This window comes from Vibrio sp. OPT20, assembly GCF_963889365.1.
GTDB lineage: Bacteria > Pseudomonadota > Gammaproteobacteria > Enterobacterales > Vibrionaceae > Vibrio > Vibrio splendidus.
On record NZ_CAWPOA010000084.1, the window covers coordinates 1 to 57450 of the forward strand.

Here is a 57450-nt window from a genome sequence, read left to right on the forward strand (position 1 = left end):
ATGCTTGGAACAGTTTTTGTGAAGATAAACGCAGAGTCCAATCCCTCTGCTTTAGAGATTGGACTCGATTGGTAAGTTAATTAATGGAACTGGTATTATTAGGAAGCCTAGTCTGACGACTAGGCTTTCGTCGTTTCTGGGGTATGTGTTTTAACTCTTGGCTTTGGCTTCCGTAAAAGGTTGTTTTGGCTAGTAATCGTTGAATCGACGATTGATTAGAAAGCTATGCTAAGCAATAGCCGGGCTTTGCGATCTAACATGACAAATTGATATTAATTAATAAGTTAGCAGGATTTCTCTAAGTGGCTGTGGCTTCTTAATTACTTCTGTTGAGTGATTAAGCCGCGCTTTAAACTTCGGAGTTTTGTTGTGTCTCAGCATTGATTTCGTCTAGAGTCTGAAACTCCGCTGCTATACATTCACTTCTTCAATCTTAAACTAAGCTATCTGATCGTTATTCCTTCAAAAATCTATATAAAGGTTGTCAGTCAGCTCAAATGGATTCTAAACAGCTTGTTTTATAATTGGCTAAAACTACATACGGATAGCTCTAAAGTATCCCTCAGTGTTTTTTAGGAAACCTTGCGGGTGATTTCATGAGGATTTAACCTCATGACTTAAAATCAGTACTTATAAAGCATTAATAGCATTTGAAATCCAATGATCAAGATGTGTGACTTATGGATTGTTCCGAGCTAGGCTGGCCCTATTAAAAATGGACGGTGCTTCGGTCAGCAATAAGCTGGGTGTGGAGAAGGGATTTGGATGGAAGACTTTTACTACCATCTCTAGTGTTTGCTTATTGGTACTGAGGAAGTTATCTAAGGTAAACAGTAGATACAAAAAAGCCGATGCTTGGCATCGGCTTCATGATAGTTGTAACAGTTTAAGCTGGTTGAACGAGAGCGAGTGCCTTACGAGAAACTTCGTGAGCTGCCTTCGTTAAGTTTTGCTTTTCTAGTGCATCAGATAGATATCCGTAATCTGATACGTTTGAGCGAAGTGCTAGTGCTTTCTCGAAGTGGCCTTGTGCTTCTGCCCACTTTTGCTCTCTTAGGTAGAACTGAGCCAATGCGCTGTGTGCTTCGGCATTGCCACCATCTTTACTGATGGCGCGCTCTAGCATCACAACGACTGGGTGGTGATCGGCAAGGTTAAGCTCTGGAAGCAACATGTAGAGCTCATTTGAACCACTCTTCGCAATGTTCTCTTTGATCACAGTAAAGGCTTCTGAGTCAGCTTTACGAGCGATCAGTTGCTTCACAAAGCAGGAAACAAGGTGAGAGCTTTGTTTCTGCTTTCTTGAAAGCTTGTTCCAATGGCTGATTAAACCTTCGCTACCTTGCTGCTGTGCCACATCGTGAAGCAAGCCGCATTGTGCTTTTTGTTCTAACTCAACTTGCTCATCAGCCGTAAGAAGCTTGTTTTTAGCTAGCTTAGGCGTTAACTCTAGTAATGGTTGCCAGAGTTTAAGCTGCATGTAGGTGGCTTTTAATAGGCCAAGTACAGCGGTGTTATTAGGATATGTACCTTTTAAGGTCGAAAGTGTATCGAATGCGGCTTCGTAGTTCGACTCACTGATCTGTTGTTTTGCTTTAGTTAGCTCAACGGCCAGTAGAGAGTCCTCTTGTTGGCTAGCAAGTTCGATGTACTTATCACGCTCACTCGTATTACCTTGTTCATGAGCAGCTTGAGAAGCGACTAAATAGCAAAGTAGAGGCATGTCGTGATGATTAGCCCAACGAGTTACTTTCCTCTCTGCGCCTTTCCAATCACCTTCAAGAAGCTTGATGATGCCTTCATTGGTATAACGACGAGAGCGTTTTAGTTTACGAACACTGAACCAGTTCCAAGTAGTTGAGCTTGCGTACATAAGCTTTTTGAATAGGTACTCCAAGCCGAATAGAGCAGCTAGAAGAGCAATGACAAATATAACCAGTGTTGTCACACTCATCTCAATGGTCTTATTTGCTATCGAGATCAGGACATAACCTTGTTGACCTGAGAACTGGGTACCGACAACTAATCCGGCACCTAGAACGAGAAAAAGAAAAATCCAGCGAATCATTATTTCTCCTCCGTGGTCATAACGGTCACTTCACGACGTAGGCGCTCGCGTATAACATCTGACAACTCATTTTGAGACTCAAGTTTTACAGGGTATTTCACAGAGATATTCTGTTCACTTAACTGTTTAATCGCCTTCTCAAATTCAATCACTGAGTTGTTATCTTGGTTTAGGTACGCTTTCGACCACTCGCTAGCGGTATTAAGTGCTGCATTGTAGACATCACCTTGCTCTTTGTAGACAGCACGAATTGCGGTCTCTAATTTACCCTTGATATTCTCACGTAGGTAGAAGTGTTGCTCAGGAGAGAGTAGAGGGATGACTTCACCATCACGACTACGGAAGGTGATGAAGTTTTCTGAGAAGTCTTTCATCGACGTCATCAGGTTGTTCTGCCAATCATTAATATCTTTTGATACCGCTTTTTTCTCAACAACTGCAGCTTCTGGAAGAATTGCATTGGCAAGCGGTAGCGTATCGACTTGCTGTTGTAGGCTTGTGATGCGTAAAACTAAGCCATCGCGGTCGATAAGAGGGATAGTGCGAAGCTTAGTAATGTCATTGGTCATTGATTGGCGCAGTGATACTAAGCTTGGGTCATTTAGTGCGGCGATACGTTGATCGGCGCTTTCCATTAGTTTGGTTGCGCTAACGGCATCATGCTCAAGGAACAATTTACGACCTGCTAGTTTTACTAGGTAATCGGCCTCAGCAAGCAACCAGTCATTTGGTCGACGGCCTTTAACGTCAGCTACTGCTAACTGCAGGCTTTGAATACTCTTTTGTTGCTGGGATTGCACGACCTGAGTTTTCTCCACTGCGTGAGAAGCTTCTTGGATAGTCTCTTGCTTGATGGTTTGCAGGTCTTTATTTACTGCAGATTGAGTATTTTGCAGTTGTGTTTGAAGAGCAGCGATTTGAGCCGAGTACTCAGCGCTCTTTTGCTGCATTTGAAATGCGATACCGCCACTGAAAATAATAGAAATAGCGATCGCAATAGCGCCTAGTTTGACACCGCGCTTACCTTGCTTTTCTGCTTTCTCGATTTGCTCTTTATGCTCAGCTTGAGGCTGTTCACTTTGAACCGTATTTGACGCAGAGGCATCAAGTTTTTTTTCAGGCTGTTTTGTCTCTGTAGATTCAGCTTTTTCGTTTTCAACAACTACTGGCTGAGTGTCTTGTTTCTTTTCAGGTTCAATATGCTCATTATTTTTTTTGCTTGTCATGCTTATTTCCTGTTTCTAGCTAGGGCCGGAGAGCAGCCAGTAATATTTGGTTCGTAGCACTTTGAGTATTGGTCACGTTCGAGAAACCGAGTTGTTGTGCTCGTTCTACTATGCGCTGGCTTGGGACAAATAGCTGTCTCGTTGAAAGCCAACCCAAATACTCATCAGGGGTAATTGAGCAGAGATACTCCAATTGTTCCTGACTAGTGATGACAACTTTGGACGTTTTTTTGTTTATCCATGTTTGATAGATATTGTGATCGTTAATGGGAATATATTCTCTACGGTAGGTCTCACAATAGGAGACTTGTGCACCTCGATTGAGTAAAGAATCTCTAATGAGCTCACGCCCACCATTTCCACGCAGTATCAAAATGGATTTATTATCTACGCCATTAAGTTCAGTAAGTTTGAGAAGATGTTCACTATCACTCACTTGGGGATAGTTTACTTTTTGTTTACTAACTTTGCTTAAAACGTGCGCAGTTTTTTGACCAACGCCAAGATAAAGCGGCGAAGTTGGCCAAATAGATGAAGTTTTCGAAAGGATGTTTTGGGCAGCGGTCACAGCGTGGTGACTGACTGCAATAATGATATCGCTGTTATTAAGCTGGGTGCTTAAATCCGATGAGTGTGGATTATCAACGATACGAATAAGCGGATGATGGATTGCTTGAATCCCTTCATCCGCTAGTTGTTGGCAAAGCGATTGTCCCTCTGAGCCGGGACGTGTCACCAACACTGTCATAATTATTCTTGGTCAGCGTAGAGCTTGGTTAAGATTTCTCTCGCGCCATCATCCAGCAATTGATTTGCCAGAGTAACGCCAAGCGCTTCTGCATCTTTGCGAAGGCCAGAGATCTCACCACGAACCATTTTAGAACCATCTGGTTCGCCTACTAATGCACGTAGCCAGATATTATCGCCATCTAATAATGAGTAGCTGCCGATAGGAACCTGACAGCCACCTTCTAGGGTAAGGTTCATTGCACGTTCGCACAGTACACGATCAGCCGTGTCTTTATGATTCAGTGGTTTAAGGAGTTTAATCAGACGCTCGTCATCAAGGCGACACTCAATACCAACAGCGCCTTGGCCAACAGCAGGGAGAGACTGCTCTGGTTCGATGAAGCTACGAATACGCTCTTCTAGCTCTAGACGTTTAAGACCTGCAGCAGCCAGTACGATCGCATCGTATTGACCATCATCGAGTTTACCTAGACGAGTACCAACATTGCCGCGCAGTTCTTTGATGATGAGATCTGGGCGGTATTCTAGCAACTGACATTGACGACGCAGGCTACATGTACCCACGACAGCACCTTGTGGTAGCTCGTCGATGTTGTTGTAAGTGTTTGAAACGAAAGCATCACGAGGGTCTTCACGTTCACAGATAGTTACTAGACCTAGACCTTCAGGGAAGTCGACCGGTACATCTTTCATTGAGTGAACGGCTAGGTCAGCACGACCTTCTAGCATGGCGACTTCGAGTTCTTTAACGAACAACCCTTTACCACCCACTTTAGCCAGCGGGGTATCTAGGATGATGTCACCTTTGGTCACCATAGTTACCAACTCAACCTCTAAACCAGGGTGAGCAGCTTGCAGCGCATCCCTTACAAAGTATGCCTGCCAAAGGGCAAGAGGGCTTTTTCTGGTCGCGATACGGATTGGTGCTGAATTTGTCATGGTGTTTCCGATATAGGTTCTGTAATAGGCTAATCCTACCATTGTGAGGCGAAAATTCTTACTGTTTGATCATTCCATGCTTTGATAGCTGAGGGATTTTCATGAGTTCACCAAAATAGTGTGATTGGTATCTCATTTGAAACATGGGCTATTATTAGAAATAGGTAATAAAGAGGACACTACGGCGCCGTGAGTTTAACTTTTTGTCATCAAGGCATTGGCCAGTATGACAAGTTCCTTTGCTTTACCATTAAGGGTAAAAGTGTTAAATTGATCACGTTTTGTTGCTCCTTTCGTTCAGTAACTAAACAGAAGTGCATTTAATCTCAAACCAAGGACTTACCTTGCAGGCTTACACTCAGACTTTGATTCAACGATTAGACAACCTTAATCAGCAGCGCATTGATCGTGCGTTGGCGTTGATGAATGTCCAAGGCCAGCGAGTTTTCAACCTTATTCCTGCACTACTTCACTTCAATCATCCCATGATGCCTGGTTATTATGACCAACAAGTTCCTTTTGGAATTCGTAGCTTCACGCCGAATGAATTCCAAAAGCAATTTGTCTCTGATACCGAATTAACGCTGGGTGGAAAACTCACCGAGGCTGCTGAACCGGCAATCCTGGGCTTGTACACCATGGGCAGTACTTCTTCTATTGGCCAAAGCACTTCAAGTGATCTCGATATCTGGGTGTGTGTTTCTCCGGATATGGATGGCGCATCTCGCGACAGCCTGACCAACAAATGTTTGTTGATTACCGACTGGGCTGAAACCTTAGGGGTTGAAGCTAACTTCTTCTTGATGGATGAACAGCGTTTCCGCTCAAACCATTCTGAAGAGATGACCGGTGATAACTGTGGTTCTTCACAGCACTTATTACTGCTTGATGAGTTCTATCGCTCTGCCGTTCGTTTGGCTGGCCAGCGTTTGTTGTGGCAAATAATTCCGCCAGAAATGGAAGAGTGTTACGACGAGTATGTCCAAGGCCTGTGTCAGGATGGTTATCTTGATTGCTCGCAGTGGATCGATTTCGGCAAGCTGAACCGCATCCCTGCTGAAGAGTACTTTGGTTCAAACCTATGGCAGCTCTATAAGAGTATCGACTCACCGTATAAATCGGTTTTGAAGGCGATCCTGTTAGAAGCTTATTCATGGGAATACCCAAACACCCAACTGCTTAGTATTGATACCAAGCGTCGCTTCTTCGCGGATGAGCCGGATCTGTATGGCATGGATAGCTACTATCTGATGCTCGAGAAGGTAACGCGCTATCTAGAACGCATTAACGACCACACTCGATTGGACTTGGTGAGACGCTGTTTCTACCTTAAGACCCACGAGAAGTTGTCACGAGATGCGGGCATTGGTTCTGTTGCGTGGCGTCGTGAAGCCTTAACTGAGATGACTAAGTCTTGGAATTGGGGACATGAAACCATTGCTGAGCTCGATAACCGCCGTAACTGGAAGGTAGAGCAAGTTAAAGTGGTACACCATGCACTGCTTGATGCCTTGATGCTGAGCTACCGCAATCTGATTCAATTTGCGCGTCGTAACGACATCACTTCGGCAATCAGCCCACAAGATATCAGTATCTTGGCTCGTAAGCTTTACGCTGCGTTTGAGGTGTTGCCGGGTAAAGTGACACTACTGAACCCACAAATCTCTCCTGATCTGCATGAACCAGACTTGAGCTTCATCGAAGTTCGTCAGGGTCAGTCGAATAAAGCCGGTTGGTACTTGTATAAGCAGCCACTGGTAGCGCATCGTATTCTTGGTCAGCCTTCTCTGGAACACCATGAGTACTTGAGTAAGTTGGTTGCTTGGTCGTTTTTTAATGGCTTGATTACCGAGTCGACGCGTTTGCACTCTGTGGTACGTGACGCTCAGATTGATATCGATAAGTTCTACCAAATGGTGAGCGACCTGCGTAATACCTTCTCTTTACGTAAGCGCCGCCCGAGTATGCAAGCTCTGGCGAGCCCGTGTGAAATAAGCCAACTGGCGATGTTCATCAACTTTGAAAGTGACCCAACTTCTGAATTAAGTGGTCGTGCGTTGAAGGTTGATCTTAAGAACGCCGATATCTTCAGTTTTGGTGAAGAAGGTAAGAGTTTAGTCGGAAGTGTTGATCTGGTTTATCGTAACTCTTGGCATGAAGTACGTACGCTTCATTTCCAAGGTGATACTGCAATGCTTGACGCGTTGAAGACGGTACTTGGTAAAATGCACCAAGATGCGTTACCGCCAGAATCGGTCGATGTGTTCTGTTACAGCAAAAACCTGCGTGGTGTGATGCGTAATATGGTGTATCAACTGCTTGCTGAGTGTATCGACTTACGATTGAAACCGATTGAGCCGGAGAAGCGCCGCCGCTTCAAGGCTATTCGTCTGGCAAACAAGATGTTTGGCCTGTTCTTTGAACGTCGTGGCGTTTCGGTGCAGATGCTGGAAAACTCGGTCGATTTCTATCGTAGTATCTCGACGAATAAGCTGAAGGGCTCACCTTTATTGATGCTCGATAAAGAGCAAGAGTATCAGCTACCAGAAGTGGTTGATGGTTTTGCGAGTGAAGGTTTAATTCAATTTTTCTTTGAGGATACCGACAAAGGTTTCAATATTTATGTATTGGACGAGTCGAATCAAGTTGAGGTGTATCACCAATACAGCGGTGAAAAAGATGAGATGATCGCGAGCGTGAATTCTTTCTACACTTCAGTAAAAGATGAGTCGAAGGTGTCATCTAAGTTGATTAATTTCAATCTACCTCAGTACTACCAAATTGTTCATCCTGAAGAAGGTAACTCTTACGTGGTGCCTTACCGTAATGATGCGACTTTAGCTTCTCGGAGCTCAAAGATAGTCAACATCTAGGCTTATTCTCGATCATTGATATTAAGAAAGGAGTGATTGATTCACTCCTTTTTGTTTTTTTACCAATAATTAGACCCAATTGATCTCTTCATCTGCGTGTTTTTCGCATTCTTTTTTGACCATCTCAAACAATTCCATACCCGTCTTTGAGCATGTCCATTTGTCATCAACTAGCTTGAAGTGAAAGCCACCAGATTTAGATGCTAACCAGATCTCACGCATTGGTTCTTGGCGGTTGATGATAATTTGGCTGCGGTTTTCAAACTCCAGCGTCATCACGTTGCCAGTCACTTCGTAATCAACATCTGCCTCTGATTCATCGATAGCTTCTTCGATGTTTTGCATCTGTATATCGACCAGTTGATGAAATTCCGTATCGTTCATCCTTTCTATCCTATTGCTTTTCTTGAGTGTGGTGCGATTATAGGGGGCATTGAGTCAATAATCACGATATGCAAAATGAAAAAATTAATTACCGCTCTGTTTATAGTGTCCGTTATTGGACTTTCTGGTTGTGGTCAAACAGGTCCGTTGTACGATCCTGATGCAGTACAGCAAACTGAACAATCAGAATAAGTGAAAACACGCAGAAATCGTTATTTATAAGGGATAAGAACTTTGGATTACTTCAACTATCAGGAAGATGGCCAGCTTTGGGCTGAGGACGTCGCACTTTCACAACTAGCAGAGCAATATGGTACTCCGTTGTACGTATATTCTCGTGCAACATTAGAACGCCACTGGAATGCGTTTGATTCATCGGTTGGTGAGCATCCACACTTGGTGTGTTATGCCGTTAAAGCTAACTCGAACCTTGGCGTGTTGAATACTTTGGCTCGCATGGGCTCAGGTTTCGACATCGTTTCTGGCGGTGAGCTAGAGCGTGTGGTTGCTGCAGGTGGCGATCCGGCTAAAGTTGTGTTTTCTGGTGTCGGCAAAACAGCCGCTGAAATGAAGCGTGCGCTTGAGTTGAACATAAAATGTTTCAACGTAGAGTCTGAGCCAGAACTGGAGCGACTGAATAAAGTGGCTGGTGAGCTTGGTGTTAAAGCGCCGATTTCACTGCGTATCAACCCAGATGTTGATGCGAACACTCACCCTTACATTTCTACGGGTCTGCGTGATAACAAGTTCGGCATTGCCTTCGACCGTGCTCCTGCAGTTTATGCGTTTGCAAAAACACTCGATAACTTGTCTATCCACGGTATTGATTGCCACATCGGTTCCCAATTAACGGATATCGAACCTTTTATCGATGCCACTGATCGTCTGCTTGCACTGATCGACCAACTACGTGCCAATGATATCAACATCAAGCATCTTGATGTTGGTGGCGGTTTGGGTGTGGTTTACCGAGATGAATTACCACCACAACCTTCAGATTACGCGAAGGCTTTGTTGGCTCGTCTAGACAATCATTCTGATCTAGAGTTGATTTTCGAGCCTGGAAGAGCGATTGCTGCGAACGCTGGTGTATTATTAACTAAAGTTGAGTTCCTGAAGCCAACAGAGCATAAAAACTTTGCCATCATCGATGCGGCAATGAACGATCTGATGCGCCCGGCACTTTACCAAGCTTGGCAGGATATTGTGCCAGTGAGCCCGCGTCAGGGTGAAGCGGTGACTTACGACTTGGTTGGCCCTATCTGTGAGACGGGTGACTTCCTAGGTAAGGATCGTGACCTTGTTCTTGAAGAAGGCGACCTACTGGCCGTTCGTTCTGCAGGTGCTTATGGCTTTGCTATGTCATCTAACTACAACACTCGTTCGCGTGCGGCTGAAGTGATGGTTGATGGCGATAAAACTCATTTGGTTCGTCAGCGTGAAGAGCTTACGAGTCTGTGGGAACTTGAAAACATTCTTCCGGAGTAATTTTAAGCGTTATGCACTTCCACTTTTCTAAAATGCATGGTTTGGGCAATGATTTCATGGTCGTGGACTGCATTACTCAAAATATTTTCTTTTCTCCAGATTTGATCCGTCGTTTGGCGGATCGTCACACTGGTGTGGGCTTTGATCAGCTACTTGTGGTCGAGGCTCCATATGATCCAGAAACCGACTTCCATTACCGCATATTCAATGCGGATGGCAGTGAGGTGGAGCAGTGTGGTAATGGTGCGCGTTGTTTTGCTCGATTCGTTCGCATGAAAGGCTTAACGAATAAGTACAGCATCAACGTGAGCACCAAGAAAGGTAAAATGGTTCTCAAGATTGAAGACAATGACCAGATCACTGTCAACATGGGCATTCCTGAGTTTGAACCTGGCAAAATCCCATTCAAGGCAAAGCAGCCTGAGAAGACGTATATCTTAAGAACGGATGTACATACCTTGTTCTGTGGTGCCGTAAGCATGGGTAACCCGCATGTGGTTACCGTTGTTGATGATGTCGATACTGCAGATGTGGAGACCTTAGGTCCGCTTCTTGAATCACATGAACGCTTCCCTGAGCGTGTTAATGCTGGCTTTATGCAAGTGATTAACCGTGAAGAGGTTCGCTTGCGTGTTTATGAACGCGGTGCGGGTGAAACTCAGGCGTGTGGCAGCGGTGCATGTGGCGCGGTTGCGGTTGGTATCAATCAAGGTTTGCTGGCTGAGAACGTGAAAGTTCGTCTACCTGGTGGTGATTTGCAGATTAGTTGGCAAGGTCCGGGTAAACCTCTGTTTATGACTGGCCCGGCAACCCATGTGTTTGATGGTCAACTTTCTTGCTAATAAACATCCATAACCAATAGATTCATAAAAATAAAGGATAGGTTTTGTCTTACGTTCAAGCCGACGCACTCACCGCAGAAGTGGTCGCGGAATATTTACGTGATAACCCAGATTTTTTCCAAGACAGGAAAGGTTTGGTTGATCGCCTTGCTATCAATAATGTTGAGCAGGGCGCTGTTTCTCTGGTGGAGGTCCAGCTTAAACGCCAACGCCACAGAATCGAAGAGCTAGAGGAAGAAATCACTGGCTTGATGTCGTTGGCAGCGAATAACGATAAAACTTTTTATGAGTTTATGGATCTGCAAGCTCAGGTATTGAAATGCAGTGATTTCATGCAAGTCATTAAGGCGGTTGAACAAAAGGCGATTGAATTAGGTTTGAAAGCTCATATTCGCGTACTGTCTCAGTTGGGCTTTTATCAGCTTAACGGAGAGCGTTATTCGAAGTTTTCATTGAACCATTTCAACGGTAAAGATGCTTATTTAGGGCGCTTGAGAAAAGCAGACAGACAAGATTTGTTTGGTGATTTTCCAGTTCCAGAGCTAGGCTCTTATGTAGTGCTTCCGCTTGCTAAGCAGTCTCCATTGGGCTTGCTCGCCTTTTCTAGCGAAGATGGCGGCCATTTCCAACCCCATATGGATACGCTCTTTTTACGCCATTTAGCGCTTGTTGTTGCTCATTTGGCGGACACCTTACCTTGGCAGATAAATAATGAGCCTAGAGCCCAAAATACCTCTTCCTAACAGCCTTCAAAAGCCACTTTCTCGCTTCTATGAATATCTCAGAAGCGAGAAGGGACTCAGCCTACACACCCAACGCAATTACCGACAACAGCTTGAAACCATGGCCGCTCATTTAGTCACTCTAGGACTGAAAGACTGGGCTCAAGTCGATGCTGCATGGGTAAGGCAACTTGCCAGTAAAGGTATGCGTGAGGGAATGAAAGCGAGCAGCATCGCGACTCGTTTATCTTCATTGCGCAGCTTCTTTGATTTCCTCGTATTGCGTGGCGAGATGTCAGCTAATCCAGCTAAAGGTGTTTCAGCACCTCGTAAACAACGCCCTTTACCTAAAAACCTTGATGTCGATGAAGTGGGTCAACTGCTTGATGTGAATGAGGATGATCCATTATCGATTCGTGATCGAGCGATGATGGAGGTGATGTATGGTGCAGGTTTACGTCTCGCTGAACTGGTTGGCATCAATCTTAAAGATGTGCTGGGCCGGCAAGGCGAAATCCGAGTGATTGGTAAGGGCGACAAAGAACGCAAAGCACCGTTTTCAGGACTGGCTAAAGAGTGGGTCGATAAATGGCTCAAAGTGCGCGGTGATCTTGCTTCTCCTGGAGAAAAGGCCCTGTTTGTGTCCAAGTTAGGGACCCGGATCTCTCATCGCAGTGTGCAAAAGCGCATGGAAGAGTGGGGTAAGAAGCAATCCGTCGCGAGTCATATTAGCCCGCATAAACTGCGTCACTCCTTTGCAACGCACGTGCTTGAATCGAGCCAGAATCTTCGTGCTGTCCAAGAGTTGTTGGGGCACGAAAACATCTCGACAACCCAAATTTATACTCACTTGGACTTCCAACACTTAGCTCAAGCGTACGATGAGGCTCACCCTCGAGCGCGTAAGAAGAATAAAGATTAGATTAAAGGTTTTACTATGCGAATTTATCGAGGGTTAAAGCCCATCAAAGCCATGACCTTTGACTTGGATGACACCCTGTATGACAACTGGCCTGTAATCATGAAGGTAGAAAAAGAGATGGCGCAGTGGCTTTACCAAAAGCACCCAGTGTCGGCTTCTTTATCGCTTGAAGAGTGGCAGGGCATTAAGCAGCAAGTCGCCTCTGAAAACCCAGCTTTAAAGCATGATGTTACCGTTTGGCGTGAAACACAGATTAAGAGTGGCTTACTGCAGTTGGGCTACTCTCAGCAGCAAGCTGAACAGGCGGCTCGTGAGGGGATAGAACATGCTTTGTGGTTGCGCAATCAAGTCGATGTTCCTCAAGAAACGCATCGAGTGATGGCAGAACTTAGCCAACGCATTCCTTTGGTTGCGATTACCAATGGCAATGTCGATCCACATAAAATTGGTTTAGGGCAGTATTTTCAACGAATTCTTAAAGCTGGCCCAAACGGTAGAGCAAAACCCTACCCAGATATGTTTGATAAAGCGCAGCAATACTTAGATGTTGATGCCATCAACATTCTTCATGTCGGCGATCATCTTAGAACGGATGTTTACGGAGCTAAGCAAAATGGCTTCCAAGCATGCTGGTTTAATGACATTGGTTCCAATTTATACCTCTCTTCGAAGGCGAGTGTGCTGCCTGATGTTGAAATAGAGCAACTTAGCGATCTTATGCGACTAATTTAAAGACCTCTGTAAGCTTATTGTGTCGCATTTATGATATTGAATTGTTACATTAGTCGCAATTAAATGCCTGTTTAGGCTAGGATAATTGGCGACTACTTTTTATCGATTCATTTCAGTCATAGCAGTGGTTGCGGGTTCTTCACTTCACTCTATTTCGATCAAGGGTTGGCATGCAAACATTTACATTTCTCGCAAATACTGAGGAGCTATTTAAATCTCAATTTGATCAGCGAGAGTGGTGTGACAGCAAACAATATCTTATTCAACTTTTCTCTGCCCAATCTTCTGATGTGGCTCGTCGAATCGCGAGCGTTGCTCTCAATCGCCTAAGCAATGCCACCTTAATTGGCCAGAGTGCTCGTCATGTTATCTGTGACAATTGTCTTGAGAGTAGTTGTACCTTAATCATTATTAGTGAGTTTAATGAAACCCGTTTAACCTCCGCGGTTCAGCCTTTTACTGGCAACCCAAACCAAGACAGCCAAGAGCTCGCTTCTCAACTCGACCTCTCGAAAGATGCCAAAACGGTCATCAGCCTATGTGATCAGGTTGAAGGTCGTGATTACCCTATCTATAGCGCCTTTGAAAACCTACCCTATACATTGCCTGTTGCTGGTGGCTTGTGTCATGATAATGAATACGGGCGTTGGGTTATGCATAACGAACAGACCTACCAACACGCTTGCGTGGCGGTGGCTCTGACTAACCCAAGATTGAAGGTTTGGTCGGACGCGTACTCTGAGTGGAACCCGATTGGGATGAAGCTACGAGTCACACATGCAGTCGGAAATCGCTTATACGCGTTGAACGACAAGCCGGCTATTGACGTATTCAAACATTATCTTGCTGATGGTAAAGATCTCCCTTTCAGTCAGTTGATGAGCTTTCCGCTTTATCGAGAGCTTGGCAGAAAGAAGGGCATATCGACACCGCTGCGCATTAATGATGATGGCAGTATCGAGTTTGATAGTCCTTGGCATGTCGGCGAAGAGGCACAGTTTTGTTATAACCATCCTTCTTTGACCGCAGAAAAAGTGCGTCACGGCGCTGAGATGCTTGCCATGCATCAGCCGGAATCGGTGATCATCTATAACTGCGTCTCTCGACTTGAATTCATCGACAGTAAACTTGAGCTCAAGCCATTCGAGGGGATAGTAAACGCGTGCGGCGCATACTGCATGGGCGAGCTATACCGCAACGACGATCGCCAAGAAATACTGCATCACAGCCTCACCTATATTGCGATGAGAGAGTCGGACGAGATTAATGAGTTTCGTTGTGAATATTTCCAGCGTGACTCAACGGTATCGCCACTGCTTAATCTCGTCAGAAATGCGGTGGCTGATCTCGACAGTATGAACACGCAGATGGAGAAAAAACTTCATCAACAGGCGCGTCGTTTAACCGAAAGCTACCGTATTGATTCTCGCACCGGGCTACCCAACCGTATCGTCTTAAAAGAGCGCCTCAATACGATTCTCTTCAGTGAGCACTTACTGACGTTAAAGCTGACTAATTTCCATCAAGTTAACGAGAAGTATGGTTACCAAGTGGGTGACCAGTTGTTACTTGATTTATCTAATCATTTTGTCGAGCGATTACACCTTAGTGTGGCTAAGGAATCTCAGGTGAAAGTAGAGCTGTTCAGCATTGGTGTCGGCGAATGGGCGATCATTTTTAACGCCAATGTTGGCAGCGATAAGATAGAACAACGTTTCGTTGAGTTTGCTGACGATATTGAGCACATCAATTTTGAGCCGTATGGCTTGGCTGATATTGATTATCTGTCAGTTTCTCTGTGTGGCGGCTTCGCTAGTCGTTGCGATTTCCTAACTGATAGCGGTGATGAGATCTTATTGAAAGCGATCGAAGCTCGACGTTATGGGGTCAGGAATAACACTCACATCACCAATGCTAAAGACATTCAGGTGAGTGAAGAAGATCGTAAAGAGCAACTAGGTTGGCTGAGCTGTGTAAGTCGTACGATTTTAGATCAGAACATCATCACTTATTCCCAGCCAATTGTGGCATCCGGTACTCACGAAATGATTGGCCAAGAGTGCTTGGTCAGAATCATGGAGTCAGACGGTACCATTGTGCCACCAGGTAAGTTCTTACCTATCATTGCCGACACGCACCTTTACACTCGCCTCAGCCGACACATGATTAAGAACACCATAGGTTATATGGCGGATAAGCAAAGCCCATTTTCTATCAACCTATCCCCGCAAGATTTGTTGAGCGACAAGACGCTTGAGGTGCTCGAGACCGCCATCAGTGCTATGAACGATCCCACTCGACTTGGCCTAGAGGTTCTCGAGTCTGAGCAGATTAAAGATTATGGTCGCATGATTGAGGTGTGTGATCACTTCCGTGCTCTCGGGGCGAGAATCATTGTTGATGACTTTGGGTCTGGCTATTCCAATATTGATGAGATCATTAAGCTTGAGCCGCAGATTATCAAACTCGACGGTAGTCTGATTCGCAACATCGACAAAGACCAAAAGCAAAGAAATATTGCCTCTCAGTTGGTTCGCTTATGTCAGGTGTTTAATGCGCAAACCGTCGCTGAATTTGTCCATAACCAACAGGTTTGTGAGATAGCAGAGCAAATGGGTGTCGATTATCTGCAAGGTTATTACTTTGGTGAGCCTAAGCGACTGTTTTAGTTGTTAAAGCTTTCCGTATCCTATTGTGACTTGCTTTAAAAAGTGTTCTGCCGCTATTGGTGACTGTTTTAAGTGGAATCAATGATGTCTAACTAACGTCACAATATTTATAAGACGATCGTAAGTATTCCGTGCAAGCCTTATCTATAATAAGCACAATAACCAATCATTAACGTAACGATTAATGTGAATATGCAATCGACCTCTCTCCTGATACAAGATATAGAGCAAACCCAGCGTGAATTGCAAAAGATAGATTTTCATCAACATGAAGACCTACTGATTCAGGTGTTTTCTTCTTTCGAGAAAGGTTCGGTTTTGGCTGCCTGCCAAGTGATTCAAGCGACTTTTCCTAATGCTATGCTGATTGGCTGTAGTGCAAACCACTACATCAGCCAAGGCGTCATCCTGCATCAAGGTCTCTATCTTATTGTTACCCGCTTCGATGCGACCTCTTATACTTGTGGCGTTGTCGAATACAGCAAGCAACCACTATTAGATAGTCAATCGATGTGGCAGCAGCTTGAGTGCAATACCAATACTCAAAGTATCATCTGTTTCGCCGATCGTTTGCAGATAAACAACCGAGATTTATTTTCAGCGTTTGAACAATCGAGATATTCATTACCGATCTGCGGAGGTGCATCGACCATCACAGATAATGGGCGATGGGTAATGCTAGATGGCATTTGCTATGAGAATGCCTATGTGATGTTGGCGCTGCACAGCGTTGAGCTCGCAACCACCAAGGGTTATTACACCGAGTGGAATCCTATTGGCCGCACCTTCCGTGTCACTGGTGCTCAAGATAACCGGTTAGCTGAATTGGATGGTATGCCTGTTCGCGATCTTTATAATCGCTACCTTGCTGATGGCCTCGAAGTACCTTTCGAGCAACTGCATAATTTCCCCTTGATGGTCGGTGACCCGAAAGAGCAAAACATTCACTTGCCACTCAAGGTGAGAGAATGTGGAGAGATAGAATTTAGTGGTCATTTTCAGATTGGTGATGAGGTCAGGTTTTGTTACGACCATCCTTCACTGACCTTGGAGCAGATCCGACTCGGTGTTCAACAGATTGCCTCTCATAAACCGGAGCAGTTTTTTATCTACAACTGCACCTCTCGTATCGATTTTATTGATGGTAACCAAGAAGTAGAAGTCTTCCAGAAGCTCGCAGACACCTATGGTGTGTACTGCATGGGAGAACTCTATCAAGAGCGTGGCCAACAACGAATCCTGCATCATAGCCTCACGTATCTCGCGCTTAGAGAAGGTGAAGGCAAGGCTGTACAGCCATTAGAGACACAACCCGCGACCAATATATCACCTCTGTTTTCATTGATTCGAAATGCACTGCTTGATGTTGATGACATGAACAACAGCATGGCGAGTAAGATTCAGCAACAAGCGACCGCATTGACGGCGAGCTACCGAATTGATCGTCGCACTGGGCTACCCAATAGAAGTGTACTGCGTGAGAAGCTGTCACAAATGAGCTCTGACAGTCATTTGTTGGCTTTGAAGGTCACCACATTTGGTCAAATCAATGAGAAGTATGGTTATCGAGTCGGTGACAAACTTCTGCATGATCTGAGTGATTACTTTCAGAAAGCGCTGTGGCAGTTTTTTGATGAGGGTTGCCAGCTCTACAGTATTGGTATTGGTGAGTGGGCGGTGGTGTTTAATAGTTGGGCCAGCCAAGAACACATTCATCAGCGTTTCTCTGAATTTTCAGACCAAACCGAGCATGTCAATTTTGAGCCGATGGGGCTACCCGATATCGATTATCTTTCGGTTTCAATTTGTGCGGGTGTTGCGAGTCGTCGAGATTTTCCTGCGACCTCGATTGATGACTTGTTACTGAAAGCGATTGAAGCTCGACGCAGTGCGGTGAGCCAGAATAAACATCTGGTGAGTGCCAAGACGTTAATTCAACTGGAGAAGCATCGCCAAGAGCAACTCGGCTGGCTATCGTGTGTGAGCCGCGCAGTGCTCAATCAAAATATTGTTGCGTGCTCTCAACCTATTGTATCGGCGCATAGCCATCAGGTAGAAAGCTATGAGTGCTTAGTTCGAATTGAAGAGGATGGTCAGTTGATTGCGCCGGGTAAGTTCTTGCCAATCATTGAAGGAACTCATCTCTATACGCGTTTAAGTCGCCAGATGATAACGCGCACCTTTGATTTTATGAGTCAGAGAACCGATTCGTTCTCAATTAACTTGGCGCCACAAGATTTCAGCAATGAGAAAACCATTCTTCACCTTGAACAAGCCATCAAAAAAATCAGTCACCCACAGCGTATTGGTTTAGAAGTGTTGGAAACCGAGCAAATTCAGGATTACGGTCGCTTGATCGAGGTGTGTAATCACTTCCGAGATCTTGGTGTGAATATTATTGTCGATGACTTTGGTTCAGGCTATTCGAACATTGATGAGATCTTGAAACTGGAACCACAAGTGATAAAGCTTGATGGCAGTTTAATTCGCAATATCGATAAGGATAAAAAGCAACGCAAAATAGCCCAACAGCTGGTGAGCTTATGTCAGATTCTGAATGCTAAGACGGTGGCGGAGTTCGTACATAATGAACAGGTGTGTCGTATCGCAGAAGACATGGGCGTCGATTACCTGCAAGGGTATTACTTTGGTCAACCTCAGCGTTTGTTTTGATGGAGCGAGAGTTTCACGTGAAACACTGGTTGGTTCAATAACGAAAGTACAATGTAAAAAGGGTGAGCTTATGGCTCACCCTTTTTGTTTTTAGTATCTGTCCCGTCCTGAAATGTGCTTATTGCCTTCTCGCGCTCCTGCTTGATCTATTTGAGAGCGTGGCCACATTTGTCGGCGTGGAATACTTTTAGATACTGTTGGTAGTAGTCATCAATGAGCTTGGCAGGTTCGCTTTCACCTAAAGATTTGAGTAACTCAATACCCACTTCGCAAGTACACAGATGACCACTGTCTTGATTGCGGCGCAAGGTGTAAGAGGATTCGCTGGTGATGTCGAGGTGAACTTGTGGGACAGCTTGTAACCACGAGCTCTTGTTAAGCATCTTCTTCGCTTCTTGCCATGTGCCATCCAAGATGACGAATAGCGGTTTTCGACTCATGGCTTGGGTCATTACTGCTTGCTGACACTCGATGCTTTTATCACTCGGGAACAAAAGAAACGGTTGTCGTGTTTCATCTTCAAGCAGCGCCACTAGCTCAGCTGGTGGTGTTTTCCTTTGCCATATCAAGGACTGACACTGCTCAAGGGATTGCTCAAGCAACTTTCCGGTGTTGGTGTCTCGCGACAGTTCATTCTCATGAGTCAGTAGTACAAGTTCGGTTTGGCTTTCAACCGTCGGTATAAGATGACAAACGCACTGGTGAGTGAAGCCACAACCATGGCAAGCTTGTTGATTACTCATCTTTACAGCTTAACTCCACTTTGTGCAGGTGATACACCATCAGCAAACAAAACCACGTCGCTGATATCAACATCATCTGCAACTGGAGCGACACTTGGGTTGAGTGGGTAGCTCACACCAGAGTATGACAGTGTGTGTTTTGCAGGTGTTGCACCGCCGCCACTGACATTGAAGATCAGATCCTGCCAGCCGTGGTTTTGCGATTTACCTAAGCGTATGTCTCCCTTAACCAGTGTCACTCGGCTATTGAAGCGCCAGTTATCTTGATGGTTTTCGAAAATTAGCAGTGTACAGCCACCAGAACCACACCAATCGAGCTGGGCAAACAGTTCTTCCTTACCATCGCCATTTAAGTCGTAGGTTAACCAGCGGTACTTAGTATTGTCTGGTGAGGTGTTATTGATCTTAAAGTATTCGCGGATCGCTTGGTCGACTTTTTGATCAAGTTGATCACTGGAGTTCACCTGCTTTGCGGTTAGATCAACGTTAGCGGTGGTGTTGACTTGCGCTTGTGCACTCTTAGCTTCGAATAGCACCAGACCGCCATTGGCAATCGGGTAGACAACGTTGCCCACTTTCTCTTTTTCAGCGACCAGCTTGCCGTTATCGAGCGTGAAGATGCGCTCGGAGATTAAATACTGTTGCTGGTGGCGAGTCATAACCACTTGTACCTGGTTTTGGTTCAGTTGCTGCCAGAAGCCTTGTTCAACAATAGAAGGGTCTCCATTGCTGTACGAGTATGTCGTAATGGCGCTGTGGTCATCGTTGAGCTCAAGGTTGATAGAGAATCCAGTGTTCTGCGTTGAGCTAGCGAAGTAGAGTCCGCTCCAGTCCAATGTTGGATCTTGGTTAGAGACCGTTGCACAGCCATTATAGTTACTGTCATTGAGGTTAAGCTTGGCGTGCCATCCATAGATAGAATCGCTCATGCCGTCGCTGCAACTCTCTTTTGTAAGGTTGAGTTTGCCTTGCGCTGCTTTACCTTCTAATTGGTAATCACGACTGCTTGGTGTGGTGCGGCTTGATTCAATATCGAGGATCTGTGGCTGTTCGCCCATCTTAGTGTATTTGAGCTGGTCCTTATCGAAGCTTGCTGACCAGAAAGGTTCATTGCCGAATACACGTGTTGAGCGCAGGGGTTGGTCACAACGATCAGGGTTTTCCGCGGTGAGGATATTCACTTGATCAACCACGAAACGTGCCGTGAAATCTGCGTTATACCCTGTTTGGCTCGGTACGGTTAGATGACCAATCAGCTCGCCGTATAAGGCTTGGTAAGGTCTCGTTGAGAGCCCTTGCGCTTCTAATGCGAGTTCTGGTGTTAAATCTAACCAGTATTGTTGTTGGCTACCGCAAGGGGTGAAGGTTCGGCTTTCATGGCCAACCACTACCTGACCACGCATGATGAAGGTTTGCGGTTGAATGCTTAGTGGCTCATCCAAGGTTGCTGGAGGCAGTTCAGGTTGTTGCGGCGTATCAGGTGCCGTAACACAGCCTTGTAGAGCGAATGCGACTAGCCATGTCACTGGGTTTTTCATTACCTTCATGTTATATCTTCCTCGGAGCAACCGTTAATTGGATTTATTATGGCATATTGGTTATTTAAAACAGAACCCGACACCTTCTCTATTCAGACTCTGAGAGTACAAAAAACCTCTTGTTGGGAGGGTGTACGCAACTATCAGGCTCGAAACATGATGCGCGATGACGTTAAGCTTGGAGACCTGGTGATGATATACCATTCATCATGTAAGAAAGTTGGCGTAGCGGGGATCGCTAAAGTAACCAGAGAAGCCTACCCAGACCATTTTCAATTCGATCCAGAAAGTGATTACTACGATGCCAAGTCTTCGCCAGACAACCCGCGCTGGATAATGGTGGATGTCGAGTTTGTGCGAGTGACTGAGCGCTTAATTCCTTTGGCAACGCTTAAAGCGATGTCTGAGCTAGCAGAAATGCCGTTGGTTAAACGGGGCAATCGCTTATCCATCATGCCGGTTACAGAGCAAGAGTGGCAGGCGATCTTAAGCAAAGAAGTGCTAGGTTCTCGTTAGCGTTAGAGAGAGCTTTTTACGTAAGGTTCAAAAAAGGCAGCCATTGGCTGCCTTTTTATTTATTCAGATCTCTTCGACGAGACGAGGTTAGAGCAGGTGCTTTTCTAGGTAGTGAGCAACGGCGTCGTCTGCGCTGCTACCAATCACTTCATTGTCTGGTAAAGCTTTAAATACTTTCTCATGCGATGTACCCATCACTAAGCCTTTGCCTGCCATAGCCAGCATCTCGGCATCGTTCATTCCGTCACCAAAGGCAACACAGTTATCCAGTGTCAGGTTCAGTGATTTCGCAACAGCGTCTAGGGCGTGGCCTTTAGAGACTTCAGCGGCCATCACTTCCAGACACCAAGGTGTAGAGAAGGCGATGTTCAGTTTGTCGCCAAAAGCATCTCTTAGCTTTTGTTCAAACGTGACGAGATATTCGTGGTCCTGTTCTGGGTGAGTGAAAAAGACTTTCGCAATACCTTCGCTTGGTGCATTTTCTGCTTCAAAGCGCTTGTAGCTAAAGCCAGACTCACTGTGGAATTTTGCCAGCATTTCGTCTTCACGGTCCAGTAGCCAATCTTCATTCTGGTACATGTGAATAAAGAGATTTGGATCTTGGCGAACAATATCGATAACAGGTTGAACGAGTTCCTGAGGCACGTTCTGGCTATACATCAGTTGATCGTTCTGGTCATGCACGCGTGCACCGTTTGAAGTGATCATGTACGCCGGAATACCTGCGATCTGACGAATACCCGCCACATCGACGTGGTGGCGACCCGTAGCGAAGATAAAGGTATAACCTTGGTCGTGTAATTTCTTAAGTGTTAGCTTGGTAAAGTCGCTTAGCTGATGGTTGGGAGCCAAAAGCGTACCATCTAAATCAGAAGCAACAATTTTCACGGAATCTTTTAGTGCAGGAATACTCATTTAACCCTCATTGCAAAAATGCTTAACCAATATCGACGCTAGCCAACGCTAGAATCGTTTTAACTACAATATCTCTAGGTAGAAATTGTATGCCAATTTCATGCAAGAAAAGAGGGCAAAGCTCACTTACTTCTCTTCCTCTTTAGCGCTTACGTTCTTGGTCGGTTACTCAGCTTATTCGCTTATTAGTTTATTCGCTCTAGGCAAAAAACTGATTGATAGCATTCAGTGTTTGATTGCGATATTCGTCTTTTTCAAACAGCACCTCATGCTTAGACCCTTCAATGGCCTTAAACTGGCAGGCTGAGTTGGTTTTCTTCAGTTTATTGATGAACTTCACTTGAGCGCTGTTGCTGACAATCTTCTCCTCACCAGCTTGAATCAATAGCAGTGGGATCTTGATTTGACGAGTTTGTTGTATCGCCTGCTTGGCTGCCATTAACCCTTGCCATACCCAGCGAGTGCTTGGTCCGCCAACCTGCAAAGAAGGGGATCCGTCATACAAGCAACGGAACCAGTGATAGCGTACCTTGCTGTGGCTGAGTAAGTTATTTTCGAAGGGCTTAGAGTAGTACGCTTGCTGCCCCGGGGCATAAGTCGGCTTAGCATAGAAAGCGGTGAGTACTTGTCCAACGACCATCGCGATGGGCTTGAAGTACCATTCAGTCTTAATCCCAAACATCGGAGCGCACAGAGTAACTTTGTCAAACGGGTGATCGGGATGAGTTTGTAGATAGCGAGTGGCTATGGTGCTGCCCATTGAGTGTGCCAGTAGGTAGCGATTGGCGTATCGGCTTAGGTCAAAACTGGCAATGACGTCAGACATGTCTGAGGCGTAATCATCAAACTCATGAATGTGACCAATGTCAGAGTCTGTTACCATACGTTCCGACTGGCCTTGACCTTGGTGGTCAAATGAATAAACGTCATAGCCTTGCTGATAAAAATCATAAAAGAGTTCTTGGTATTTTAAGCAACACTCAATGCGGCCATTTGAAATAACAATGGCTTTGGTGTGCGTTGGTGAGGTTAGGCTACACCAGTACAGCTTCTTTTTACCTGATGATGTGACATACCCATCTTTACGTTGTTGCCAAAGGGCAGGGATCGGGTGTTTAATCGCTTGCTCGAACTCAGGTTCTTGCGTGTACGAAAATGGGGCGGCACTGTGGTTTTCCATGGGAAATTACCTGAACTGATGCATGTGAGAGCTTTATCGCTACTAATGTTGTTAGATTAAAGAACTAGTAAGGAAATGCAAATGGATACTCATGTTTGGCTTGCTTATGTCGTCACGGCGATATTGTTTAGTTTGGCTCCGGGCTCAGGTACCGTTAACTCAATCAGCAATGGGTTAAGTTATGGCACCAAAAAGTCACTTGCGTCGATCGCCGGCTTACAGCTCGGTCTTGCATTCCACATCATGCTGGTGGGTGCAGGTATTGGTGCTCTGGTGGCTCAATCTGCGTTGGCGTTCACCATCATCAAATGGGTAGGCGTGGTTTACCTTGTTTGGTTGGGTATTCAAAAATGGCGTGATAATTCTAGCTTGGTGGCTTCAGAAGAAAGCTCAACGCTATCGAGTGGTAAGCTGCTTAGAAATGCCGTGCTTATCAATCTAACTAACCCAAAATCTATCGTGTTTTTGGTGGCTTTGTTTCCTCAATTCATCGATCCTACACAACCGCAAGCACCGCAGTTATTAGTGCTAGGAGTTACAACAGTATTCATTGATAGTGTTGTTATGTTGGGCTACACCTCATTAGCTTCACAAATGGGACGTTTTATTCGTTCTGATCGTATAATGAGTAAGATAAATAAAATATTTGGTGGTATGTTCATGGGTTGCGGTGCCTTGCTTGCTGCCGCTAAAGCTTAGTAAAGCAATACAGTTATAGATAAATCAATAGAGTTATAGATAAATGACCGCTACCTACGTTGCTCGACAACCTATCTTAAACCGTAACAAGAACACGCTTGGTTATGAGCTGTTGTTTCGCGACGGAGAAAGGAATGCCTACCCAGCGCATATTGAGTCTAATCGAGCAACGTATCGTCTGATTGTTGAGAACTTCTTATCGGTTGGGCATAACCCTTCGATTCCATCTTCGCGCTGTTTTATTAATTTCCCTCATCAAAGCTTGATTCGTCGACTTCCTTTAGGCTTGCCGAAAGACAAGGTGGTGGTCGAGATTCTTGAAACCTGCCAACCGACGGATGAGCTGTTAGAAGCGGTCAAAGAGCTCTATCAAGCGGGGTACATGATTGCCCTAGATGACTTTACCTCTACGCCAGAATGGGAACGATTCCTTAAATACACGCATATTGTTAAGCTCGATATCATGCAAATGGGCTTGGATGAGGCGTGTGATTTGGTAAGAGCTCATCAAGGGAAGAAGTTTAGCTTTCTGGCTGAAAGAGTCGAAACTGAGCAAGAGTTTAAGCAAGCGAAAGAGGCGGGTTTTAAGTTCTTCCAAGGGTACTTCTTCAGCAAACCTGAAATCATCAAGACCAAGTACATTAGCCCTGAGCAAGTGATTGCTATGGAGTTGTTCCAAGAAGTGTGTAAGCCGGAAGTCAACTTCCAACGTGTCGAAAGCATCGTCGCGAAAGATGTTGCCTTGTCGTATAAGTTACTGCGTTTTGTGAATACCATGTCACCTCGTCTTGAGGTCACCATCTCTTCGTTCCGCCAGGCTTTGGTTTATCTGGGGCAAGAGAAGCTGAAAATGTTTGTCTCGTTGGCGGTGGCGTCTTATGTCTCTGATAAGAAGCCAAAAGAGCTATATGGCTTATCGCTTCAGCGAGCTCAGTTCTGCCAACGTATGTCTCGTTATCAGGCATTTGAAGGGCATGCCGAGCAAGCCTTTATGATTGGTTTGTTCTCGTTGCTTGATGCGCTGCTCGACTTGTCGTTAGAGAGTTTAGTTGAGCAACTGCCCTTGTGTAAAAGTATCAAGGTGGCTCTGCTACGTAGAGAAGGGCCATATGGAACCTTGCTGGCCCTTGAAGAGAGCTTTGAGCATGCCGATTGGCAGCAGATGGATGAGCACTGTGCTCATTTAGGATTGAGTGTGGAACAGGTTAAAACTGAGCTCACCGAAGCTCGACGCTGGAGTCATAATGTAACCAATCAGCTCTGATTTATCTTCGTTAAACTTTTATGACAATTATAACGCACGCCTTGACGTGCGTTTTTTTATATCTAATATATATGCATATCCATATATGAGTATGTATTTATGCTTCCTCACCAATTTTTTAAATTACTGTCCGATGAAACGCGAGTGCGTTGCTTAATGTTGATCGTTCGCAATGAGTGCTTATCGGTTGGTGAGTTGACTCAGGCATTGCAAGAAAGTCAGCCAAAGGTTTCACGCCATCTTGCGCAGTTGCGTTCAAACGGCATTTTGACTGATGTTCGCCAAGGGCAGTGGGTGTTTTACCGCCTGTCACAAGATTTACCAGGTTGGATGCTAAAGTTAATTGACGACCTTATCGCATCGAACTGTTTGAAAACTGAATACCAGCAAGATATTGAGCGCTTAGAGTCGATGAACTCACGCCCAGTATGTTGCGTTTAAATACATTAAAACTTAATGCCGAAATAGTTGGAGTTGCAGCTAGGCGACAAGTGAACTTATCCCTGTGAGCATAGTGGCTCTATGTGATTAGGGAGGCCGGCGATCCGGTAAGTGAACGTAGTCAACAACGCTGCGGCTTCAAATATGAAGGCAATTAACTGAGAGAACAGAAAATGACAGTCAAAGTAGGTATTAATGGTTTTGGTCGTATCGGCCGTCTAGCACTTCGCGCAGCATTCGATTGGGATGAGCTAGAATTTGTTCAAATTAACGATGTGGCTGGCGACACAGCAACATTGGCTCACCTTCTTGAGTTCGATTCGGTTCAAGGTCGTTGGAATCACGAAGTGGCTGTTGAAGGCGACGAGATGATCATCAATGGTCAACGCATCAAAACCACAAAAGAGCGCGACATTGATGCGATCGATTGGTCTGGTTGTGATGTGGTTATCGAAGCGACAGGTGTTCACCGTAAGACCTCTTTCCTAAACAAATACCTAGAGCAAGGTGTGAAGCGCGTTGTGGTATCAGCTCCTGTGAAAGAAGAAGGCATCGCAAACATCGTTGTCGGTGTGAACGACAATATCTTCGATCCTGCGGTACATAAAATCGTAACGGCAGCGTCTTGTACAACGAACTGTCTCGCTCCAGTGGTTAAGGTGATCAACGAGAAGCTTGGTATCGAGAACGCAGCTTTCACCACTATTCATGATCTAACTAACACGCAAACGATTCTTGATGCGCCCCATAAGGACTTACGCCGTGCACGAGCATGTGGTATGAGCCTTATCCCAACAACAACGGGCAGCGCTAAGGCGATTGTTGAGATCTTCCCAGAGCTTGAAAACCGTATCAACGGCCACGCGGTTCGTGTACCACTAGCGAATGCTTCTCTGACAGACATCATCTTCGAAGTGAAGCAAGACACCACAGCAGAAGAAGTCAATGCGATGCTGAAAGAAGCGTCTGAGAATGAACTGAAAGGCATTCTTGGCTTTGAAGAGCGTCCACTGGTTTCTATCGATTACAAAGGCGACCAACGCTCAACAATCGTGGATGCACTATCAACGATGTTGGTCGGTAAGCGCATGGTTAAGATCTACGCTTGGTACGACAACGAGATGGGCTACGCGACACGTACCGCTGAGTTAGTTCGTACCGTTGGTTTAGCTTAAGCCTGCGTACTTAAGAAATAGTAGAATTTGGAGAATACATAATGACACATCCAACATGGCAACTAGACCTAGAGCAAGGTGCGTTAGTGCTTACTCCGTGCCCAGGCACAAAAGAAGCAACGCTTGATGCATCACTGGCTCAGCTAAAAGAGCAAGGCGTTGAAGCTATCGTGACAGCACTTGATGACCATGAGCTTGCAAGCAAAGACGTGGCGACACTTGGCGAGAAAGCGCAAGCACTAGGCATGCAATGGTTCCAGATAGAGATTGAAGACGACTGCGCGCCAGGCGCTGATTTTGCTGTGAAATGGCAAGCGGCTAGCCCTGAGCTACATAACATCGTTGATAACGGCGGCAAGGTTGCGATGCATTGCATGGGCGGTTCTGGCCGCACGGGCTTACTAGCTGCACACCTATTGCTAGAAAAGAACTGGGACATGAGCAAGATTGTTCAAGAGGTGCAGGCACTGCGTCCGGGCGCATTTACTAAGCCCATTCAGGTTGAGTATATCAACGGCGTAGCTTCTGCGTAGCTCTTCATACTTGAACCTGCAGCGTTGTTAACTGCGCAAGTTCACCCTAATCACATAGAACACCTATGCTCATAGGGCTGAACTTGCTTGTTGCCTAGCTGCAACTCCAATTATTTTGAGTATAAAGTTAAGTGGAAAGTAAGAATTAGAGCTTTTGGACACCTATGATCTAAAAGCTCTTTTTGTTTAGATTGCAGAGATAGCGTTATGTTTTCAAATCTAAGTAAGAGCGTTCGCCAATATATGTTGGTGACTTTCAACTACTGGAACTTCACCATTACTGATGGTGCACTTCGTATGCTGGTGGTTCTGTATTTTTACGACCTTGGCTACAGTTCACTAGAAATCGCCTCACTGTTCCTTTTCTATGAATTCTTTGGTGTGGTGACCAACCTCATCGGTGGCTGGTTAGGGGCACGTCTTGGACTCAATAAGACCATGAACATCGGCTTAGGGATGCAAGTCGTCGCCTTGGGTATGCTCGCGGTACCATCAGCCATGTTGACCATTCCTTGGGTAATGGCGGCGCAGGCTTTGTCTGGTATTGCTAAAGACCTCAATAAGATGAGTGCCAAGAGCTCGATTAAGACTCTGGTACCTGATGAACAGCAGAGTGCGCTTTATAAGTGGATTGCGATTCTGACCGGATCTAAGAATGCGCTTAAAGGCGCAGGGTTCTTTATTGGTGGTTTGCTGCTTTCAACAATTGGTTTCCAATATGCAGTGCTTGCGATGGCTGCTGTACTGACATTAGTGTTCATCGGCAGCTTGGTGAGCTTAGAAGCGGACATGGGCAAAGCGAAAACCAAACCTAAATTCAAACAGATCTTCTCTAAGTCTGAATCCATCAACATCCTATCTGCTGCGCGTATGTTCCTGTTTGGTGCTCGTGATGTGTGGTTTGTGATTGCTTTGCCGATTTACCTAGGCAGCGTGTTTGGATGGGATCACTCATGGGTGGGTGGCTTCTTAGCGGTTTGGACCATCGCATATGGCTTTGTGCAGGGCATTGCACCTAAGATTACTGGTAAAGCACAAGGCAAGGTGCCTGATGGACATGCAGCGCTATTATGGGCGTTGGCGTTGGCTATCGTGACTGCAGGTATTGCCTATGCGGTGCAAATTGGCTGGCAACCCGAGTTCGTTATTATCGGTGGCTTGATGGTGTTTGGTGCCATCTTTGCGGTGAATTCATCGCTGCACTCATACCTTATTGTGAGTTATGCGAAAGGCGATGGCGTTTCTCTTGATGTCGGTTTCTATTACATGGCAAATGCAATGGGCCGTTTGATTGGCACTATCTTGTCAGGGTTGGTATTCCAAATGGCCGGTTTGTCTGCGTGTCTGTGGGTATCTTTTGCGTTCTTAGCGATAACGACGGTGATCTCTCTGCGTTTACCTAAAGTGCCGCAAATCTCAGCGGCATAAGCTTCAGCCGCATGAGCTAAATTCGCGATAAGCCTCTCCTTTAACACTAAGCTGACTTGGTATTTATTCCGGTCAGCTTTTTTATTGCTATAGTAGAATGATTGAATATTAATCAGGCATTTACATGAAGCAGCGAATTCTCTTTTTTGATTTAGCACGATGTGTCGCGGCCATAGCAGTTATCGCGATTCATGTTTTGGCGCCTTATCGGAATGAATTAGGCACTATTCCTTTCGGTGAGTGGCTGACCGCCATTACGGTGAACGGTTTCAGTCGTTGGGCGGTGCCGGTGTTCATCTTGATTACTGGTGCTCTGATGCTGAGTGATCAGCGCCCGTTTGACGCCAAGTACTACCTCAAACGTCGTCTGGGTAAGGTGTTGATCCCTTTCATTGTCTGGTCGCTGTTCTATACCTACCTATCGGGTTGGTCGGTAATGGGCTTCGATGCTGACGTCAGTTGGGATGTGCTACTCAATAGCTATCATCACTATACCTACTATCACCTTGGCTTCTTTTATTACTTTATCCCGCTCTACTTTGTGATTCCTTTTTTACAGATCATGGTCAGAAAGTACGGTGATAGATCTGTCTATGCCTTTACGGCGGTATGGTTGTTTACTACGTTATTGTTCTTATTGAAAATCGATGGCCCTTGGAGTCATGAGTTGTGGTTGTACACCGGGTACTTACCGTTGGGTTACCTGCTGTATAAGATTGTTCCACTTAATAAGATGACTGTCGGCGTGAGTGTATTACTTGGTGGGTTAGCGTTAATGACCACGGTTTACATGGTGGTTGATGCAAGCTTGGTAGCAGAAGAGTACACAGTAGGGCGTTGGTTATCTTACAAGACGTTGAATACCGTATTAGCGGCGAGCATGGTGTTCATGGTGTGCCGTTACTATGGTGAAGGTTTGTCTGAGAAGAGCAATCAAGTGGTTGGTTTTATCAGTAAACACAGCTTAGGTATTTATCTGCTGCACCCGATTTTCTTATGGCCAATGAAAGAATTCGGTTGGTACCAAGGACATCCTGCTTGGGTTATTCCATTATGGTTCGTGATCAGCGGGGCTGGCGCGTTATGGATGAGCTGGTTGGTCTCTAAGTCAGAGAGAACGCGTTGGTTATTGCCTTAGCAGTAGGGGCTAAGGCTTTTGGATGGGTTGCTTAGAAGAGACAGTTGAGGCGGCTAGGGTTAGCGCTTCAACGCAAAGTGTAAGAACTTATCGCCTTGGTAGGTTAAGGTTCCTTTGTCGCCAGGGTTAAGGGCGTGGAAGTAGTGGATGCCGACTTGGAATTCTCGTTTTGGACCAACGACACCACGTTGAACGTAAATCCAGTATTCTTGATCTTCTTGGCCAGGTTCTGCGTCAGGAAGGTCGATGGATTGTTTGTCTAACACCGTGACATTCACTTTCTTTTCTGGCGCATTTTCACCTTGCGAGTGTTTTCGATAGAAACCAATAAATACCCAAGCCGCTAGACCAGCAAGTGCAAAGATGGCAAAAAAGAGTGAATTAGGCATATATCCTCCATGTAGTCGTGATGGTTATTCTAGTCTTTCAAGCAATAGGGATATGTGTTTAAAGCTGTTATTCGTGAACTGTTGTAAGCCAAGCTGATTATTTTTCGGCAGACATCACATTTAGTGGCTTGTTTGGGATAAAGCATTGTTATTTATTGTCTCTTTCTCACGTAAATATCAGTAAATTTGTATAAAAATAAGGGAATGCTCGACTAGAATTATAGTGTGGAGTGGGAGGGCCAAGATGACCGATATTGAAAAAGTGGTGACAAGAACTCGCAATATAGAGAAGTTATTGAGGCTTCAATATCATGCCGAAGGCGAAGGATTGCATGAGCTTGTAACAAGCTGTGAAGAAAGGCTACCGCACGATATGGTGAGCAAGCTGCGTTATATCGCAACGTGTCGTAATAAGGTAGTCAATGAACATGAGGCTAAGTTGGAAGACCAACATAAGTTCATCATGATGTGTAACGACTGTGAGAAGGAGCTGACTCCACGTAGTGGTCGTTTTATCTGGCGAGTTGCGATCTTACTGATGATGGCAATGACTTTAGCAGCCGCGGGTTTCTATTATGCGAACTGGGATGTGCTAACACTGCATCTGTTTTCGAAGTGAAAAAATTGAACAAAAAAAGGGACGCTCATGGCGTCCCTTTTTTTATTTGTAACTTGCTTAGTACATCATCGGTAGTGTCATTAGACCTACAACTACCGCGATCATTACAAGTCCTTGTCTTTGCGAAGATGAAATCATAACACTACTCCTAAATTTGGTTGTCTCTCGCTATGTTTTAAAGAATAGCACTACTTATAGGTTTAGATCAAGAATTACTTTCGAAAGCTTTAAAAGTAGTAGAAAACTATTGGTTTTTTGCTTGTTTGGATGAGTTTAACTGTGTCTTTTGGTGTGTTCCTATTTTATACGTTGTGCTTCATGTTTATCCATTTTTGATTTAAGTTGTTGTTTTATAATGGTCATTTTGTGTAATTTATATTGTTAAAGGTTGTTAAACTGTATTAATAGGGGTTGGTGGTTTCTGGCTTTGATTTTGTTCTGTTTTAAATTTTTCGGATTGGTTTTTGTAGAAATTTTCACAGAGGACTTGAAAAAACCTGACAAAGTTGGGTTTTAAGAAAGCAAGCCACTTACTTTATAAGTCTAGAGTGATGTGGTGTTTTCATTTCCCTGTTAACTCTGGATTTGTTTGTTTAACTTATTGTTATAATTGATCTTAAGTGCAGTGTTTTTAAATTTTTAAGTGTGGCATTTGATGATATATGGGGGTTTTATAAGGAGTCTGTAGGTTAGAAGTGACTAAAATTCAAGTCTGGACGCTCTAATGCCAATTTAAATAAGTTTGTCGATGAATCGCTCTAGTTTTAAAAGAATAGCCATAGTCATCATAGTAATTGTTACGACTTCAATCTAAAGAGGCTCTTTTTAGTGGAAGCGTAATCAAGATCCAATTTTGAGGGGCTGAGGCTTTACATCAACACTCGTGTGCCTAGACTGGCGACGATTTAAAGCAATGGGGCAAATGGTATGTGGAGTTGGTTGGCGGTTTCCTTATCTGGTATCGGAGCAATAGCAGGAACGAAACATGGACATATCGGTCAGGCCTTGTCGTATAAGGTATTTACCTTTGTATTATTGGCGACCATTGCTTTAACTCAATCTGTCGTTGCTGACTTTACCTATTGGATAGTCGCTGGGTTGGCGATCTCTGCAATCGCAGATGTCCTTCATACGGTTACTCAAAAACGTCCTCTGCATTTTGTGTGCTTCTTATTGGCTCAGCTCTGTTACAGCAAAGCATTTTGGTTACAGCTATCAGGAGAAATGGTCTGGTGGTTGTTCGCGCTCCTATTAGCGGCTTGTGTCGTTGCTTTCTTCTTACTTCTGCCTCGTTTAGACAAACTCGTCTTTCCTGTGGTTATCATGGGTATCGTGCTTATTCAGCTTGCATGGGCTTCTGGTGAGCTCTGGTTGCTTGATCCTCAATTGTCACATGCGGTTGGTTTTGCTGGCTGTAGCGTGTTACTACTTTCGGCTCTGGCGTATGCGCTAAATTTCTATCGTAGCCCAATCAAAGGTGCCTACTTTTGGGTGACGGGCAGTTACTTTCTCGCGCACGCTCTCATTGTTGCTTCCCTTACCATTTAGGGTAGAGCTAGCTTAATTCTGAGCTACATCAAGGCAGCTAAGATGAAAGTAGGTACTCTACGTCTACTTCATTAAACATGAGATAGATTTATGACTACCGAAATTCATGCACACAACGTTTTAAACCTACTGAGTGAAAAGCCACTGACTCGTGAAGAGTTGACGCAAGAACTTGCTCAAACTTATGGCGCAGAAGCGCGTTTTCATACGTGTAAGCTGAACGGTCTGGATTTAGATGGATTGCTGAAGTTTTTCCTGAAGATGGAAAAGGTCGTGGTTATTGATGACAAGCTTTGCACTAATCGCGAACGTGTGTGTAACCACTAATTCCCGGTGACTTGGTTTTTAGAGCCTTTTGGCTTTTACAGATAAGAAGAGTGGATGTGACGTTTCGGCTTCACTCTTTAAATTATCTTTTTACTTTTCTCCTTTCTAGCTTTCTAGCTTTCTAGCTTTCTATTTGCTCTCGAAAAATTCCCTTCTAATTACATAAGTTAATCCTTTTATTACTGCGTTCGAAAATCAATGTTGAGGCTGCTATACTCCGCGCACTTACGCTTTTCGAGACAAACTTATGGAAATTTTATCTGCAGCGACCATGCTGTTTCTTATTATGGATCCGCTTGGCAATCTACCAATCGTGCTCTCTATCCTTAAGCATATTGATCCGAAGCGTCGCCGTATTGTTCTTGTTCGTGAACTGATGTTTGCGCTGATTATCCTGCTGTTGTTCTTGTTTGCCGGTCAAAGCATCATGAACTTCCTGCACGTGCAGCCTGAAACCTTGAGCATTTCTGGCGGTATTATTCTGTTCATCATCGCGATTAAGATGATTTTCCCAAGTGCGGGCAGTATTACCGGCCTAGCGGCGGGTGAAGAACCGTTTATCGTGCCGATGGCGATCCCTATGATTGCAGGACCGTCGGTGATTGCTGCATTGATTCTGTTGTCGACACAGCACCCTGACAACATGTTAGAGCTTTCAGGCGCAGTGATGCTGGCTTGGGGCGCGACCTTCTTTATTCTGATGTTTAATGGTTTCTTCCTGCGAGTACTGGGTGAGCGAGGCCTTAAAGCCATCGAACGCTTGATGGGCTTGTTGTTGGTTATGTTGTCGACGCAAATGTTCCTAGATGGTGTAAAAGGCTACATGGGCTAACATCAGTATCATTGCTGAATAAAAAAAACGCCGCTCAAATGAGCGGCGTTCTTGTATTTAATGTTTCTGTCATGATGTTTTCTGTAGCTAAGCGTTTTATATCTGAGCTTAAGCTTGATTACATCATGTGTTTGCGTCGGATATCGAGTAGGGCAAACACACCGAAAATCAATATTGACCACTTCTCCCAACGTGACATTTCGATCTTATCGCCGAATGCACCGATAAAAATCAGCATCTGCAGGCCGTGCATGAAGAACAAGAACGCTGTCATGATATAAAGCGCAATCGCAGCATTACCCGGGAATGGGTAGAAAATATTTACGATTAAGATAAACCAAACAAAGGCGATGGCTACTTTTGCTAGTGGAAGTAAGAACTTCATTTAATAACTCCTATTCTTCAGTGGTTCGATTAAACAGTCGGTAGCTAGACTGGCCAGTGGTCTTATCGCGATGCAATTCCCAGTTCTCTGGCATAGCCTCAAGCTGCAACTCTTTTTCTGTCTCGACGTAAATGATGGCGTTGTCTGCCAACCAGCCATTGCTTTCAAGCAGTTGTATAGTTTCTGCAAGTAAGCCTTTACGAAATGGTGGATCAAGGAAAACCATATCGTAAGGAGTACCTGGCTTCTTAAGGAAAGAGATAGCATCAGTATTCACGACATTGATGTTGTCTGCCTTAAGCTCTTTCGCGTTATCAGAAAGCTGTTTGGCCGCCTTTTGATTCATTTCGAGCAGTGTCACCATTTTTGCTTGGCGAGAAGCTGCTTCAAAACCTAGACCGCCAGAACCGGCAAATACATCCAAGCAAGTTGAATGTGGGATATCTTGAGCCACCCAGTTAAAGAGTGTCTCTTTTACTCGGTCAATGGTTGGGCGTAATCCTTCTAAATCATGAACAGGCAGCTTTCTACCTCTCCATGAGCCACTAATAATTCGAACAAAGCCTCCGGATGGCTTTTTTTGTGATGTGTTTTGCTGGCGACGTCTTACCATAGATTTTTTGACCGCTAATAAAGTGATACTATACCGAGCCCAATTTAAGTGGGTTCGAGTATTAAATAAATTTGCAATGACAAAGTGTATCAAGCTAAAAGCAAACTTATCACTGCTTTGTCATTTTTCTTTACTATTCGTTTGTACAAGCTTGTATTGTATAACAATAGCAAAGAGTCGACGTGTATTAAGTCAATACAGCTAATTAGTAGATCTAGGAAACTCCTCTGATGACGGAAAAAAAGAAGCGCGGATTATTATCGTGGCTTGGTTTTGGTGACGAAGAACAAAGCCCAAAAACTCAGAATGAAGCGAACGTAGAAAACGTTGAAGATCAAACTGAAGTTGAATCACAAGTCGAGGCTGAACAGGTCGCGCCTGAAGCTGAACAAGCTAAGCCAACTGAATCTAAGCAAGCGCTTGAAGAAACTCGAGAAGAGCAGCAACCTGTCCTAGCAGAAGCAGAAGCAGAAGCAGAAGCAGAAGCAGAAGCAGAACAGGAAGAAGTTGCTGTTCCTCAAGCTCAGGTTGAAGAAGTTCAAGATAAGCCGACAGAAAGCTTCTTTGCGCGCCTTAAGCGTAGTCTTAGCCGCACTAAAGCAAACATCGGTGCTGGCTTCTTTGGCTTGTTCAAGGGTAAACAAATCGATGAAGATCTGTTTGAAGAACTAGAAGAGCAACTTCTGATTGCAGACGTGGGTATGAATACCACGGTTAAGATCATTGAAAATCTGACAGAAAAAGCATCTCGCAATGACCTAAAAGACGGTGAAGCTCTATATGGTCTGCTCAAAGAAGAGATGGCGGATATCTTAAGCCAAGTGGAACAGCCACTGGTTGTTGATACGACTAAAACACCTTACGTTATTTTAATGGTTGGTGTGAACGGTGTCGGTAAGACAACTACGATCGGTAAGCTGGCTAAACAATTCCAAAGTGAAGGCAAGAAAGTGATGTTGGCGGCGGGTGATACCTTCCGTGCGGCAGCGGTTGAACAACTTCAGGTTTGGGGTCAACGTAATAACGTTCCTGTGATCGCTCAGCACACAGGTGCCGATAGCGCGTCTGTTATCTACGATGCCATTGAAGCGGCGAAAGCGCGTGGTGTTGATGTTGTGATTGCTGATACTGCAGGTCGTTTGCAGAACAAGAGCAACTTGATGGAAGAGCTGCGTAAGATTGTTCGTGTAATGAAGAAGATTGATGACTCTGCACCGCACGAAATCATGTTAACGCTAGATGCAGGTACCGGTCAGAATGCTATCAGCCAAGCGAAGCTGTTCAGTGACGTGGCACCAGTAACGGGTATTACGCTCACTAAGCTAGATGGTACGGCGAAAGGCGGCGTGATTTTCTCAATTGCTGATCAGTTCCAGATTCCAATCCGCTACATTGGTGTGGGTGAAGGCATTGATGACCTGCGTCCATTTGAGTCTAAAGACTTTATTGAAGCACTATTTAGCCGCGAAGAGTAACGCGAGTAGCAAAGTGGTTTATCCTTAACCTGCTACCGTTTTAAATTTGATATGAGTGATCGTAAGAGGAATTTTCGGTGATCAAATTTCAGCAAGTGAGCAAAGCCTACCGAGGCGGACGACAAGCGCTCCAAAAAGTGGACTTTCACCTTAAACGTGGAGAGATGGCTTTTTTGGGTGGGCACTCTGGAGCTGGTAAAAGTACCTTGCTGAAGTTGATCTGCGCCATCGAGCGTCCAACTGACGGACGTGTTTGGTTTAACGATCACGATATCACTCGTATTCCAGCTAAAGACATTCCCTTCTTACGTCGTAACATCGGGATTGTCTTTCAAGACCATCGCCTACTGATGGATCGCTCTATCTTTGATAACGTCGCACTGCCTATGCGTATTGAATCTATTTCTGAAAATGAAATAAAACGCCGAGCCAGTGCTGCGTTGGATAAAACCGGCTTACTAGACAAAGCCCGTTGTTTGCCAAGCCAGCTTTCTGGTGGTGAGCAGCAACGCGTGGGTATCGCTCGCGCTGTGGTTAACCGTCCAACTCTGCTTTTAGCGGATGAGCCGACCGGTAACCTCGACCCTGAATTATCTAACCGTGTATTACGTTTGTTTGAAGAGTTCAACCGCGCGGGTGTTACGATCATCCTAGCGACGCACGATATCGGGTTAGTGAACACTCGCCCTCAGTACCGTCATCTTGAATTAAACCAAGGCTTTTTGAGTGAGGTTGAAGACTATGGCCGCGAATAAGCGCATCAAGAAACCTCAATCCAATCGAGCAGCAAACCGGGCTTCAAGCGACGGCTTCTTTGTTGTTCATTGGAAACAAGCTAAGTCATCGTTCTCGCAAATGTGGCAACGTCCGTTGGGCAACTTGTTGACCCTTGCGGTGATCTCAATGGCTTTGGCGATGCCAGCTTGTTTATACCTACTGGGCAAGAACGTTGGTGAAGTGGCTCAAGATGTCACCAGCCCGTCACAAATAAGTGCTTATGTAGAGGATGGTATTCCTGAGCCGAGAGTAATGGTGCTTAAGGATGAAATTGAAAGTTGGGATCAAGTCGAGCTGGTGGAATATATTTCACCGCAACAAGGGCTTGCGGATCTAAGCCAATATTCTGGTTTTGAAGATGCCCTGACTATCCTAGATGATTATTCATTGCCAGGTGTGTTGGTGATTACGCCAAGCGTGCACAGTGATGTCTTAATCAAAGAATTAGCAAGCAACGTTAAAAAGCAAGAGCTAGTGACCGATGTTCGTTTAGACGAAGATTGGTTAGCTCGATTGGATGCGATCAAAGCATTAGCAGCGGTCATCGTTATTACCCTAACGGTATTGATGTTGGGCGCGGTATTTTTGATTATTGGCAATACATTACGCTTTAATGTGCTGGCGCATAAAGACGAGATTCAAACCATGAAGCTGATTGGTGCTACCGACAGCTATATTCTTCGACCATACCTTTATGCTGGGATGTGGTTTGGCGTTTTAGGTTCGATTAGTGCTTGGGTAATGACGGCATTGATTACCGTATTGCTCAACAGTGCAGTGGATGATTTGGCTCAGCTTTATGATAGCCATTTCCGCTTAATTGGCCTGAGTTGGGATGAGTCTTTATTACTTTTGATCGTCGGAACCCTGCTTGGTAGTGTGGCTGCGAAGCTTTCTGCACAGCGTCACCTAAAAGAAATTGAACCAGTTTAGGTGAATAGAGTCATATTTATACGAAAAATAGGCAGTTCTTAACCAGTTTTTGCCTTGTATAGACGAATTGATTATGCATAATTACTTCCCCCTCCTTGAAACCTGTTCATTTTAGGTTCAAGATTGTCGGGTTTTAATAGATGTATTACTCCAGATCAGAGATTGATGAGGAACCGAATGGCAAACCAAGCGTATCAAATGGCTTTAGTCACACAAGATAGTTTAGATAGCTATATCCGCTCAGCGAACAGCTACCCTATGCTGACTCCTGAAGAGGAACGTGGACTTGCAGAGCGATTACATTACAAAGGTGAGATCGACGCTGCGAAAGGCTTGATCCTTTCCCACCTAAGATTCGTGGTGCACGTTGCAAGAGGCTACTCTGGCTACGGGCTACCAATGGCTGATCTCGTCCAAGAAGGTAACATCGGCTTGATGAAGGCTGTTAAGCGCTTCAATCCAGAAGTTGGTGTTCGTCTAGTCTCTTTTGCTGTTCACTGGATCAAAGCTGAGATTCATGAGTACGTTTTGCGTAACTGGCGTATCGTTAAGATCGCAACAACGAAAGCACAACGTAAATTGTTCTTTAACCTTCGTAAGTCTAAAAAGCGTTTAGGTTGGTTCAATAACGGCGAAGTTGAGACGGTTGCACGTGAGTTGGGTGTTGAGCCTTCAGAAGTTCGTGAGATGGAATCACGCTTAGCGGCACAAGACGCTACGTTTGAAGCCCCGATGGATGACGATGACGGTGGTTCTGCTTACACGGCTCCAGTTTACTACCTAGAAGACAAAGCATCAGACGTTGCTGAAACGGTTGAAGCGGCGAACTGGGAATCACACACCAACAATCGCCTAGGACTCGCATTGAAGAGCTTAGACGAACGCAGCCAGCACATTGTGCGCTCACGTTGGTTAGATGATAATAAGTCGACACTGCAAGACTTAGCGGATACCTACAGCATTTCTGCAGAGCGTGTTCGCCAGTTAGAAAAGAATGCGATGAAGAAATTGAAACAAGCCGTTGGCGATTTCTAATAGCATCTAGCTTCTATCTAATAGTAGAGCTAACAAATAGCTGAATTTTTGAAAAGGCCGAGATCGAGAGATCTCGGCCTTTTTGTTTTGGATCGACTTCTCAATTTTTGCGATCGAAATTTGCAAAGTGATTTTGTGGATAACTCTGTGAGAAGTTTATTCGTCAGCTGTCTAAAAGCAGGGTGTAGTAAGGCTTTGAAGGGGTTTTTCGAGTGGGGATATGTTTCAGTTAACCCACAGCTAGATCAGGATCATTACTACATGTTGTGGATCTATTTTAAAAAAAGCACTTTATTCACGCAATTCACAGGTTTATCCACAAATGGTGTAAAAGTGATCGCTGGTGGATAACCTTATTAAGTGGATGTGATTGTTAGCCTTGGGATAGGTTACAATGGCAGCAAAGTAAATCAGTATAAAAGAGAAAGTCATGGACCAGTTTAAACATATCGATGTTAAAGGTGCTCAAGCCCTTATTGAACAAAGCGAAGCTCGACTTGTCGATATACGTGACCCGCAGTCTTTTGCGGTAGCTCACTCAAAAACCGCTTACCATCTTACTAACGATACCATGGTGTCGTTTATGGATGAGGTTGAGTTCGAACAGCCAATCTTAGTGATGTGTTATCACGGTATTAGTAGCCAAGGTGCGGCACAATATTTAGTGAACCAAGGCTTTGAAGAGGTATATAGTGTTGATGGTGGATTTGAAGCTTGGCATCGTGCTGAACTTCCAGTGATCGCGGGTTAATAGCCTTTATCACTTGAACCGCTTCAAGCATCTCTCATAGCATGAATAGGAAGTAACAATGATTAGATTGATGGTGTTAGACAATCCACGTCTTGCTCAAGCGTTTATTGATTATATGGCCTCTCGTCAGATCCCTATTCAGATGTCACCTGAGGGAGAAGGGCGTTTTGCTCTTTGGCTTCTTGATGGTCAATATCAGGTTGAAACCGAGGCCGAGCTCAATCGTTTCCTGTCGGAGCCCAATCATAAGCGCTATCAAGCAGCATCTTGGGACATGGCAGAGACCAGAAAGAGCAACTTCCATTATCACACGCCAAGTTTTATGGGCATGATAAAAGCCAAAGCGGGCCCCGTGACACTCAGCCTGATGTTGGTGTGTGTGGTGATTTTTGCACTGCAGCAAGTCGGTTTTGGTCAAGCTATTTTCAACGCCCTACATTTCCCTGCGGTTGACGGACAACAATGGCAATTGTGGCGTTGGTTAAGCCATGCTGTTCTGCACTTCTCTGTTATGCATATCGCATTTAATATTTTGTGGTGGTGGCAGTTAGGTGGGGATATTGAGAAAAAACTAGGTAGCCTCAAGCTACTTCAGATCTTTGCTGTCTCTTCTGCGCTTTCAGGTGCTGGGCAGTATTGGGTTGAAGGGGCGAATTTCGGTGGTTTGTCTGGTGTTGTGTATGCCTTGGTTGGCTATCTATGGGTGGTGGGTGCAAAAGCCCCTCAGCTTGGTTTAGGCATTCCAAGACAGATCGTCGGCTTTATGTTGGTGTGGCTAGTGCTTGGGTACATGCAACCGTTCATGGCCATTGCAAACACCGCTCATTTGGCTGGCCTAGCCGCTGGTGTCATTATTGGTTGGATTGATGCTATGAAAGCACCGAGTTCAGCACGAAGTGAGTAGATGCTTTTTGGCAGCAGCTAAATAATAGAGACAAAAAAAAGCGGCCAGATGAGCCGCTTTTTTATTTGGATTCGTTTTTACATCATTATTACTGATAAAGGTATTTGGTAAACAGAAGGTCAGCAATGAGGGTTTTGCCTGTTTCAGGAAGCAATACCTTGTTGAGATGTTCAACTAAGGTTTTTCTTAAATCTTCACGACCAGATAGAGACTTAATGGTTTCTTCGTTTTGTTTACCTAGCAATTCAATCACCGCATCACGAATCAGTGGTTGGTGGTGCTCAATGGCTGCCAAGTCGTTACTATTCGCAACCATTATATCGAGGCGAACCTGAATGTAGCCCAGTTTTTTACCTTTAGTGTAAAAATTGGTGGTCAGGTCAGGCTCTAGCGTGAAGTAGGCTAGTTTGGGTGCCGATTCCTCTTCAGCGAAACTTGATGCTGAAAAGAGTAGGGTAATCGCAAGAAATATTTGGGCTACATAACGTTTGTGCATATTTGTGACTTTTCTTTAGTTTATTCGCGATATTCGAAACGCATTAGTCTTGTTACAATGAGCGGTCTAAATCTAAATACGTTTACAATTCGAAGAACGCTTTAATTTTGTTCGAAAGTTGAAGCTTTATTGTACGTGTAAAGTCACCTATTGAATACTAGTATGAATCAGCCAATATCGCTGTATCTTAATTCGTTAATGAATGTAGATTGGCAAAGTACAGAAACATTTGATTTTCCTAATAAAATCACCAGAGAGTGGCTTTTGGAGCAAGGCTCTCTTTCCCGCAAGTTGGGTAAGAGCTGTCAGCACCTGTCTGTTGAGTTGCTTCATAATCAAGTTGTAGAACGCTCAATGCTACAACAGGACGAGGAACTTCTTTTATCATCGTTTGATTGCTTACTGCGTAAAGTGATTTTGAAGGGTGATGATGAGCCGTGGGTGTTAGGGCGAACCTTGATTCCTAGAGTCACATTAGAAGATCATCAGCACTCTGACCTTTCTCAACAAGGTAATGTCCCACTTGGTTTAACCGTGTTCAGCGCTGAGAACGTGGAGCGAGATGCGCTGCAAGTCGGTTGGGTTATCGCTGGCGATGAGCGACTGCTCGCGCGTCGTTCTCGATTATGGATGAACCATAAACCGATGCTTGTGGCAGAACTGTTTTTGCCAACATCACCCATTTACTCTAAGGAGAGTGTGTAAATGTTTGCCACCAAAGCGAAGGCGTATTGGCAATTAACGCGAATGAATCGCCCGATTGGTACCCTGTTACTCCTTTGGCCGACCTTATGGTCGTTGATTATCGCCGCGAAAGGCATGCCTGATTTTGATGTCTTGGTTGTTTTTGTACTTGGCGTGGTATTGATGCGTTCAGCTGGCTGTGTGATCAATGATTTTGCTGACCGTAAAGTGGATGGCCATGTAAAACGCACCAAGCAGCGTCCATTACCTTCCGGTTTGGTTTCCAGTAAGGAAGCTATTCTGCTCTTTTTAGTGTTAGCCATGGTTTCATTCTTACTGGTGCTAACCATGAATCCGCTGACGATTAAGCTTTCTGTTATCGGTGTTGGCTTAGCCTTCATTTATCCTTTTATGAAGCGTTTTACGCACCTTCCACAGTTGTTCCTCGGCTTAGCGTTTAGTTGGGCAATCCCAATGGCTTGGGCGGCGCAAACTAATGAGCTACCTAGTGTGGTCTGGTTTATTTTCATTATCAATGCGTTGTGGACGATTGCCTACGACACACAATATGCAATGGTTGACCGAGATGACGATTTAAAAATTGGCATCAAATCGACGGCTATTCTATTTGGTCGTTTCGACAAGCTTATCGTTGGCTTCTTACAGCTAGTGACACTGGCGATGTTAATAGCGTTAGGCATGCATTACCAATTAGGAGATACCTTTTATTGGGCACTGCTGGTTGCGGGGGGCTTGTTTGTGTATCAACAACATCTGATGCGCCACCGTGATCGAGACTTATGTTTCCAAGCTTTCCTAAACAACAATTATGTTGGAATGGCAGTGACAGCAGGCTTATTCATTACCTTCTGGTAAGCACGAGTTTTTGCTAAACGAACGCTCAATAAAAAGGCACCCAATGGGTGCCTTTTTTGATCGTGTTCAGTCTAGTGATTAAAGCAATTGTTAACCAAGCGGTTACTCTGCTTGGTGGATACTCTCTTGAATCGTCAGACGGACCTCTGGGTAAAGCATTGAGTAAAGAAGCTTAGCGAATTGCTGAGTCTTTTCTAAATCGCAGTTACCATCGTTATCCAAATATTGCTGCTGTTTCAAAGTTGCGAACATCGACGCAAAAACGCCTTTATCGAAGAACTCTGGTGCATTAATGCCTTGTAGACGCCCCAGTCGTTGTGCGATGTCTTGGCTCTTCTGCTCAAGATCAGATTTATCCAGATCAGGATTTTCTGCCAATAGGTTCAAAGCAATAGAGTAGCGCTGTAGCGTTTCTGAAATCGTACGGCCTAACAGCATCAGTGCTTGGCTGTTTGATTGGTTGATGGTGACTTGGTTGTCCGACACCACAAGCATACCTTGGCCAACAAGCTCATCAATGATGTTCGCCACCACGCTTTCAAGCTGATCTTCGTCGTAGCTTAAGAACAACTCTTTCTTCAAGAACGGGTAGATAGCAGCAACGTTCTCTTGAATTGCGTCAATGGTTAGGCCGTGCTGACGAATGGTCATCTGAGCAATTAACGATGGTAGAGCAAACAAATGAATGATGTTATTACGGTAGTAAGTCATCAGAATTGACTGGTGACGGTCTAGCGAAATGATGTCGCCCATTGAGTCTGATTCAATTAGGAACTTGTTCAGCGATTCAGCGTGTTTTACCAGATCTTCAGCGCTGTCTTTTGGTACCGTAAATGTATCAGAGTAAGGTACGTTCTTAAGCAGAGACAGGTAACAGTTGATCTGAGAAACCAAAGAATCACGAGACAATGCACGCTGTCTTGAAGCCAGTAACGCCGTTGCACAAAGTGTTAGTGCGTTGGTCGCTGCCGCATCGTTAATGTGTGTCATCATTTTGGTTGCCAGGTCATTGACCACTGGATTCATCCATTGTGGCTTGCTGGTTCCCATTGGGTCGATATCTTTAGTCCACTCTGGAGCGTGCTCGTTCAGATATTGGTTAAGCTGAATCGGCTCACCAAAGTTGACGTAGCCTTTACCAAAATTGCGCAGCTTACGGAGCGTACGAATCACTAGGCTCGCATTTTCTTTTTCTTTGCGCTTACCACGAAGTTCTTTTGCGTAGGTCGCCACTTCCATTACGTGCTCATAGCCGATGTACACAGGTACTAACGTTACTGGACGGTTCATGCCGCGCAGCATAGCCTGAATAGTCATCGCCAACATGCCGGTTTTAGCTTGTAGCAGGCGACCCGTACGAGAGCGACCACCTTCACTGAAATACTCAACTGAGTAACCTTTAGCGAACAATTCTGCCAGATATTCACGGAAAATAGTCGAGTACAGCTTGTTGCCTTTGAAGCTACGACGAATAAAGAATGCACCACCATGACGGAAAATAGGACCGGCAGGGAAGAAGTTCAGATTGATACCTGCAGCGATATGCGGCGGCACCATGCCCTCGTGGTAAAGCACGTAAGAAAGCAGTAAGTAATCCATGTGACTACGATGACAAGGCACATAAACAATCTCGTGACCATCTTGAGCCAGCTTACGAACGGTTGAAGCGTTGCTGATATGCAGGCCTTGATACAACTTATTCCACAACCAACCAAGAATCTTCTCACCGCGTTTGATTAGCGAGTAAGAGAAGTTCGCAGCAATCTCGTCCATGATGTCTTGAGCTTCTTTGCTCGCTTTCTCGATCGAGATGTTTTTTGCTTGTGCTTCATCTTCAATCGCTTTCTTGATCGCTTCAGATTTTAGTAGGCGGTCAAACAGAGTTTGGCGACTGGGCAGGTTAGGACCTGATGCTGCAAGTTTTTGGCGAGAAAAGTGAATACGTGCCACGCGCGCCAGTTTGTGTGCGATGGTGTTGTCGGTGCCGTGTGAGTTAGCCATATAACGCAGAGAAACCACAGGACTAAAGCGAACCAAGCAATCACGACCTGCCAGTAATACCGCTTTTGATTTCTCTAAGCCGTTCATTGCTTGTAGGTAAGGTTTCTGGTTATTCTCTTTACCAGGCTTACGACCCCACAATACAGTAGCAGGGATAACTTGAACGTCGAGATCAGAGTCTTCAGCATGCAGTGAAAGCAGCTCAGAGAAGACTTCAATTGATGAGCTTGGTACATAATCATCGTCTTGCAGTAGAGTTTTGCGAGAAGAGATAAAAACGTAGCGTTGCAGTGATTTGCCATTGATTTCAAGCTTGCTCAACGGATCAGGTAACCCTAATTCAAGTGCATGTTTTTGCAATGTAAGAATGTCTACACTTGAGCGAAACGGTAAGGCGTATACAATCGGTTTGCTCAAATCAATGTTCAAATCCTCAACAGGGTTTGAAGGAATTGATGTGCCCTTTACCAATACGGATAAAGGTAGCTTCATTAATGAACGTGAAAAAGATTGTCCAGAAGACATATAGGTTCACTGCCTCAATAGTTATTTCAATGTGCTCAAGCGTATCTCTATTTCTATGATGAAAAGGATAAATCCTGTGAGTGAAATAGGGATAAGCCTAGGCGTAAATTTAATCGATGCAAGAATACCAGAAACTGGTCTAACCTTTTAATGGAAATAGTCATATTGCCGTTAAGTTTGTGGAAAATCATTCATCGACTGATTGAGTATAGGGTTAAAAATGACCAAAAAATCAAACACCGGATTCAAACGTATCGTGAAAGCGGCGGGCTTTTCATGGCAAGGCATCACGAGCTCGTTTAAAAACGAGGCGGCATTTCGACAAGAAGTATTCATGGCCGCAGTGCTTATTCCGTTGGCGTTTTACTTAGATGTAAGCCAAGTTGAGAGAATCTTGATGATTTCAGCCGTCGTGTTGGTGATGGTTGTCGAGTTGATCAATACCGCGATTGAAGCGGTCGTTGACCGAATCGGTAGTGAACATCATGAGCTTTCTGGGATGGCGAAAGATGTTGGCTCAGCTGCAGTTTTTATCTGTTTAGTATTAGCGGGTTACGTGTGGCTAGATATCTTGTTTTTGTAATTCGCTAAAAATGAACTAAAAACAACCAATTGCTTTGCTTTTGTTCAGTTACTGGATATACTCACAGTCAACTGTATAAAAAGACAGGTGAATCATGAAGCCGTTAACGCCCCGCCAGCAACAAGTTTTTGACCTTATCAAAAGTAAGATCGAAGATTTCGGTATGCCACCGACACGTGCAGAAATCGCGCGCGAACTTGGCTTCCGTTCTGCTAATGCTGCAGAAGAACATTTAAAAGCTCTTGCTCGTAAAGAAGCGATTGAGATTATCCCGGGTGCGTCTCGTGGTATTCGTATTTTGCTTGAAGATGCAGCGAATGAAGAGCAAGGTTTACCACTAATCGGTCAGGTTGCCGCTGGTGAGCCTATTTTGGCTCAAGAGCATGTAGAAATGCATTATCAAGTTGATCCAGGCATGTTTAAACCACAAGCTGACTTCTTACTTCGTGTAAATGGCGAAAGTATGAAAGACATCGGCATTATGGACGGTGATCTATTAGCTGTTCATAAAACACAAGATGTCCGCGATGGTCAGGTTGTCGTGGCTCGTGTCGATGATGATGTAACGGTAAAACGCCTAGAACGTAAAGGTTCAACGGTGCTGTTACACGCTGAAAATGAAGAGTTTTCTCCAATCCATGTCGATCTAGAATCTCAACACTTGTCTATTGAAGGGCTGGCTGTTGGTATTATCCGCAACACTGACTGGATGTAATCAGTACAAACAGCTTATTGATATTTATTCTCAATAACTTGTTATTGTAATTGATATTCATTATCATCTTCTTTGTCGAGATACAAGGAAGATGATGATGCCAAATCCAACCAAACCTCAAATGAAGCCACTTATTCCTAAGCCGCGCTCTTCTGTTCAAAAGGCTCCTTTTGATCAAGGATCTGCACATCAGGAATTCCAAGTTCCGACGGATCTCGTTCAACATCTTTGGTTTCGCAGCCGTGAAAGCCTTGCCGATGACGGCCTAGTCTATGACCCTATCGCAGCTCAAGCCTGCAAGCGCTGCCAATTAGCACCAGAATGTCTTACTGGTGAACTCGACCAACAACAACTTCTCTACGCAACATTGACTCAGCTTTGTGACTCTCAAGTTCAACAATTTCTATCTCATAACCCAGATGCTTGGATTATCAATGTTGGGGCAGGCCTCGATACTCGTTTCTACCGTTTAGATAATGGCCGCTGTCATTGGGTTGAATTGGATGTAACTGAAAATCTAGTTTGGCGCCAACGCCTGTTCCACAAGAATGAACGCTACCGTTTGGAGTGTGGTTCGGTTGACGATCTGACTTGGTTGGATGAGCTCAACATCCCAGAACAAGCCTCAGTGATGGTGGTGTGCGAACATGCTTTGCTTGATTGCAATGAACAACAAACCGCATATTTTATTCAGTCATTGAGTCGTTACTTTACTCATGCACACGCGTGTTTAGTGTTAGCTGGAGACAAAAGCTCTAGTGCTCTTGGGCAAAAGCTTGGTTCAGGAAAATATGCACATGGCTTATCTTCTCCAGTAGACAGTGTTCTTAATTGGCTGCCATGGGCGCAATGGGTAAAAGCGTTTTCTCCACTTGATCAACAATGCAATCGTTGGAAATTGTGGCAGCGATTACTGTGTAAGATCTCTCAGGTCAAAAAGCGCTTAACGCCACAGTTGGTGCTTGTTAAGTGGTAGTGCTAGCGACTTTGTTTGCAGGTAGCTGAATAGAAGTATCAAGATAAGTAAAACCCCACAACATAGTGAAAGCCCACTCACTAGGTTAAACTATCGCCTCTAATCAAAGAGGTGATCGTGAAGCTATTTAATCCCCAAACTATTTTTCAAACGCTATCTAATCAGGCGATGCACAAAAAAGTGCTATTGCTCGCGATCCCGATGGTTCTCTCTAATATTACGGTTCCACTGTTGGGCTTAGTCGATGCTGCGGTTATCGGTCACCTAGAGCATTCTTGGTATTTAGGTGGTGTGGCCTTAGGCGGCACCATGATCAGTGTGACCTTCTGGTTGCTTGGTTTCCTGCGTATGTCGACGACTGGATTGGCCGCGCAATCTTATGGTGCGAATGATGGTAAGCAGCTTGGTTTAGTCTTTGTGCAAGGCGTGACTATGGCCTTAGGGTTTGCTGGTGTCTTTTTGCTTTTACACAGCTTTGTTGCGGATGCGGTTTTCTCATTGAGCAGTGCCAGCGAGCAAGTCAAACATTATGGCCTGCAGTACTTCTCTATCCGTGCCTGGAGTGCGCCTGCTGCCCTAACTAACTTTGTAATTTTAGGTTGGTTGCTCGGAACCCAAAATGCTAAAGCGCCAATGTGGATGGTGATTATCACTAATATCACCAACATTGTTTTAGATATCGTATTTGTGATTGGCCTCGGCTGGCAAGTTGAAGGTGCGGCATTGGCATCGGTGATAGCGGACTATGCGGGTCTAACGTTTGGCTTAATTTGTGTTTATCGAATCTGGATGAAGAGGCAACTGCCATCTCCATGGGAGCTGCTTAAGAAAACCAGCCAAGGTTTGAGTCGTTTCGTAAAACTGAATCGCGATATCTTTCTGCGCTCGCTTTGTCTGCAAGCGACTTTCACTTTTATGACCTTCCAAGGTGCAAGTTTTGGTGATGATGTGGTGGCGGCCAATGCGGTATTGATGAGCTTCTTGATGATCATTTCTTATGGGATGGATGGTTTTGCCTACGCAATGGAAGCTATGGTCGGAAAGGCGATTGGCGCGAAAGATAAAGAAGAGTTAAATCAGTCTTTGATTGGCACTTTCTTCTGGAGCTTCAATATTTGTTTGATACTGACCATAGCGTTCGCGATTGCTGGGTCTAGTTTGATTAATATGATTACTACAATTCCAGAGGTTAAGAGTCAGGCTGAGGTGTATCTGCCATGGCTGATTGCGATGCCGCTCATTTCTATGTGGTGCTTCTTGCTAGACGGGATTTTCGTGGGCGCTACCAAAGGCAAAGATATGCGTAACAGTATGTTTGTGGCCACCTGCAGTTTCTTTGCGATTTTCTACTTAGCATCAGGTTTAGAGAACCATGCGCTGTGGCTAGCAATGTTGAGCTTTATGGCAATGCGCGGCATTGGTCTTGGTGTTCTATTTATCTCTCAGTGGAAGAAAGGGGAGTTTCTCGCTTAGCTTAGATAGATTAGATAGATTAGATAGATTAGTTCAGGGAGCGAAAAAGAGAAGCTGTGCAGGTAAAGTGGCATTTGGAACACCATGATCTAATTGCTAGCATGACTATATAATTCAGTAGTTTAAATAAAAACAGCAAGCTCATGGCTTGCTGTTTATGTATTTGGCCTACAGGTGGTCAAATAGTCCTATTGGTTCTTTGTTTAGAACAAACGGTTAAGTCCGTTCAGCGCTGCGACGCGATAAGCTTCGGCCATTGTTGGATAGTTGAAGGTCGTATTCACAAAGTACTCGATGGTATTTGCTTCGCCTTTCTGTTCCATGATTGCCTGACCGATGTGGATGATCTCAGCAGCACGCTCACCAAAAACGTGGATACCTAAAATCTCTTTAGTTTCACGATGGAAAAGTATCTTCAAGCTACCAATATCTTTACCTGCGATTTGAGCACGAGCTAAGTGTTTGAATGAAGATCGTCCCACTTCATAAGGTACTTTAGCCGCAGTAAGCTCTTGTTCTGTTTTACCGACAGAGCTGATCTCAGGAATGGTATAGATACCTGTTGGGATGTCTTCGATAAGGTGTCGTTCTGCTTCACCTTTCACCACGGCTTGGGCCACGAATCGACCTTGGTCATAAGCAGCACTTGCTAGGCTAGGATACCCAATCACATCACCAACAGCGTAAACATGTTCAACACTGGTTTGGTAGTTGCTGTTGACTGATACTTGTCCTCGAGAGTCCGCTTCTAAGCCAACGGCACCAAGATTCAGCTTGTCAGTATTACCCGTTCGGCCATTGGCATACAGTAGACAGTCGGCTCGCATTTTCTTACCAGACTCTAAGTGAATGATTACACCGTCGTCAGTACCTTCAATTTTCTCAAAGGTTTCATCGTTACGAATAACAACGCCGCTGTTCCAGAAGTGATAAGACAGAGCATCCGAGGTTTCATTGTCTAAGAATGACAACAGGCGATCGCGAGTATTAATAAGATCGGTTTTAACGCCCAAACCACGGAAGATCGACGCGTATTCACAACCAATAACGCCAGCACCATAGATGATGATGTGTTGAGGGTCGTGTTTAAGAGAAAGAATCGAGTCGCTGTCGTAGATACGTTCATGCAGAAAGTCGACGTTGTCTGGCTGATAAGGGCGAGAACCTGTCGCGATAACAAATTTGTCTGCGCTGTAATGTTCTTCAGTACCATCGCTCTGCATGACAGATATAGTGTTAGTATCGATAAAACGCGCAGTACCAAATACCAATGTGCACTGGTTACGGTCGTAGAAGCCTTGGCGCAATCGAGTCTGTTTGTCGATGACTGATTTAGCATGACCCAGAATGTTGGAGAAGGTTGAGTGAATGCTTTTATTGTTCTGACAAAACAGCGGGTTGCTATTGAATTCAATGATGCGGCTTACTGCATGACGTAGCGCTTTTGAAGGAATCGTCCCCCAGTGGGTGCAACCACCACCAACGCTGCTCTCTTTTTCAATGATTGCAACGTTCAACCCGGCTTTGGTTAATCCCATCGCTGCCCCTTCTCCTCCGGGGCCACTACCAATTACGATTACATCAAAGTGGTTGGAGTGCGGCATAGATATCTTCCTTGTTATATTTGATTAACATTGCTTTAGCGAGATTTTAACTGATTCTGTTCTTGGGTACATGAAAAGGGCATCAGAGAGTCGGTGGGATCACGCAGTGTTATCGAAAAAATAATATTTGGTATGTCGTATGTCTCCAAATGACAGTGTGGATATTGAAATTTTTTCTTCGAACGTATTTACTTCGGTACGTGAACAAAGAGGTGTGTTTAGTGTCTTATATAACCAGAGTGCCTTATATAAATATGTGATTCGCGTTATATTGAACAGAGTATTAGGCATGCCTGTTTTGGCTGTAAAAGAAGAGTTTGATAAAGTATGAAACCAATGGGCATTCGCGCGCAGCAAAAAGAAAAAACTCGTCGTAGCTTAATCGACGCAGCATTTAGCCAGCTCAGTGCCGATCGTAGCTTTTCCAACCTAAGCTTGAGAGAAGTTGCTCGTGAGGCTGGAATAGCGCCGACTTCCTTTTATCGTCATTTCAAAGACATGGATGAGCTTGGCTTAACCATGGTTGATGAAGGTGGCTTACTGTTGCGTCAGCTAATGCGTCAAGCTAGGCAACGCATAGTAAAAGAAGGCAGTGTGATTCGTACCTCGGTTGAAACCTTTATGGAATTCATTGAAAGCAGCCCAAACGTATTCAGACTGTTATTGCGAGAGCGCTCAGGAACCTCTTTTGAGTTTCGTGCTGCGGTAGCTCGTGAGATACAGCACTTCTCTGCTGAGTTAACCGAATATTTGATAACGACTGGCATGACACGAGATGAAGCTTTTACTCAAGCTGAAGCCTCCGTCATTTTGGTCTTCAACTCAGGGGCAGAAGCATTAGATTTAGATCGACGTCAGCGAGATGAATTGGCTGATCGCTTGATCATGCAATTGCGAATGATGGCCAAAGGTGCTTTTTGGTATCGTAAAGAACGTGAACGTAACCGATTAAAAGGCGGGATTGAATAATGTCGAATGAAAATAATACTGTAAACCGTGGTTCTGAAAGAAAGACACTCGTACTTGCTGTTGTTGCAGGTGTGTGTGGTGATGCACTGTTATCTTGGGTAACAATGAGCGAAGTGGGCTTCTCTATTTTCCCATTGATTGCTTTAGTTTTGGCTGTACAAGCGCTTTACCAAGAATACCTAACTAATCCAGTATCTGAAGATATTCCATTAGTGGGTTTAGCTTGTTTCTTTGTAGGTGCATTTGGCCATTCGGCTTTTGTGAAAGCACAACACCCTGATGCAGGATCAAACTTCTTTGCGATTATTGTCGCGATGCTGCTACTCGCTTGGGTAGGTAAGAAGCTAGGCTTTATCGGTAAAACCGCTTAAACCAACGTCAACGTATAAATAAAAAAACGAGCCAATTGGCTCGTTTTTTTGTATCTGCTGTTTAGCTTCGACTTCGACCTAGATAGCGAGACTTACGCTTTACGCTCTAGGAATACACCGGCTTCCATGTGGTGCGTATAAGGGAACTGATCAAATAGAGCAAAACGAGTGATGTCGTGTGTTTCGCTTAGAATGTCTAGGTTCTCTTTCAATGTCTCAGGGTTACAAGAGATGTACATGATGCGCTCGTAGCCTTGAACCATCTTACAAGTATCAACGTCCATACCTGAACGCGGTGGATCAACAAAGATAGTGTTGCAGTTGTAGCTCTTCAGATCGATGTTTGCTTGTTGTAGGCGGCGGAATTCACGCTTACCTTCCATTGCTACGGTAAAATCTTCCGCAGACATACGGATAATCTGAACATTATCAATCTTGTTCGCCGCAATGTTGTATTGAGCAGACTCAACAGATGGCTTCGCTAGCTCAGTTGCAAGTACACGCTCAAAGTTTTGTGCCAGAGCTAATGAGAAGTTACCGTTGCCACAGTAAAGCTCTAATAAGTCACCTTTGCTGTCTTGAGTGCAGTCGACAGCCCATTCCAGCATTTTCTCTGCTACTTTGCCGTTTGGTTGAGTAAAGCTGTTCTCTACTTGTTGGTAAATGTAGCTGTCACCATTCACGTCTAGCTTTTCAATTACGTAGTCGCGATCAAGGACGATTTTCATCTTACGCGCGCGACCAATCAGGTTTAGGTTAAAACCTTCATCATTCAATTGCTGCTTCAGTGCTTTAGCATCTTGAATCCATTGCTCACCCAATTGACGGTGGTAAAGCAGTGATACCAAAATCTCACCACTCAACGTAGAAAGAAAATCAACTTGGAATAGCTTATGGCGTAGAGAGTGGTTGTCCTTCATTGCATCTGTTAGTAGAGGCATTAAATCGTTGATAAGACGGCTAGCTGCTGGGAACTGGTCTACACGGTATTTTTCTTTGGTCTCTTGATTGAACATGACGTAATACATATCGTCACCTTCATGCCACACGCGAAATTCAGCACGCATGCGGTAGTGTTGTTCTGGAGATTCATACACTTCCAACTCAGGCACATCGTATTGTGAGAACATTTCAGTAAGACGCTCAGTCTTTTCTGCTAGTTGTTCTTGGTAGCGTTGCGGGTTTACATCTAAATTCGCCATTGTTATGCCTTTTTGCTGTCGTGCTTTTAAATCAAGAGCGCAGATTTTATTCAATCACAGGCGCTTGTCCAGTGTTGAGAGCTATTCAATGTAAATCGAGCATGAAAACTATAGCTTATAACTATCTTAGACTAGACAAATGATTCATAGGTTAATACTATCTCCCGCAAGCTGGTGCCATTTGGATGTATAGATGGCTGAAGAGGGAATCTGGTGTAAATCCAGAACTGACGCGCAGCGGTAAGAGAGAACGAGTATTCAAAGACACTGCAAATAGCTTTTTGTGGGAAGTCGAATATCAGGTAACCATAAGGTTGTGCTCTTGAGTCCGAATACCTGCCAGCGGCTAAGCCATACAATGTGGCTTGGTAGGACTTTACGCGATTTAGGATCACAACATGAACAAATCCCTTTTAGCGGTTGCTGTAGCATCGCTACTTTCACCTATCTCCAATTTACACGCACAAGAAGTATCTACTGACGAAACCATGGTGGTTTTAGCTCGTAGTGACTTTAATAATTCAATCGACGATATACCTGCCAATGTAACAGTTATTACATCAGACGATATAGCTGCGAGTGGAGCTAAAAGCTTAGACACATTGCTGCGAGCTAGAGCAGGAATTCAAGTTTCTGATACTAACAGCGGGCCATCATTCTCATTGCGTGGTTTTACTGGTGGGCAAGCTGCTAACAATACACTGATCCTAGTTGATGGACGTCGTCTTAATAAGCAGGATTTGTCAGCCCCACAGGTTAGTTCAATATTAATATCTCAGATAGAGAGAGTTGAGATATTGTCGGGTAGTGCTGGTGTGCTTTATGGGGATCAAGCCGTAGGTGGTGTTATTAATATAATCACTAAAGGGGCTTCACAAGATGGCGGTAATTTGTCAGTTAGCGCTGGCAGCTTCGATTCCTTTGCTGGCAATGTTGATGTTTCTAAAAAACTAAACGAGCAATGGAGTTTGTTCTTTAGTGCTAGTCAAGATAACAGTGACAATTACAGAGATCATAATGCTCGTGAAACAGGAGCGTTGTTAAGCCGATTGAATTATAAACAAGATTCAACTGAATTCTTTGTAGAGGCTAGTTACTACGATAATAATCGAGAGTATGCCGGTTCATTGACAGAGGAGCAGTATAAGAGTGACCCGACACAAGCCGCTTCTGCGAATCAAACAGATTATTCTCATGAAATCACCCAAGCATTTAGAGCTGGTTATAAGCAAAATGTGAATGAATCTTGGATCTTAGGGACTGATGTTATTTACGATAATACATCTGGTTCAGGCTCTGCATGGGGAAGCTCAACGATCAGCGATAGTAAGCAATTGTTTGGTTCAATAAAGCTGGAAAATCAGTTTTCAACAGGATCTGGCGAAGGTAATGCTTTATTAGGGCTTGAAGGGGCAAACCGTGATCATTCTTATAAATCATCTTCCACCGATCGTTCGAATGAACAAGATACTTACAGCGTCTTTGGACAAGTTAACTACCCACTTCTTGATGATTTAACTCTTACAACAGGCGCACGTTATAGTGCTGTTGAAGATAAGATTTTTGATGCAGCTATATATCCAAGTAAAGAGAAATTAACAGAGGCACAGGATGCTTATGAACTTGGGCTTAATTATAACGTTAACGAGTCACAACGAATTTATCTACGAGGCGAGACAAATTTTCGGTTCGCTAAAATTGATGAGCAAGCCTATACCTCTCCTGGCGTCCTTGGTCTAAAGCCGCAAACGGGTAAATCAATTGAAGCTGGTTGGGGATTAATTGAGAACAATTATAGTCTCAGAGTTGATGTGTATAACTTACAGCTTGAAGATGAAATTATTTTTGATAGTAGTGCTCCCACTCCTATTGGGGGCGCTTTTACTGGAGCTAATGTGAATGCAGATGAGTCGGAGAGAAATGGCTTTACGGTAAGTGGTGATCTATATGCTACCGACTCGGTTTTGTTAGGTTTGGAATATAGTTTCATTGATGCTGAATTCTCTTCTGGCGATGACAAAGGTAAGAAGCTACCTTGGGTTGCCCGAAATTCAGGGCGTGCATTTGCTACCTATGACATTAGTTACAACTGGCAAGTTTTTGTTGAAGGTGTCTATACTGGTACTAGATTTAAAGACGGTGATACATCAAATAGTTTGGCAAAGCTTCCAGCCTATTGGTTGAGCAACATTGCTGTTAATTTTTCTCAAGATGTATGGTCGGCAGGACTTCGTATAGACAATGCATTTGACGAAAAATACCCTGCGAATGCCAACAATTGGGGAGCATATTACCCTGGTGATGGTAGGAAAGTCATTTTGACTGGCGCCTATAAATTCTAATTTACACCTAAACCGCCTCCGGGCGGTTTTTTCTTATTGGGTATATCAATGAAAAAGAAAGTCGTCATAAGTTGGTCGTCAGGTAAAGACTCGACATTAACGTTAGAGCGTCTACTTGAAAGCTCCGAATATGAAGTTGTTGCTCTCTATACGACGTATGTTGGAGATGAAGTTCCTTTCCAAGTGACTCCGATTGATGTGGTTGCTATGCAAGCTAAGTTAGTCGGGTTGCCATTAATCACGATTGAGCTTCCAGAAGTGTTCCCTAGTAATGAGATTTATCAAAGTACTATTGTCTCCGCACTTAAAGGTTCTGGCTTATCAATTGATGCGGTCGCGTTTGGAGACATGTTTTGTAATGGCATTGCAGATTATCGAAGAAGCTATATAGAACCAGCCGGTTGGGAATGTGTGTTCCCTCTAATGGGAGAGAGCAGCCAGGCACTTGCGAGTGAAATAATAGACAGAGGAATTGAAACCTTTCTCGTCACGGTCGATAGTGATGCATTAGACATGAGCTATTGCGGAAAAGAATACACGCTTGAACTAATAGACAGCTTACCGAATCATGTCGACCCATGTGGCGAAGATGGTGAGTTCCATACCTTAGTAACGTCAGCGCCATGCTTTAAAGGAAAGCTCAAGATAGAGCTAGAAAATGTAGAGCAAGGTGAGCGCTTTGTTCATCAACGTTATCAAGCTTGCATTATATAGAGTGAGGATTGGCGAAAACTAAGCGAAGGAGTATCATTGCAGCGAAACTTATTATAGGTAATCGTTGTGTCGGATAGTCTGCAAAAAAATATATTGGTCTTTGATTCTGGGGTGGGTGGTCTATCTGTATATAAAGAGATAAGCCAGTTACTACCGAATCATAACTATACTTATGTATTCGATAACGAGGCTTATCCATACGGTGAACTCGATCAACAAGTTCTTGTCCGCAGAGTCCAAAGTATCGTCGCTAGCTTTGTGGCTAGCCACGCTATTGATATCGTAGTAATAGCCTGTAATACCGCAAGTACGATTGTGTTACCTACACTCCGTGCTAATAATCTAATCCCAATTGTTGGCGTTGTTCCGGCAATCAAGCCGGCATCCCTACTTGCCAATAAAGCTGTGGGTCTCATTGCTACTCCCGCAACGATTACTCGTGAATACACACACGAGCTCATCAAAAACTTCTCGAGTAATAAAAGAGTCGAGCTTTTAGGTTCTACTCGGCTGGTGGATATGGCTGAAGATAAACTCAGAGGTGAGGCGATTAACCTTGAAGAGTTACAGCAAATCCTTCAACCGATGATCAATACAATTGATGTGGCCGTTTTAGGATGCACACATTTCCCGCTGATAAAATCTGAGATTCAACAAGTCTTAGGTAAGAGTGTTTTATTGGTTGATTCCGGTAAAGCGATTGCGAAGCGAGTTCAAGATTTATTGGATTTGGAAAGTGGTAATAGAGAAGGGGGAGTGCGCGAGGTTTTTTGTAGTGCACTTCCTAAGAAAGAAAGTGCACTAAATAGCACGTTAAAGCAGTTAGGATTTAGCTCAGTTCAGCTTCGTCCGTTTCTGGATGTTTAGGATCATTTGCAACTCGCACTTTTAAAGTTCGTTGCATGTAATCTTTATCGTTAAGTTCTGAAATAGCATGATTCACATCATTGCTAGCCATTACGACAAATCCAAAGCCTCTTCTTTTACCAGTACGTTTGTCTTTCATTAAGCGTACTGCAAATACTTCACCATACTCTGAGAATAATTCACGTACGTGTGATTCATTCGCTTTGTATGGAAGGTTACCTACATAAAGTGTTTTTGTTGATGCCTTAGGTTCTGAATCTGATTTTGAGTCGGTGCTTGAAAAGTTAACAACAAAAGCGGAAGCCAAGACACCAAGGATAAAGGTAATTGCAGGCGATATATCTACCTGAGAGAAAACAATGCCACCTAGAACAGCTAGTGCGACAATTAACAACATCGATTTTTTTGAGTTCATATCGGAATACTACATATTAATAAACGAAATAGACGCATCTACTCTTAACAAAATAGATACATGAATCTTACGTTCATGGTTTCCATTTTGCCAATGTATTGCTGTGATACGCCTCAAATGTTTAGTTTTTATTCGAAAAATGCGGATCTGGTGGCTTTTTAGGCGAACAAAACTTTTATTCAAAAAAGCCC

At 44.4% G+C, this 57450-nt stretch carries 56 protein-coding genes and 1 riboswitch; of the genes, 39 read left to right on the forward strand and 17 right to left on the reverse strand.

Going from position 1 to position 57450, the window contains the following annotated elements:
• Nucleotides 1–886: 886 nt before the first annotated feature.
• The 4 genes from AACR09_RS18720 to hemC are packed head-to-tail and all read right to left on the reverse strand — an operon-like array spanning nucleotide 887 to nucleotide 4983.
• Nucleotides 887–2068, reverse strand: a complete 1182-nt coding sequence (locus tag AACR09_RS18720; protein WP_004736627.1) for a heme biosynthesis protein HemY — start codon at nucleotides 2066–2068, stop codon at nucleotides 887–889.
• Nucleotides 2068–3294 carry a uroporphyrinogen-III C-methyltransferase gene (locus AACR09_RS18725; RefSeq protein WP_193834456.1) on the reverse strand — a complete coding sequence of 409 codons (1227 nt, stop codon included), beginning with the start codon at nucleotides 3292–3294 and terminating at the stop codon, nucleotides 2068–2070. Before AACR09_RS18725 ends, AACR09_RS18720 begins: the two co-directional genes overlap by 1 nt.
• Before the next feature lie 19 nt (nucleotides 3295–3313).
• A complete protein-coding gene (locus tag AACR09_RS18730; RefSeq protein ID WP_102500440.1) occupies nucleotides 3314–4042 on the reverse strand; it encodes a uroporphyrinogen-III synthase in 729 nt (242 codons plus the stop codon).
• Nucleotides 4043–4044: 2 nt separating this feature from the next.
• Entirely contained in the window at nucleotides 4045–4983 is a 939-nt protein-coding gene (gene hemC, locus AACR09_RS18735; protein ID WP_017084845.1) for a hydroxymethylbilane synthase, read from the reverse strand.
• A gap of 344 nt (nucleotides 4984–5327) precedes the next feature.
• On the opposite strand from hemC, the gene AACR09_RS18740 reads away from it, so the two are divergent.
• Nucleotides 5328–7856 carry a class I adenylate cyclase gene (locus tag AACR09_RS18740; RefSeq protein WP_017084846.1) on the forward strand — a complete coding sequence of 843 codons (2529 nt, stop codon included), beginning with the start codon at nucleotides 5328–5330 and terminating at the stop codon, nucleotides 7854–7856.
• A gap of 69 nt (nucleotides 7857–7925) precedes the next feature.
• Here the strand turns inward: AACR09_RS18740 and cyaY are convergent, their stop codons facing one another.
• Nucleotides 7926–8240, reverse strand: a complete 315-nt coding sequence (cyaY, locus tag AACR09_RS18745) for an iron donor protein CyaY (protein WP_108118477.1) — start codon at nucleotides 8238–8240, stop codon at nucleotides 7926–7928.
• 75 nt (nucleotides 8241–8315) lie between these two features.
• Here cyaY and lptM point away from each other — a divergent pair, with 75 nt between their 5' ends.
• The 8 genes from lptM (at nucleotide 8316) to AACR09_RS18785 (ending at nucleotide 18288) form a co-directional block, all read left to right on the forward strand.
• Nucleotides 8316–8432 carry an LPS translocon maturation chaperone LptM gene (lptM, locus tag AACR09_RS24645; protein ID WP_407830041.1) on the forward strand — a complete coding sequence of 39 codons (117 nt, stop codon included), beginning with the start codon at nucleotides 8316–8318 and terminating at the stop codon, nucleotides 8430–8432.
• A gap of 42 nt (nucleotides 8433–8474) precedes the next feature.
• On the forward strand, nucleotides 8475–9728 hold the full coding sequence (gene lysA / locus AACR09_RS18755) for a diaminopimelate decarboxylase (RefSeq protein WP_004736616.1): 1254 nt from the start codon (nucleotides 8475–8477) through the stop codon (nucleotides 9726–9728).
• Between the two features lie 11 nt (nucleotides 9729–9739).
• Nucleotides 9740–10570 carry a diaminopimelate epimerase gene (gene dapF / locus AACR09_RS18760; protein WP_004736615.1) on the forward strand — a complete coding sequence of 277 codons (831 nt, stop codon included), beginning with the start codon at nucleotides 9740–9742 and terminating at the stop codon, nucleotides 10568–10570.
• Nucleotides 10571–10614: 44 nt separating this feature from the next.
• On the forward strand, nucleotides 10615–11313 hold the full coding sequence (locus tag AACR09_RS18765) for a DUF484 family protein (protein WP_193834457.1): 699 nt from the start codon (nucleotides 10615–10617) through the stop codon (nucleotides 11311–11313).
• Nucleotides 11282–12214 (forward strand): tyrosine recombinase XerC, encoded by a 933-nt coding sequence (gene xerC / locus AACR09_RS18770; RefSeq protein WP_193834458.1) that lies wholly within the window; start codon nucleotides 11282–11284, stop codon nucleotides 12212–12214. Before AACR09_RS18765 ends, xerC begins: the two co-directional genes overlap by 32 nt.
• A gap of 15 nt (nucleotides 12215–12229) precedes the next feature.
• Nucleotides 12230–12946: a 5-amino-6-(5-phospho-D-ribitylamino)uracil phosphatase YigB gene (yigB, locus tag AACR09_RS18775; RefSeq protein ID WP_017090345.1), complete on the forward strand. Its 717-nt coding sequence runs from the start codon at nucleotides 12230–12232 to the stop codon at nucleotides 12944–12946.
• 170 nt (nucleotides 12947–13116) lie between these two features.
• Nucleotides 13117–15615, forward strand: coding sequence for a bifunctional diguanylate cyclase/phosphodiesterase (locus AACR09_RS18780; RefSeq protein ID WP_193834459.1), 2499 nt, complete (start codon nucleotides 13117–13119; stop codon nucleotides 15613–15615).
• 192 nt (nucleotides 15616–15807) lie between these two features.
• A complete protein-coding gene (locus tag AACR09_RS18785; protein ID WP_193834481.1) occupies nucleotides 15808–18288 on the forward strand; it encodes a bifunctional diguanylate cyclase/phosphodiesterase in 2481 nt (826 codons plus the stop codon).
• A gap of 146 nt (nucleotides 18289–18434) precedes the next feature.
• On the opposite strand, the gene AACR09_RS18790 is transcribed toward AACR09_RS18785, so the two are convergent.
• The gene (locus AACR09_RS18790) at nucleotides 18435–19031 is read right to left on the reverse strand and encodes a tRNA-uridine aminocarboxypropyltransferase (protein WP_193834461.1); all 597 of its coding nucleotides are present in this window, start codon (nucleotides 19029–19031) and stop codon (nucleotides 18435–18437) included.
• A gap of 2 nt (nucleotides 19032–19033) precedes the next feature.
• Nucleotides 19034–20578, reverse strand: coding sequence for a COG3650 family protein (locus tag AACR09_RS18795; RefSeq protein WP_193834463.1), 1545 nt, complete (start codon nucleotides 20576–20578; stop codon nucleotides 19034–19036).
• 39 nt (nucleotides 20579–20617) lie between these two features.
• Between AACR09_RS18795 and AACR09_RS18800 the strand changes: the two genes are divergently transcribed.
• Nucleotides 20618–21085, forward strand: coding sequence for an EVE domain-containing protein (locus tag AACR09_RS18800; protein ID WP_102489172.1), 468 nt, complete (start codon nucleotides 20618–20620; stop codon nucleotides 21083–21085).
• Between the two features lie 87 nt (nucleotides 21086–21172).
• Here the strand turns inward: AACR09_RS18800 and AACR09_RS18805 are convergent, their stop codons facing one another.
• Both AACR09_RS18805 and AACR09_RS18810 read right to left on the reverse strand, forming a co-directional pair.
• On the reverse strand, nucleotides 21173–22000 hold the full coding sequence (locus AACR09_RS18805) for a Cof-type HAD-IIB family hydrolase (RefSeq protein WP_004736606.1): 828 nt from the start codon (nucleotides 21998–22000) through the stop codon (nucleotides 21173–21175).
• 199 nt (nucleotides 22001–22199) lie between these two features.
• Nucleotides 22200–23180, reverse strand: coding sequence for an alpha/beta fold hydrolase (locus AACR09_RS18810; protein ID WP_054548350.1), 981 nt, complete (start codon nucleotides 23178–23180; stop codon nucleotides 22200–22202).
• 81 nt (nucleotides 23181–23261) lie between these two features.
• On the opposite strand from AACR09_RS18810, the gene rhtB reads away from it, so the two are divergent.
• From rhtB to AACR09_RS18845, 7 genes are all read left to right on the forward strand, one after another.
• Nucleotides 23262–23879, forward strand: a complete 618-nt coding sequence (gene rhtB, locus AACR09_RS18815) for a homoserine/homoserine lactone efflux protein (RefSeq protein ID WP_004736604.1) — start codon at nucleotides 23262–23264, stop codon at nucleotides 23877–23879.
• 43 nt (nucleotides 23880–23922) lie between these two features.
• Nucleotides 23923–25143, forward strand: coding sequence for an EAL and HDOD domain-containing protein (locus AACR09_RS18820; RefSeq protein ID WP_193834465.1), 1221 nt, complete (start codon nucleotides 23923–23925; stop codon nucleotides 25141–25143).
• Between the two features lie 99 nt (nucleotides 25144–25242).
• Nucleotides 25243–25584, forward strand: coding sequence for a metalloregulator ArsR/SmtB family transcription factor (locus AACR09_RS18825; protein WP_004736602.1), 342 nt, complete (start codon nucleotides 25243–25245; stop codon nucleotides 25582–25584).
• Nucleotides 25585–25757: 173 nt separating this feature from the next.
• Complete coding sequence (locus AACR09_RS18830; RefSeq protein WP_004736601.1) at nucleotides 25758–26759, forward strand: ArsJ-associated glyceraldehyde-3-phosphate dehydrogenase; 1002 nt, start codon at nucleotides 25758–25760, stop codon at nucleotides 26757–26759.
• A gap of 41 nt (nucleotides 26760–26800) precedes the next feature.
• A complete protein-coding gene (locus AACR09_RS18835; RefSeq protein ID WP_193834467.1) occupies nucleotides 26801–27292 on the forward strand; it encodes a cyclin-dependent kinase inhibitor 3 family protein in 492 nt (163 codons plus the stop codon).
• A gap of 207 nt (nucleotides 27293–27499) precedes the next feature.
• Complete coding sequence (gene arsJ / locus AACR09_RS18840; RefSeq protein WP_193834469.1) at nucleotides 27500–28720, forward strand: organoarsenical effux MFS transporter ArsJ; 1221 nt, start codon at nucleotides 27500–27502, stop codon at nucleotides 28718–28720.
• Nucleotides 28721–28844: 124 nt separating this feature from the next.
• On the forward strand, nucleotides 28845–29858 hold the full coding sequence (locus AACR09_RS18845) for an acyltransferase (protein ID WP_193834471.1): 1014 nt from the start codon (nucleotides 28845–28847) through the stop codon (nucleotides 29856–29858).
• Nucleotides 29859–29917: 59 nt separating this feature from the next.
• Here the strand turns inward: AACR09_RS18845 and AACR09_RS18850 are convergent, their stop codons facing one another.
• The gene (locus AACR09_RS18850; RefSeq protein WP_004736596.1) at nucleotides 29918–30247 is read right to left on the reverse strand and encodes a DUF2500 domain-containing protein; all 330 of its coding nucleotides are present in this window, start codon (nucleotides 30245–30247) and stop codon (nucleotides 29918–29920) included.
• A 244-nt stretch (nucleotides 30248–30491) separates the two neighbouring features.
• On the opposite strand from AACR09_RS18850, the gene AACR09_RS18855 reads away from it, so the two are divergent.
• From AACR09_RS18855 to AACR09_RS18870, 4 genes are all read left to right on the forward strand, one after another.
• Entirely contained in the window at nucleotides 30492–30866 is a 375-nt protein-coding gene (locus tag AACR09_RS18855; protein ID WP_004736595.1) for a hypothetical protein, read from the forward strand.
• 927 nt (nucleotides 30867–31793) lie between these two features.
• Nucleotides 31794–32414: a lysoplasmalogenase gene (locus AACR09_RS18860; RefSeq protein WP_004736594.1), complete on the forward strand. Its 621-nt coding sequence runs from the start codon at nucleotides 31794–31796 to the stop codon at nucleotides 32412–32414.
• Nucleotides 32415–32504: 90 nt separating this feature from the next.
• Nucleotides 32505–32741, forward strand: coding sequence for a YecH family metal-binding protein (locus AACR09_RS18865; protein ID WP_017061034.1), 237 nt, complete (start codon nucleotides 32505–32507; stop codon nucleotides 32739–32741).
• Between the two features lie 247 nt (nucleotides 32742–32988).
• Entirely contained in the window at nucleotides 32989–33573 is a 585-nt protein-coding gene (locus AACR09_RS18870; RefSeq protein ID WP_009848232.1) for a YhgN family NAAT transporter, read from the forward strand.
• A gap of 118 nt (nucleotides 33574–33691) precedes the next feature.
• Here AACR09_RS18870 and AACR09_RS18875 read toward each other — a convergent pair whose 3' ends face one another.
• Both AACR09_RS18875 and rsmD read right to left on the reverse strand, forming a co-directional pair.
• Nucleotides 33692–33958 (reverse strand): DUF1145 domain-containing protein, encoded by a 267-nt coding sequence (locus AACR09_RS18875; RefSeq protein WP_004736590.1) that lies wholly within the window; start codon nucleotides 33956–33958, stop codon nucleotides 33692–33694.
• Nucleotides 33959–33968: 10 nt separating this feature from the next.
• Entirely contained in the window at nucleotides 33969–34571 is a 603-nt protein-coding gene (gene rsmD / locus AACR09_RS18880) for a 16S rRNA (guanine(966)-N(2))-methyltransferase RsmD (protein WP_193834472.1), read from the reverse strand.
• A 230-nt stretch (nucleotides 34572–34801) separates the two neighbouring features.
• Here rsmD and ftsY point away from each other — a divergent pair, with 230 nt between their 5' ends.
• From ftsY to glpG, 6 genes are all read left to right on the forward strand, one after another.
• Entirely contained in the window at nucleotides 34802–36046 is a 1245-nt protein-coding gene (ftsY, locus tag AACR09_RS18885; RefSeq protein ID WP_193834473.1) for a signal recognition particle-docking protein FtsY, read from the forward strand.
• A gap of 77 nt (nucleotides 36047–36123) precedes the next feature.
• Nucleotides 36124–36801, forward strand: coding sequence for a cell division ATP-binding protein FtsE (ftsE, locus tag AACR09_RS18890; protein ID WP_193834474.1), 678 nt, complete (start codon nucleotides 36124–36126; stop codon nucleotides 36799–36801).
• A complete protein-coding gene (gene ftsX / locus AACR09_RS18895) occupies nucleotides 36788–37756 on the forward strand; it encodes a permease-like cell division protein FtsX (RefSeq protein WP_004736584.1) in 969 nt (322 codons plus the stop codon). Before ftsE ends, ftsX begins: the two co-directional genes overlap by 14 nt.
• A 177-nt stretch (nucleotides 37757–37933) precedes the next feature.
• Nucleotides 37934–38791 (forward strand): RNA polymerase sigma factor RpoH, encoded by an 858-nt coding sequence (gene rpoH / locus AACR09_RS18900; protein WP_026012297.1) that lies wholly within the window; start codon nucleotides 37934–37936, stop codon nucleotides 38789–38791.
• A gap of 430 nt (nucleotides 38792–39221) precedes the next feature.
• A complete protein-coding gene (gene glpE, locus AACR09_RS18905) occupies nucleotides 39222–39542 on the forward strand; it encodes a thiosulfate sulfurtransferase GlpE (RefSeq protein ID WP_017084865.1) in 321 nt (106 codons plus the stop codon).
• A gap of 58 nt (nucleotides 39543–39600) precedes the next feature.
• Nucleotides 39601–40446, forward strand: coding sequence for a rhomboid family intramembrane serine protease GlpG (glpG, locus tag AACR09_RS18910; protein ID WP_004736710.1), 846 nt, complete (start codon nucleotides 39601–39603; stop codon nucleotides 40444–40446).
• 88 nt (nucleotides 40447–40534) lie between these two features.
• Here glpG and AACR09_RS18915 read toward each other — a convergent pair whose 3' ends face one another.
• Nucleotides 40535–40942: a flagellar basal body-associated protein FliL gene (locus AACR09_RS18915; RefSeq protein WP_004736708.1), complete on the reverse strand. Its 408-nt coding sequence runs from the start codon at nucleotides 40940–40942 to the stop codon at nucleotides 40535–40537.
• A gap of 162 nt (nucleotides 40943–41104) precedes the next feature.
• Here AACR09_RS18915 and AACR09_RS18920 point away from each other — a divergent pair, with 162 nt between their 5' ends.
• Both AACR09_RS18920 and ubiA read left to right on the forward strand, forming a co-directional pair.
• Complete coding sequence (locus tag AACR09_RS18920) at nucleotides 41105–41647, forward strand: chorismate lyase (RefSeq protein ID WP_004736706.1); 543 nt, start codon at nucleotides 41105–41107, stop codon at nucleotides 41645–41647.
• Nucleotides 41648–42502 carry a 4-hydroxybenzoate octaprenyltransferase gene (gene ubiA, locus AACR09_RS18925; RefSeq protein ID WP_054542655.1) on the forward strand — a complete coding sequence of 285 codons (855 nt, stop codon included), beginning with the start codon at nucleotides 41648–41650 and terminating at the stop codon, nucleotides 42500–42502.
• Nucleotides 42503–42604: 102 nt separating this feature from the next.
• Here the strand turns inward: ubiA and plsB are convergent, their stop codons facing one another.
• Entirely contained in the window at nucleotides 42605–45028 is a 2424-nt protein-coding gene (plsB, locus tag AACR09_RS18930; RefSeq protein WP_193834475.1) for a glycerol-3-phosphate 1-O-acyltransferase PlsB, read from the reverse strand.
• Nucleotides 45029–45248: 220 nt separating this feature from the next.
• Here plsB and AACR09_RS18935 point away from each other — a divergent pair, with 220 nt between their 5' ends.
• The 4 genes from AACR09_RS18935 (at nucleotide 45249) to dinF (ending at nucleotide 48775) form a co-directional block, all read left to right on the forward strand.
• Nucleotides 45249–45611, forward strand: coding sequence for a diacylglycerol kinase (locus AACR09_RS18935; protein WP_054542654.1), 363 nt, complete (start codon nucleotides 45249–45251; stop codon nucleotides 45609–45611).
• 94 nt (nucleotides 45612–45705) lie between these two features.
• Nucleotides 45706–46326 (forward strand): transcriptional repressor LexA, encoded by a 621-nt coding sequence (lexA, locus tag AACR09_RS18940; protein WP_004736702.1) that lies wholly within the window; start codon nucleotides 45706–45708, stop codon nucleotides 46324–46326.
• 97 nt (nucleotides 46327–46423) lie between these two features.
• Entirely contained in the window at nucleotides 46424–47302 is an 879-nt protein-coding gene (locus AACR09_RS18945) for a class I SAM-dependent methyltransferase (protein ID WP_029221908.1), read from the forward strand.
• Nucleotides 47303–47419: 117 nt separating this feature from the next.
• A complete protein-coding gene (gene dinF / locus AACR09_RS18950; RefSeq protein WP_193834476.1) occupies nucleotides 47420–48775 on the forward strand; it encodes an MATE family efflux transporter DinF in 1356 nt (451 codons plus the stop codon).
• 203 nt (nucleotides 48776–48978) lie between these two features.
• Here the strand turns inward: dinF and sthA are convergent, their stop codons facing one another.
• Nucleotides 48979–50379 (reverse strand): Si-specific NAD(P)(+) transhydrogenase, encoded by a 1401-nt coding sequence (gene sthA / locus AACR09_RS18955; RefSeq protein ID WP_004736699.1) that lies wholly within the window; start codon nucleotides 50377–50379, stop codon nucleotides 48979–48981.
• A gap of 139 nt (nucleotides 50380–50518) precedes the next feature.
• Here sthA and AACR09_RS18960 point away from each other — a divergent pair, with 139 nt between their 5' ends.
• From AACR09_RS18960 to AACR09_RS18970, 3 genes are read left to right on the forward strand one after another with little or no spacing between them, the layout of a single operon-like run.
• Entirely contained in the window at nucleotides 50519–50710 is a 192-nt protein-coding gene (locus tag AACR09_RS18960) for a hypothetical protein (protein ID WP_004736698.1), read from the forward strand.
• Complete coding sequence (fabR, locus tag AACR09_RS18965) at nucleotides 50707–51348, forward strand: HTH-type transcriptional repressor FabR (RefSeq protein WP_004736697.1); 642 nt, start codon at nucleotides 50707–50709, stop codon at nucleotides 51346–51348. Before AACR09_RS18960 ends, fabR begins: the two co-directional genes overlap by 4 nt.
• Nucleotides 51348–51719 (forward strand): YijD family membrane protein, encoded by a 372-nt coding sequence (locus tag AACR09_RS18970; RefSeq protein WP_004736696.1) that lies wholly within the window; start codon nucleotides 51348–51350, stop codon nucleotides 51717–51719. The genes fabR and AACR09_RS18970 overlap by 1 nt, the downstream gene beginning before the upstream one ends.
• Nucleotides 51720–51811: 92 nt before the next feature.
• Here the strand turns inward: AACR09_RS18970 and trmA are convergent, their stop codons facing one another.
• Complete coding sequence (gene trmA / locus AACR09_RS18975; protein WP_004736694.1) at nucleotides 51812–52921, reverse strand: tRNA (uridine(54)-C5)-methyltransferase TrmA; 1110 nt, start codon at nucleotides 52919–52921, stop codon at nucleotides 51812–51814.
• Between the two features lie 155 nt (nucleotides 52922–53076).
• Nucleotides 53077–53279, forward strand: a riboswitch (cobalamin riboswitch).
• A gap of 40 nt (nucleotides 53280–53319) precedes the next feature.
• Here trmA and AACR09_RS18980 point away from each other — a divergent pair.
• Genes AACR09_RS18980 through murI form a run of 3 tightly spaced genes read left to right on the forward strand, consistent with a single transcriptional unit; the run spans nucleotide 53320 to nucleotide 56844 of the window.
• Nucleotides 53320–55263, forward strand: coding sequence for a TonB-dependent receptor (locus AACR09_RS18980; protein ID WP_017104714.1), 1944 nt, complete (start codon nucleotides 53320–53322; stop codon nucleotides 55261–55263).
• A 48-nt stretch (nucleotides 55264–55311) separates the two neighbouring features.
• Complete coding sequence (locus AACR09_RS18985; protein ID WP_193834478.1) at nucleotides 55312–55977, forward strand: adenine nucleotide alpha hydrolase; 666 nt, start codon at nucleotides 55312–55314, stop codon at nucleotides 55975–55977.
• A 60-nt stretch (nucleotides 55978–56037) separates the two neighbouring features.
• Complete coding sequence (murI, locus tag AACR09_RS18990; RefSeq protein ID WP_108167452.1) at nucleotides 56038–56844, forward strand: glutamate racemase; 807 nt, start codon at nucleotides 56038–56040, stop codon at nucleotides 56842–56844.
• Here murI and AACR09_RS18995 read toward each other — a convergent pair.
• Nucleotides 56807–57259, reverse strand: a complete 453-nt coding sequence (locus tag AACR09_RS18995; RefSeq protein ID WP_004736687.1) for an RNA recognition motif domain-containing protein — start codon at nucleotides 57257–57259, stop codon at nucleotides 56807–56809. The genes murI and AACR09_RS18995 overlap by 38 nt on opposite strands.
• Nucleotides 57260–57450: the final 191 nt, after the last annotated feature.

Coding starts and splice junctions, on each gene's coding strand:
- AACR09_RS18785 (WP_193834481.1), top strand. CDS start 15,808: ATGCAATCGACCTCTCTCCTGATACAAGATATAGAGCAAACCCAGCGT.
- AACR09_RS18855 (WP_004736595.1), top strand. CDS start 30,492: ATGACCGATATTGAAAAAGTGGTGACAAGAACTCGCAATATAGAGAAG.
- AACR09_RS18720 (WP_004736627.1), bottom strand. CDS start 2,068: ATGATTCGCTGGATTTTTCTTTTTCTCGTTCTAGGTGCCGGATTAGTT.
- rhtB (WP_004736604.1), top strand. CDS start 23,262: ATGGATACTCATGTTTGGCTTGCTTATGTCGTCACGGCGATATTGTTT.
- glpE (WP_017084865.1), top strand. CDS start 39,222: ATGGACCAGTTTAAACATATCGATGTTAAAGGTGCTCAAGCCCTTATT.
- AACR09_RS18920 (WP_004736706.1), top strand. CDS start 41,105: ATGAATCAGCCAATATCGCTGTATCTTAATTCGTTAATGAATGTAGAT.
- ftsX (WP_004736584.1), top strand. CDS start 36,788: ATGGCCGCGAATAAGCGCATCAAGAAACCTCAATCCAATCGAGCAGCA.
- AACR09_RS18790 (WP_193834461.1), bottom strand. CDS start 19,031: ATGAGTAATCAACAAGCTTGCCATGGTTGTGGCTTCACTCACCAGTGC.
- AACR09_RS18875 (WP_004736590.1), bottom strand. CDS start 33,958: ATGAAGTTCTTACTTCCACTAGCAAAAGTAGCCATCGCCTTTGTTTGG.
- AACR09_RS18970 (WP_004736696.1), top strand. CDS start 51,348: ATGTCGAATGAAAATAATACTGTAAACCGTGGTTCTGAAAGAAAGACA.
- AACR09_RS18915 (WP_004736708.1), bottom strand. CDS start 40,942: ATGCACAAACGTTATGTAGCCCAAATATTTCTTGCGATTACCCTACTC.
- rpoH (WP_026012297.1), top strand. CDS start 37,934: ATGGCAAACCAAGCGTATCAAATGGCTTTAGTCACACAAGATAGTTTA.
- plsB (WP_193834475.1), bottom strand. CDS start 45,028: ATGTCTTCTGGACAATCTTTTTCACGTTCATTAATGAAGCTACCTTTA.
- AACR09_RS18980 (WP_017104714.1), top strand. CDS start 53,320: ATGAACAAATCCCTTTTAGCGGTTGCTGTAGCATCGCTACTTTCACCT.
- AACR09_RS18845 (WP_193834471.1), top strand. CDS start 28,845: ATGAAGCAGCGAATTCTCTTTTTTGATTTAGCACGATGTGTCGCGGCC.
- AACR09_RS18870 (WP_009848232.1), top strand. CDS start 32,989: ATGGAAATTTTATCTGCAGCGACCATGCTGTTTCTTATTATGGATCCG.
- AACR09_RS18985 (WP_193834478.1), top strand. CDS start 55,312: ATGAAAAAGAAAGTCGTCATAAGTTGGTCGTCAGGTAAAGACTCGACA.
- dapF (WP_004736615.1), top strand. CDS start 9,740: ATGCACTTCCACTTTTCTAAAATGCATGGTTTGGGCAATGATTTCATG.
- fabR (WP_004736697.1), top strand. CDS start 50,707: ATGAAACCAATGGGCATTCGCGCGCAGCAAAAAGAAAAAACTCGTCGT.
- glpG (WP_004736710.1), top strand. CDS start 39,601: ATGATTAGATTGATGGTGTTAGACAATCCACGTCTTGCTCAAGCGTTT.
- AACR09_RS18945 (WP_029221908.1), top strand. CDS start 46,424: ATGCCAAATCCAACCAAACCTCAAATGAAGCCACTTATTCCTAAGCCG.
- AACR09_RS18825 (WP_004736602.1), top strand. CDS start 25,243: ATGCTTCCTCACCAATTTTTTAAATTACTGTCCGATGAAACGCGAGTG.
- AACR09_RS18800 (WP_102489172.1), top strand. CDS start 20,618: ATGGCATATTGGTTATTTAAAACAGAACCCGACACCTTCTCTATTCAG.
- AACR09_RS18995 (WP_004736687.1), bottom strand. CDS start 57,259: ATGAACTCAAAAAAATCGATGTTGTTAATTGTCGCACTAGCTGTTCTA.
- rsmD (WP_193834472.1), bottom strand. CDS start 34,571: ATGGTAAGACGTCGCCAGCAAAACACATCACAAAAAAAGCCATCCGGA.
- ftsY (WP_193834473.1), top strand. CDS start 34,802: ATGACGGAAAAAAAGAAGCGCGGATTATTATCGTGGCTTGGTTTTGGT.
- AACR09_RS18935 (WP_054542654.1), top strand. CDS start 45,249: ATGACCAAAAAATCAAACACCGGATTCAAACGTATCGTGAAAGCGGCG.
- AACR09_RS18835 (WP_193834467.1), top strand. CDS start 26,801: ATGACACATCCAACATGGCAACTAGACCTAGAGCAAGGTGCGTTAGTG.
- AACR09_RS18805 (WP_004736606.1), bottom strand. CDS start 22,000: ATGAGTATTCCTGCACTAAAAGATTCCGTGAAAATTGTTGCTTCTGAT.
- trmA (WP_004736694.1), bottom strand. CDS start 52,921: ATGGCGAATTTAGATGTAAACCCGCAACGCTACCAAGAACAACTAGCA.
- AACR09_RS18795 (WP_193834463.1), bottom strand. CDS start 20,578: ATGAAGGTAATGAAAAACCCAGTGACATGGCTAGTCGCATTCGCTCTA.
- cyaY (WP_108118477.1), bottom strand. CDS start 8,240: ATGAACGATACGGAATTTCATCAACTGGTCGATATACAGATGCAAAAC.
- AACR09_RS18810 (WP_054548350.1), bottom strand. CDS start 23,180: ATGGAAAACCACAGTGCCGCCCCATTTTCGTACACGCAAGAACCTGAG.
- AACR09_RS18860 (WP_004736594.1), top strand. CDS start 31,794: ATGTGGAGTTGGTTGGCGGTTTCCTTATCTGGTATCGGAGCAATAGCA.
- xerC (WP_193834458.1), top strand. CDS start 11,282: ATGAGCCTAGAGCCCAAAATACCTCTTCCTAACAGCCTTCAAAAGCCA.
- yigB (WP_017090345.1), top strand. CDS start 12,230: ATGCGAATTTATCGAGGGTTAAAGCCCATCAAAGCCATGACCTTTGAC.
- AACR09_RS18865 (WP_017061034.1), top strand. CDS start 32,505: ATGACTACCGAAATTCATGCACACAACGTTTTAAACCTACTGAGTGAA.
- lexA (WP_004736702.1), top strand. CDS start 45,706: ATGAAGCCGTTAACGCCCCGCCAGCAACAAGTTTTTGACCTTATCAAA.
- lptM (WP_407830041.1), top strand. CDS start 8,316: ATGAAAAAATTAATTACCGCTCTGTTTATAGTGTCCGTTATTGGACTT.
- AACR09_RS18780 (WP_193834459.1), top strand. CDS start 13,117: ATGCAAACATTTACATTTCTCGCAAATACTGAGGAGCTATTTAAATCT.
- sthA (WP_004736699.1), bottom strand. CDS start 50,379: ATGCCGCACTCCAACCACTTTGATGTAATCGTAATTGGTAGTGGCCCC.
- AACR09_RS18730 (WP_102500440.1), bottom strand. CDS start 4,042: ATGACAGTGTTGGTGACACGTCCCGGCTCAGAGGGACAATCGCTTTGC.
- AACR09_RS18960 (WP_004736698.1), top strand. CDS start 50,519: ATGTCTCCAAATGACAGTGTGGATATTGAAATTTTTTCTTCGAACGTA.
- AACR09_RS18850 (WP_004736596.1), bottom strand. CDS start 30,247: ATGCCTAATTCACTCTTTTTTGCCATCTTTGCACTTGCTGGTCTAGCG.
- arsJ (WP_193834469.1), top strand. CDS start 27,500: ATGTTTTCAAATCTAAGTAAGAGCGTTCGCCAATATATGTTGGTGACT.
- AACR09_RS18820 (WP_193834465.1), top strand. CDS start 23,923: ATGACCGCTACCTACGTTGCTCGACAACCTATCTTAAACCGTAACAAG.
- AACR09_RS18725 (WP_193834456.1), bottom strand. CDS start 3,294: ATGACAAGCAAAAAAAATAATGAGCATATTGAACCTGAAAAGAAACAA.
- hemC (WP_017084845.1), bottom strand. CDS start 4,983: ATGACAAATTCAGCACCAATCCGTATCGCGACCAGAAAAAGCCCTCTT.
- ubiA (WP_054542655.1), top strand. CDS start 41,648: ATGTTTGCCACCAAAGCGAAGGCGTATTGGCAATTAACGCGAATGAAT.
- AACR09_RS18830 (WP_004736601.1), top strand. CDS start 25,758: ATGACAGTCAAAGTAGGTATTAATGGTTTTGGTCGTATCGGCCGTCTA.